Source organism: Vreelandella sp. 162(4c), from assembly GCF_058152265.1.
Window position 1 is genome coordinate 3,093,973 of the sequence record NZ_CM176981.1, and the last position, 57,671, is coordinate 3,151,643.

The 57,671-nt window shown below is 58.5% G+C and carries 46 protein-coding genes (2 of these 46 only partly in view); 28 read left to right on the forward strand and 18 right to left on the reverse strand.

What is annotated here, in order from left to right:
* Positions 1-11, forward strand: partial view of a RidA family protein gene (locus AC4EYZ_RS14320; protein WP_474192252.1) — the 3' end only. Its footprint begins 343 nt before the window's first position; 11 of the gene's 354 nt are visible here — the last part of the coding sequence; the start codon falls outside the window, past its left edge; its stop codon occupies positions 9-11.
* 69 nt (positions 12-80) lie between these two features.
* Here the strand turns inward: AC4EYZ_RS14320 and paaK are convergent, their stop codons facing one another.
* From paaK to paaG, 4 genes are all read right to left on the reverse strand, one after another.
* Entirely contained in the window at positions 81-1,394 is a 1,314-nt protein-coding gene (gene paaK, locus AC4EYZ_RS14325; RefSeq protein WP_490203840.1) for a phenylacetate--CoA ligase PaaK, read from the reverse strand.
* A 110-nt stretch (positions 1,395-1,504) separates the two neighbouring features.
* Positions 1,505-1,972 (reverse strand): hydroxyphenylacetyl-CoA thioesterase PaaI, encoded by a 468-nt coding sequence (gene paaI / locus AC4EYZ_RS14330; protein ID WP_027958340.1) that lies wholly within the window; start codon positions 1,970-1,972, stop codon positions 1,505-1,507.
* Entirely contained in the window at positions 1,965-2,132 is a 168-nt protein-coding gene (locus tag AC4EYZ_RS14335; RefSeq protein WP_022521452.1) for a 3-hydroxyacyl-CoA dehydrogenase NAD-binding domain-containing protein, read from the reverse strand. The genes paaI and AC4EYZ_RS14335 overlap by 8 nt, the downstream gene beginning before the upstream one ends.
* 1 nt (position 2,133) lies before the next feature.
* On the reverse strand, positions 2,134-2,925 hold the full coding sequence (paaG, locus tag AC4EYZ_RS14340; RefSeq protein ID WP_474193162.1) for a 2-(1,2-epoxy-1,2-dihydrophenyl)acetyl-CoA isomerase PaaG: 792 nt from the start codon (positions 2,923-2,925) through the stop codon (positions 2,134-2,136).
* A 586-nt stretch (positions 2,926-3,511) separates the two neighbouring features.
* Here paaG and paaY point away from each other — a divergent pair.
* The 7 genes from paaY (at position 3,512) to AC4EYZ_RS14375 (ending at position 11,675) form a co-directional block, all read left to right on the forward strand.
* Positions 3,512-4,111: a phenylacetic acid degradation protein PaaY gene (paaY, locus tag AC4EYZ_RS14345; RefSeq protein ID WP_041159065.1), complete on the forward strand. Its 600-nt coding sequence runs from the start codon at positions 3,512-3,514 to the stop codon at positions 4,109-4,111.
* Positions 4,112-4,720: 609 nt separating this feature from the next.
* The gene (peaA, locus tag AC4EYZ_RS14350; RefSeq protein WP_490203841.1) at positions 4,721-6,283 is read left to right on the forward strand and encodes a quinohemoprotein amine dehydrogenase subunit alpha; all 1,563 of its coding nucleotides are present in this window, start codon (positions 4,721-4,723) and stop codon (positions 6,281-6,283) included.
* Positions 6,284-6,292: 9 nt separating this feature from the next.
* Entirely contained in the window at positions 6,293-7,720 is a 1,428-nt protein-coding gene (gene peaB / locus AC4EYZ_RS14355) for a quinohemoprotein amine dehydrogenase maturation protein (RefSeq protein ID WP_141440476.1), read from the forward strand.
* On the forward strand, positions 7,717-8,070 hold the full coding sequence (gene qhpC / locus AC4EYZ_RS14360; protein ID WP_052475698.1) for a quinohemoprotein amine dehydrogenase subunit gamma: 354 nt from the start codon (positions 7,717-7,719) through the stop codon (positions 8,068-8,070). The genes peaB and qhpC overlap by 4 nt, the downstream gene beginning before the upstream one ends.
* A complete protein-coding gene (gene peaD, locus AC4EYZ_RS14365) occupies positions 8,070-9,185 on the forward strand; it encodes a quinohemoprotein amine dehydrogenase subunit beta (protein WP_342584249.1) in 1,116 nt (371 codons plus the stop codon). Before qhpC ends, peaD begins: the two co-directional genes overlap by 1 nt.
* Positions 9,186-9,282: 97 nt before the next feature.
* Positions 9,283-10,983 (forward strand): ABC transporter ATP-binding protein, encoded by a 1,701-nt coding sequence (locus AC4EYZ_RS14370; RefSeq protein WP_490203842.1) that lies wholly within the window; start codon positions 9,283-9,285, stop codon positions 10,981-10,983.
* Complete coding sequence (locus tag AC4EYZ_RS14375; protein ID WP_474192593.1) at positions 10,974-11,675, forward strand: S8 family peptidase; 702 nt, start codon at positions 10,974-10,976, stop codon at positions 11,673-11,675. Before AC4EYZ_RS14370 ends, AC4EYZ_RS14375 begins: the two co-directional genes overlap by 10 nt.
* Here the strand turns inward: AC4EYZ_RS14375 and qhpG are convergent.
* From qhpG to AC4EYZ_RS14390, 3 genes are read right to left on the reverse strand one after another with little or no spacing between them, the layout of a single operon-like run.
* Positions 11,588-12,964 carry a flavin-dependent monooxygenase QhpG gene (gene qhpG / locus AC4EYZ_RS14380; RefSeq protein ID WP_276316037.1) on the reverse strand — a complete coding sequence of 459 codons (1,377 nt, stop codon included), beginning with the start codon at positions 12,962-12,964 and terminating at the stop codon, positions 11,588-11,590. The two genes, AC4EYZ_RS14375 and qhpG, sit on opposite strands and share 88 nt — an antisense overlap.
* Positions 12,964-14,277, reverse strand: coding sequence for an alginate export family protein (locus AC4EYZ_RS14385; protein ID WP_474192594.1), 1,314 nt, complete (start codon positions 14,275-14,277; stop codon positions 12,964-12,966). Before AC4EYZ_RS14385 ends, qhpG begins: the two co-directional genes overlap by 1 nt.
* Positions 14,278-14,330: 53 nt before the next feature.
* Positions 14,331-15,815: an aldehyde dehydrogenase family protein gene (locus AC4EYZ_RS14390; RefSeq protein ID WP_490203843.1), complete on the reverse strand. Its 1,485-nt coding sequence runs from the start codon at positions 15,813-15,815 to the stop codon at positions 14,331-14,333.
* A gap of 238 nt (positions 15,816-16,053) precedes the next feature.
* Between AC4EYZ_RS14390 and AC4EYZ_RS14395 the strand changes: the two genes are divergently transcribed.
* Positions 16,054-17,991 carry a sigma-54-dependent Fis family transcriptional regulator gene (locus tag AC4EYZ_RS14395; protein WP_490203844.1) on the forward strand — a complete coding sequence of 646 codons (1,938 nt, stop codon included), beginning with the start codon at positions 16,054-16,056 and terminating at the stop codon, positions 17,989-17,991.
* Positions 17,992-18,039: 48 nt separating this feature from the next.
* On the opposite strand, the gene paaX is transcribed toward AC4EYZ_RS14395, so the two are convergent.
* The 4 genes from paaX to AC4EYZ_RS14415 form a co-directional block, all read right to left on the reverse strand.
* On the reverse strand, positions 18,040-18,966 hold the full coding sequence (gene paaX / locus AC4EYZ_RS14400; protein ID WP_022521455.1) for a phenylacetic acid degradation operon negative regulatory protein PaaX: 927 nt from the start codon (positions 18,964-18,966) through the stop codon (positions 18,040-18,042).
* 434 nt (positions 18,967-19,400) lie between these two features.
* Entirely contained in the window at positions 19,401-19,814 is a 414-nt protein-coding gene (gene rnk / locus AC4EYZ_RS14405; RefSeq protein ID WP_022521456.1) for a nucleoside diphosphate kinase regulator, read from the reverse strand.
* A 112-nt stretch (positions 19,815-19,926) separates the two neighbouring features.
* On the reverse strand, positions 19,927-21,279 hold the full coding sequence (gene gdhA / locus AC4EYZ_RS14410) for an NADP-specific glutamate dehydrogenase (protein ID WP_022521457.1): 1,353 nt from the start codon (positions 21,277-21,279) through the stop codon (positions 19,927-19,929).
* A 334-nt stretch (positions 21,280-21,613) separates the two neighbouring features.
* Positions 21,614-22,090, reverse strand: coding sequence for an NYN domain-containing protein (locus AC4EYZ_RS14415; protein WP_022521458.1), 477 nt, complete (start codon positions 22,088-22,090; stop codon positions 21,614-21,616).
* Between the two features lie 289 nt (positions 22,091-22,379).
* Between AC4EYZ_RS14415 and AC4EYZ_RS14420 the strand changes: the two genes are divergently transcribed.
* Genes AC4EYZ_RS14420 through AC4EYZ_RS14430 form a run of 3 tightly spaced genes read left to right on the forward strand, consistent with a single transcriptional unit; the run spans position 22,380 to position 25,914 of the window.
* The gene (locus AC4EYZ_RS14420) at positions 22,380-23,177 is read left to right on the forward strand and encodes an IclR family transcriptional regulator (RefSeq protein ID WP_022521459.1); all 798 of its coding nucleotides are present in this window, start codon (positions 22,380-22,382) and stop codon (positions 23,175-23,177) included.
* A 6-nt stretch (positions 23,178-23,183) separates the two neighbouring features.
* Positions 23,184-24,473, forward strand: coding sequence for an NAD(P)/FAD-dependent oxidoreductase (locus AC4EYZ_RS14425; protein WP_022521460.1), 1,290 nt, complete (start codon positions 23,184-23,186; stop codon positions 24,471-24,473).
* A gap of 34 nt (positions 24,474-24,507) precedes the next feature.
* Complete coding sequence (locus AC4EYZ_RS14430; RefSeq protein WP_022521461.1) at positions 24,508-25,914, forward strand: Na+/H+ antiporter NhaC family protein; 1,407 nt, start codon at positions 24,508-24,510, stop codon at positions 25,912-25,914.
* Between the two features lie 211 nt (positions 25,915-26,125).
* On the opposite strand, the gene AC4EYZ_RS14435 is transcribed toward AC4EYZ_RS14430, so the two are convergent.
* Both AC4EYZ_RS14435 and AC4EYZ_RS14440 read right to left on the reverse strand, forming a co-directional pair.
* Complete coding sequence (locus AC4EYZ_RS14435; protein WP_022521462.1) at positions 26,126-26,689, reverse strand: flavin reductase family protein; 564 nt, start codon at positions 26,687-26,689, stop codon at positions 26,126-26,128.
* 22 nt (positions 26,690-26,711) lie between these two features.
* Positions 26,712-27,332, reverse strand: coding sequence for a LysE family translocator (locus tag AC4EYZ_RS14440; protein ID WP_022521463.1), 621 nt, complete (start codon positions 27,330-27,332; stop codon positions 26,712-26,714).
* Between the two features lie 330 nt (positions 27,333-27,662).
* Between AC4EYZ_RS14440 and AC4EYZ_RS14445 the strand changes: the two genes are divergently transcribed.
* The 8 genes from AC4EYZ_RS14445 to etfB all read left to right on the forward strand — a co-directional run bounded on the left by AC4EYZ_RS14445 (position 27,663) and on the right by etfB (position 38,690).
* Positions 27,663-28,946: an MFS transporter gene (locus tag AC4EYZ_RS14445; RefSeq protein WP_022521464.1), complete on the forward strand. Its 1,284-nt coding sequence runs from the start codon at positions 27,663-27,665 to the stop codon at positions 28,944-28,946.
* A gap of 296 nt (positions 28,947-29,242) precedes the next feature.
* Positions 29,243-30,388, forward strand: coding sequence for a choline metabolism transcriptional regulator GbdR (gene gbdR, locus AC4EYZ_RS14450; RefSeq protein ID WP_022521465.1), 1,146 nt, complete (start codon positions 29,243-29,245; stop codon positions 30,386-30,388).
* A gap of 248 nt (positions 30,389-30,636) precedes the next feature.
* The gene (locus AC4EYZ_RS14455) at positions 30,637-31,614 is read left to right on the forward strand and encodes a dipeptidase (protein ID WP_022521466.1); all 978 of its coding nucleotides are present in this window, start codon (positions 30,637-30,639) and stop codon (positions 31,612-31,614) included.
* A gap of 232 nt (positions 31,615-31,846) precedes the next feature.
* Complete coding sequence (locus AC4EYZ_RS14460) at positions 31,847-32,392, forward strand: DUF5943 domain-containing protein (protein WP_022521467.1); 546 nt, start codon at positions 31,847-31,849, stop codon at positions 32,390-32,392.
* A gap of 23 nt (positions 32,393-32,415) precedes the next feature.
* Entirely contained in the window at positions 32,416-34,488 is a 2,073-nt protein-coding gene (dgcA, locus tag AC4EYZ_RS14465; protein ID WP_490203845.1) for a dimethylglycine demethylation protein DgcA, read from the forward strand.
* An 83-nt stretch (positions 34,489-34,571) separates the two neighbouring features.
* Positions 34,572-36,575, forward strand: a complete 2,004-nt coding sequence (locus AC4EYZ_RS14470; protein ID WP_190374412.1) for a (Fe-S)-binding protein — start codon at positions 34,572-34,574, stop codon at positions 36,573-36,575.
* Complete coding sequence (gene etfA / locus AC4EYZ_RS14475) at positions 36,572-37,876, forward strand: electron transfer flavoprotein subunit alpha (RefSeq protein WP_190374413.1); 1,305 nt, start codon at positions 36,572-36,574, stop codon at positions 37,874-37,876. The genes AC4EYZ_RS14470 and etfA overlap by 4 nt, the downstream gene beginning before the upstream one ends.
* The gene (gene etfB, locus AC4EYZ_RS14480) at positions 37,866-38,690 is read left to right on the forward strand and encodes an electron transfer flavoprotein subunit beta (RefSeq protein ID WP_190374414.1); all 825 of its coding nucleotides are present in this window, start codon (positions 37,866-37,868) and stop codon (positions 38,688-38,690) included. Before etfA ends, etfB begins: the two co-directional genes overlap by 11 nt.
* Before the next feature lie 61 nt (positions 38,691-38,751).
* Here etfB and AC4EYZ_RS14485 read toward each other — a convergent pair whose 3' ends face one another.
* Both AC4EYZ_RS14485 and AC4EYZ_RS14490 read right to left on the reverse strand, forming a co-directional pair.
* Positions 38,752-39,639 (reverse strand): DMT family transporter, encoded by an 888-nt coding sequence (locus tag AC4EYZ_RS14485; protein WP_190374415.1) that lies wholly within the window; start codon positions 39,637-39,639, stop codon positions 38,752-38,754.
* Positions 39,640-39,703: 64 nt separating this feature from the next.
* Positions 39,704-41,284 (reverse strand): BCCT family transporter, encoded by a 1,581-nt coding sequence (locus AC4EYZ_RS14490; RefSeq protein WP_190374416.1) that lies wholly within the window; start codon positions 41,282-41,284, stop codon positions 39,704-39,706.
* Positions 41,285-41,670: 386 nt separating this feature from the next.
* Between AC4EYZ_RS14490 and fdhA the strand changes: the two genes are divergently transcribed.
* From fdhA to fdhF, 3 genes are all read left to right on the forward strand, one after another.
* Positions 41,671-42,861, forward strand: coding sequence for a formaldehyde dehydrogenase, glutathione-independent (gene fdhA / locus AC4EYZ_RS14495; RefSeq protein ID WP_190374417.1), 1,191 nt, complete (start codon positions 41,671-41,673; stop codon positions 42,859-42,861).
* Between the two features lie 138 nt (positions 42,862-42,999).
* Complete coding sequence (locus AC4EYZ_RS14500; protein WP_190374418.1) at positions 43,000-44,718, forward strand: NAD(P)H-dependent oxidoreductase subunit E; 1,719 nt, start codon at positions 43,000-43,002, stop codon at positions 44,716-44,718.
* Positions 44,719-44,729: 11 nt separating this feature from the next.
* Complete coding sequence (gene fdhF / locus AC4EYZ_RS14505) at positions 44,730-47,585, forward strand: formate dehydrogenase subunit alpha (RefSeq protein WP_474192784.1); 2,856 nt, start codon at positions 44,730-44,732, stop codon at positions 47,583-47,585.
* A 20-nt stretch (positions 47,586-47,605) separates the two neighbouring features.
* Here the strand turns inward: fdhF and AC4EYZ_RS14510 are convergent, their stop codons facing one another.
* From AC4EYZ_RS14510 to gbca, 3 genes are all read right to left on the reverse strand, one after another.
* Positions 47,606-49,657 (reverse strand): NADH:flavin oxidoreductase, encoded by a 2,052-nt coding sequence (locus tag AC4EYZ_RS14510; protein ID WP_190374420.1) that lies wholly within the window; start codon positions 49,655-49,657, stop codon positions 47,606-47,608.
* Between the two features lie 157 nt (positions 49,658-49,814).
* Positions 49,815-50,453: a TetR/AcrR family transcriptional regulator gene (locus AC4EYZ_RS14515; protein ID WP_027958318.1), complete on the reverse strand. Its 639-nt coding sequence runs from the start codon at positions 50,451-50,453 to the stop codon at positions 49,815-49,817.
* Positions 50,454-50,586: 133 nt separating this feature from the next.
* Positions 50,587-51,873 carry a glycine betaine monooxygenase oxygenase subunit gene (gene gbca / locus AC4EYZ_RS14520; protein WP_138800648.1) on the reverse strand — a complete coding sequence of 429 codons (1,287 nt, stop codon included), beginning with the start codon at positions 51,871-51,873 and terminating at the stop codon, positions 50,587-50,589.
* Positions 51,874-52,236: 363 nt separating this feature from the next.
* Between gbca and gbcB the strand changes: the two genes are divergently transcribed.
* The 5 genes from gbcB to AC4EYZ_RS14545 form a co-directional block, all read left to right on the forward strand.
* The gene (gene gbcB, locus AC4EYZ_RS14525) at positions 52,237-53,343 is read left to right on the forward strand and encodes a glycine betaine monooxygenase reductase subunit (RefSeq protein ID WP_190374421.1); all 1,107 of its coding nucleotides are present in this window, start codon (positions 52,237-52,239) and stop codon (positions 53,341-53,343) included.
* A gap of 282 nt (positions 53,344-53,625) precedes the next feature.
* Positions 53,626-54,939, forward strand: coding sequence for a serine hydroxymethyltransferase (gene glyA / locus AC4EYZ_RS14530; RefSeq protein WP_022521481.1), 1,314 nt, complete (start codon positions 53,626-53,628; stop codon positions 54,937-54,939).
* Between the two features lie 47 nt (positions 54,940-54,986).
* Entirely contained in the window at positions 54,987-56,237 is a 1,251-nt protein-coding gene (locus tag AC4EYZ_RS14535; protein WP_190374422.1) for a sarcosine oxidase subunit beta family protein, read from the forward strand.
* Between the two features lie 24 nt (positions 56,238-56,261).
* Entirely contained in the window at positions 56,262-56,603 is a 342-nt protein-coding gene (locus AC4EYZ_RS14540; protein WP_022521483.1) for a sarcosine oxidase subunit delta, read from the forward strand.
* Positions 56,600-57,671: the 5' end (the start) of a sarcosine oxidase subunit alpha family protein gene (locus AC4EYZ_RS14545; protein ID WP_490203846.1), read on the forward strand. 1,979 nt of this gene lie beyond the right edge of the window; only the first 1,072 of its 3,051 coding nucleotides appear in the window; its start codon is at positions 56,600-56,602; its stop codon lies off the right edge, out of view. Before AC4EYZ_RS14540 ends, AC4EYZ_RS14545 begins: the two co-directional genes overlap by 4 nt.

The following is a 57,671-nucleotide window of genomic DNA, read 5'->3' on the forward strand; positions in this document are numbered from 1 at the left end:
CACAAGCCTAAAGCTTAAAAGCCATGAATAATAAGTATTCGGGGGCTGATATCATTGCTCTAGGCTCTGTCTGAAAAGAGTTAACGCACGTCTTTTACACGCTTTGCCTTACCCATCGAACGCATAACACTCTCTACCGGGCACACCTTGACCTGGGTGCTGATGCCAATGTGCGTCTTGATGGAATGCTGGAGCTGTTTCGCGGCTTCTTCACAAGCCACGGGGTCGCGGGCGATGTCATGATGATTCGCCTCTACACGAACAAGCACCATGTCCATATTGCCTTGGCGGCTGACTTCGATCTCGTAGTGGGGAGAAAGCGACGCGATCTTGAGCAACTGCTCTTCGATCTGAGTGGGGAACACATTAACCCCGCGAATGATCAGCATGTCGTCGCTGCGGCCAGTAATCTTGTCGATGCGTCGCATGGGGCGCGCGGTGCCCGGCAGCAGGCGGGTCAGGTCGCGGGTGCGGTAGCGAATAACCGGCAGGCCTTCTTTAGTAAGGGTGGTGAACACCAGCTCGCCGTACTCGCCGTCCGGTAGGACGTCACCGCTGACTGGGTCGATGATCTCGGGATAGAAATGATCTTCCCAGATGGTCGGGCCATCTTTGGTCTCCAGGCACTCCATGCCCACGCCGGGGCCCATCACTTCCGACAGGCCATAGATATCCAATGCATCGATACCCAGGCGCTTCTCAAGAGCCGTGCGCATGCTGTCGGTCCAGGGTTCGGCACCGAAAATGCCGGTACGCAGCGGCAGTGTGTGGGGATCGATGCCCTGGCGCTCCATCTCGTCCGCGATGTTGAGCATATACGAGGGAGTGACCATGATAATGTCCGGCTCGAAATCACGGATCAACTGAACCTGTTTCTCGGTCTGGCCACCCGACATGGGGATCACCGCGCAACCCAGGCGCTCGGCACCGTAATGCGCGCCCAGCCCACCGGTGAATAGACCATAGCCATACGCCACATGCACCTTATCGTTGCGGCTGCCGCCGGCGGCGCGGATCGAGCGCGCCATCACATCGGACCACACATCAATATCGTTCTGGGTGTAGCCTACCACCGTCGGTTGCCCGGTGGTGCCGCTGGAGGCATGGATGCGAACGATCTCGCTCATCGGTGTGGCCAACATGCCGAACGGGTAGTTGTCGCGCAAATCTGCCTTGGTGGTGAAAGGCAGTTTGGCGAGATCCTCCAGCGTCTGGATATCGTCGGGATGCACTCCAGCCTTGTCGAAGGACTGGCGGTAGAACGGCACATTGTCGTAAGCGTGCTTCAGGCTCCACTTCAGGCGCTTGACCTGAGTGGCGCGCAGCTCGTCGACGCTGGCGGTTTCCAGGGGATCGAGAGTCGCGGTGTTGATACGCGTTGCGGGCTGATTCATCAGGGGTCTCCGATCAAGCTAGTTGTTATTGGACTAATTTCTAAATGCGCCATGGGCGATGAAATGGCTTTAGTAATGGGCTTATAAGCGCTCAATGATCAGCGCCTCTTTCATTGGTTATCTCCAGCAGCGGTGTCTTCCAGGCGGCGTACGCTGCCGCGAATTTTGTAGGAACGCCCGCGGAACAAGGCAACGGTATCGCCGTGCTGATTGCGCAATGTAATGTCGTAAATGCCGGTACGCCCGCGGCGGCTGCGCTCCTCGGCGGTGGCGGTGATCTCGTCGCCCAGCTGGCCGGGGCCGAGATAGTCGATACTGCAACCGGAGGCTACTGTGGCTTCGTCGTAGCTGTTGCAGGCAAACGCGAAGGCTGAGTCAGCCAGGGCAAACAGAAATCCGCCATGGCAGTTGCCGTGCCCCTGCACCATGTCCTGACGCACGGTCATGGTCAGTTCGGCGAAGCCGGGAGCCACGCGAGTAATGCGCATCCCCAGCCCTTGGCTGGCATGGTCGCGGGAAAACATTGCCTCGGCGCAGGCTTCCGCCAGTTGCTGCGGGGTCAGTTGGGAATCATGCATGGAAGCTTTCCTCGTATAGGGCTTCGAGCCGAGCAAACACCTGGCGCTTGGCCCCAAGGTTCTCGACGATAGCCTCGATAACCAAACGGCTATCGGTCAAGGCATTAATGGCGCCTGTGCTGATGATGCTAATAGTGGCGGTAGAGAGAATGGCTGGCATATCACTCTCCCTTGAAGGTGGGGCGACGTTTTTCCATAAAAGCGCTAACGCCTTCGCGGTAATCTTCGCTGCGCCCAGCAAGGCGCTGAAGGTCGCGTTCCAGGTCGAGCTGTTCGTTGAAACTGTTATCGCTGCTGGCATGCAGGGCGCGCTTAATCAGCGCTAGGCCATGGGTTGGTTGAGTGGCCAGGTGGCGAGCCATGCTCATGGCTTCTTCTTGAAGCGTCTCATCGTCGACGCAGCGCCAGATCATGCCCCACTGTTCGGCGGTCTCGGCGGGGAGCTTGTCGCCCAGCATCGCCAGGCCCTTGGCGCGAGCCATGCCCACTAAATTAGGCAATGTCCAGGTACCGCCAGAGTCTGGAATCAAACCGATCTTACAGAAGGCCTGAATAAAGCTTGCCGAGCGCGCGGCCAATACGATGTCGCAGGCCAGGGCGATGTTGGCACCGGCACCTGCGGCCACGCCGTTCACCGCACAAATGGTCGGGAACGGCATGTCTTTAAGGGCGCGCAGCATGGGGTTGTAACGTTTCTCAAGCGACTCGCCGAGGTCGGGGGCTTCTGCGCCGGGCGCGACGCTACGGTCGGAAAGATCCTGGCCGGCGCAGAAGCCTCGACCGCTGCCGGTCAGCAGCAAAGCGCGAACGCTTGAGTCTTGGCGCACGGCTTTTAGCACCTTGCGCATCTCGGCATGCATTTCGGTATTGAAGCTGTTCAAGCTTTCGGGGCGGTTCAGCGTGATGCAGGCGACGCCGTCTTCCACGCTGTAAAGCAGGGGCGCTTGGCTCATGGGTAATGTCCTTGTGTCAGTGCCCTTGAAAAGTGGCAGGTCGTTTTTATTGGAAGGCGCATGCCCTTTTCGCGGTCGGCGGTGCCCGCCAGTGACCGTTCGGCCTGTGATCCACAGGATGAATCTCTGCCGAGTATAGATTTATTTTGATACACATCAATATTATATGGGTGATTATAATGTGTCGCTTGTTGGTGTTGTTGGTAGTTTGTTAGTTATTAACAATAACTTGTGTGACTTTTTTGCGAATATAAGATAATTGTTAGACGATGGTATAAAAAAACCAAGGTCGTCTAAAAAACTGACTTACAGCAGGGTGCGTCGAGTTTTTAGATAGCGGTGTGCCCATTCTTCAGTAGACGGCGACAGGTAAAGTGTTTGATGTTTTGTTACGTAAAATATAATCTTAGTTGATATTGCGTATCAAGATAGATTGAGCGCAGGAGCGCCCCATGACGCAATCAGCGCAGCAAAGGCGCGATAACCCTAGGTGGCTACACAACTGATGGGGCAGGGGCCGAACAGTTCGAAGAGCGGGCGATGGGGGCAGCACCCCACACGGCCAATCAAGCTAACGGAGAGTGTTATGCCTTACTATCGACTTGAAGGGGTGACGCCGGTGGTACACCCGACCGCCTATGTCCATCCTACTGCGGTGTTAATTGGCGACGTAATCGTGGGCCCCAACTGTTATGTAGGCCCCGGCGCGGTGATGCGTGGTGATTTCGGGCGGCTGGTGCTGGAAGAGGGATCTAACCTTCAGGATACCTGTGTGATGCACGGCTTCCCAGGCTGCGTCACCAAGGTTGAGAAGGATGGCCATATCGGCCATGGCGCGGTACTGCATGGCTGCGTGATTGGGCGTGATGCCATGGTCGGCATGAATGCCGTGGTGATGGACGGCGCCAACATTGCCGAACGATCTATCGTTGCGGCGGCAGCGTTCGTTAAGGCGGGCTTCGAGTGTGAGCCCCAGTCACTTGTGATGGGGGCACCCGCAAAGGTTAAGCGCGCGCTGAGTGATGAAGAGTTCGACTGGAAACAGCAGGGTACCCAGGAGTATCAGCGCTTAGTGGGCCGTTGTCGGGATAGCCTGGAGCCCTGTGAACCGCTGGCAGAACTCGATGCTGACCGTCCAACCTTGCTGGCTGGTGATACTCAGCCCAAGCAGCAGACCTTAGCATAGCGTGGCAAGGCGATGCTGTTGGTATGGCTCGCTACCACAACCACATCACTCCCCCCTGGCGGGCCATCCCCCAACCCCAGCCATGGGTCGATGGCCCCAGGAGGCCTTTGTGATCGCCCCTGAAGGTGAAGAGGTTCATTGCCACGAACACGGCCGGATCAACGTCTAGTTCCTCTGGGGCCGCTACGCTGCACTAGACGACACTAGACGACACCGCTAGCTGCTGTGCGCGCGTCCTGGGCGTCAGCCCCAGGTTCAGGCAGAGGCACCGCAGCCCCATAACCCCCCTTGAGAGCCAAGTCTCAGACCTGAGTCGGTCGGAAAATCCGGGTGCCGCCACGTTCAATGTTGACCAAATTCGAAGAGGCAAAGTGTTTCAAGACCATACGCGACTGTCGCAACTTGGGGCACCGATTGTCGCTTGCTGGCCAAGCATCTAAAAAACTCGGGCAAGCAAATCACTTCAACCACATGAATAAAAAGAAGTTGTTGATAGTCGGCGCGGTCAATGCAAGTTGAATGGCACTGGCACATACCTTCGATGTTCGCCCGCGAAGACAACTGCAGACGAACATCACGACAACAATAATGCGTGGAGAACTCTCCGTGATGAGACATGCACTTCCCTCAGGGCTCTGTAGCCTAGCCCTGCTGCTGCCTACTGGCATCGTCTTGGCCTCTGCTGGCAGCGAGGCCATCGACAGGTACTGTTCAGGCTGCCACCAGACCCAAAGTGGCCCCCAGAGCTGGAGCCGCATTAGTGCACAGCGCAAGACCCCGGAAGGTTGGGACATGACGATCGCGCGCATGCAGACCATGCACGGCCTGGAGCTGCCCCTGGAGGCGCGCCGGGATATCGTCAAGTTCCTCGCCGATACCCGCGGCCTGGCCCCTGAGGAGAGCGCGCCCCAACGTGAGCTGATCGAGCGACGCCTCAACCGTATCGAGTCTTTCGATCATCCCAGCTACCAGGAGATGTGTGCCCGCTGTCATACTGGCGGCCGCGCCCAACTGCAGCGCCGTCCCCGGGAAGAGTGGGAGAGACTAGTGCACTTCCATGTGGGCCAGTTCCAGACCATTGAGTACCAGGCCATGGCACGGGATCGTGACTGGTTCGATCTCGCCCTGAACGAGATCGCTCCCTGGCTGGCCGAGACTCAAAGTCTCGAAAATGAAGCCTGGGAGTCATGGCAGCAGGCCGAACAGACCTCTCCTGAGGGCGACTGGCAGCTCTGGGGGCACTGGCCCGGAGAAGGCGACTTTTATGCCGACGTGACTATTAACGCCGCTGAAGGCGAGGATGCCTACTCCCTTAGCCTGGACGGCGCTTTCACCAGTGGTCGCCCGCTCAGTGGCGAAGGCCAGGCCATCGTTTATACCGGCTACGAGTGGCGCGCCAACCTGAACCTCAACGGTCGTGATCTCAAGCAGGTGCTGGATCTCTCCGGCGCGCATCCCAGCGGGCGCATCTTCGATGACCATGACGATGCTTTTGGAATGATGGTGGAAATGGTGCCTCACGAAGCGGCCGAGTCTGCTGTGTTGGCCAGCTTGCCCGCCTCGCTCAAGGCCGGCGAGCGCAGCCGGCTGGTGCTGCTGGGCCACGGTCTTGGGGAAGGGGAGATCAGTCTCGGGGAGGGCGTCACCGTGCGTGAGGTGGTCGAACGTAGCGACATGCGCCTGGTGCTGGACGTTGAGGCCAGCACCGATCTTACGCCCGGCTGGTTGACTATGCAGATTGGCGAGATCAGCGCTGAGAAACTGCTCGCTGGCTACCGCACGGTGGATCGCCTGGAGGTGAGTCCAGCGCTGGGGGTGGCTCGCATCGGCAACGACAAGACCCCGCCAGTGAGTGGTGTCTTCACCGCCGCAGGCTATCTGGATGGCGCCGATGAAGCCATCCCGCTGGGTCAGGTACCGGTACGTTGGAGCGTGTCCCCCTGGGACGAGATCGCCGAACGCGACGAGGATGCCAGGTTTGCTGGCATACTGGACGCCGCCACAGGGATCTTCTCGCCGGCCGGGGCCGGGCCCAACCCGCTGCGCCAGTACAATGCCAACAGCGTGGGCAACCTGCGGGTGACCGCCAGTGTGGTGGGGCAGGAGGCGATGCAGGACGAAGCCCAACTGATCGTTACCGTGCAACGCTGGAACAACCCACCGCTTCGCTAGGAGGTCACCATGGGAATCTTACAAGCCATACCCGAGAACCTGCATCGGATGGAAGTGGAAGGCCAGCCGCTGTGGTTCCATATCCCCACCACCAGCCTGTTTGCCCCGGATGCCCTCAGCGAGGAGCTGCTGGCTCTGGCCGGGCGAAAGGAGGGGCTCGACAGCGGGGCGCTGCCGGGACATCTGACACATCAGGTCAGCGGCGAAGATATTCAGGAGCGGCTGCTACAGCTCAAAGCGCTGAAGCTGATCACCGATGGAGTCGTCCAGGCCTATAATCCCAGCGTAAAGGTGGAGCAGTTCCCGCTCTCTACCGTGGTGCTCAACGTCAATACCGGCTGCAACCTGAGCTGCAGCTACTGCTATAAGGAAGACCTGGATACCCCCCGGGACGGCAAAAAGATGGATCTGGCCACCGCCCAGGCCTCCATCGAGATGATGCTGCGCGAGGCCCCCCAGCGGGATCGCTACAACATCGTCTTCTTCGGCGGCGAGCCGCTCAGCAACATGCCGTTGATCCGCCAGGTGGTTGACTGGGCCGAGGCGCGCATCCACGGGCTCGGCAAGGCAGTGGATTTCACGCTGACCACCAACGCCACCCTGCTGAATGAGGAGAAAATCGCCTTCTTCGACGCCCATCGTTTTGGACTCACGGTGAGCATGGACGGCCCCAAGGCGATCCACGACAAGAACCGCATTGCGGTCAACGGCCAGGGCACCTACGATCTGGTGGCCAAGCGCATTAAACCGCTGCTGGCCAGCTATCGCTCACGGCCGGTGGGGGCCAGGGTGACCCTGACTCGTGGCATCACCGACGTCATCGGTATCCACGACCACCTGGTCAATGAGCTGGGTTTCGCCGAAGCGGGCTTCGCTCCCGTCACCTCTGGTGATATGGCGGCCTACAACCTTACCGGCGACGAGCTCAAGCAGGTCTTCGACGGTATGGTCGAGCTCGGTGAGCGGGCCGTGGCAGCCGCCATTCAGGGGCGCGATATCGGCTTCGGCAACTTCAACCAACTGCTCACCGATCTTTGGGAAGGGCGCAGCAAGGCGGTGCCCTGCGGCGCAGGCCTAGGGTTGGTCTCGGTGGATCATGCGGGCGATGTACACCTCTGTCACCGTTTTACTGGCTCCGAGATGCCTACCTTCGGCAGCGTCCAGGAGGGGCTTGATCACGCTGGTCTCAAGCAGTTTATCGAGGCCAGGAGCGATCGCTCCGAGCGTGGCTGCAGCAACTGTCGGATCCGCAACCTCTGCTCCGGTGGCTGCTACCACGAGAGCTACGCTCGCTATGGCGACCCCATGACCCCCACCTATCACTACTGCGACCTGATGCGCGACTGGGTCGATTTCGGCATTCAGGCCTATGCCCGCATCCTGCGCCATAACCCCGATTTTCTCGACGGCCCCCTGGCCGGGAGGCAAACAGCATGACGAATAACAAGAAGAACTTGACCGCACTGGGGTTGGCCCCCCTCAACCGCAAGGCCCGCGAAATGGAGCGGGCCGCCAGCCCAGAGGCCCTGGAAGAAGTGCAGGCCATGCAGACTATCGCCGGGTGCACTTCCAGCTTCGACCCGGGCTGGGAAGTGGATCCCTTCGGCGGCGTGGCCTCGCTGTGCCAACCGATGGAGGCAGATCTCTATGGCTGCGCTGACCCCTGCTGGTGGCCTGCTCAGGTACCGGACACCATGAACACCTACCCCCAATGGGGGGATGGGGCCGATCGCGCTGAGGATGATTGGCGCAAGTTCGATAGCGTCTATCCGGGAGACGAGAAGTGATGAATACCTCAGAAATGAAGCGGCTCACCCTGCCCCTAATAGGGCTGTTGGCCTTCGCTGCCCAGCCCCTGGTGGTTAATGCTGCTGTCGCCGGTGAAGCCAGCGCTGACGAAGTACGCGAGTATCTGGTAACCATGGCCCGTCCCAACCAGCTCTACGTGATCGACCCGGAGGCCCAGGAAGTGGTGCGCACCTGTGACGTAGAAGGCGACTTCGGCTCCGGCACTCTGCAGCTATCACCGGATGAGCGGATCGCCTATGTGCTGCACAACCGCTGGGAAGACGTGGTGGGCATCGACCTCACCAGTTGTGAGGAAGTCTTCCGTGCCAGCGGCTCAGGCAACTCAATACGCGCTAAATCCATCGCCTCCCTGGCCGTGAGCCCGGACGGTAGCCGACTCTATAGCATCTGGGATCGGGTGCGGCTAGGTATCGACCATTACGAAGTGTTGGAGCCACAGCTGGCGGTCTATGACACGACAGCGGGTCTCGCTGCCGAGCCCCTGACCACCTTTCCGGCACCGCGCCAGGTGACGACCATGGGAGCCGCCGAGGACGGTTATCTCTATCTCGCTGGCGCTGATATATATCGGATCGACCCGGAAAGCGGCGAGACTGAGATCGCCATTGCCAACCGGAATTGGGATCGCCCCAGTTTTAGCTCGCCAGATTCCTTAGCCGTGTGGTCTATGGGCGAGGTAACCAACGAGTTCCTGCGCCCCTACACGGTGGCGGAGCATCCCGGCGAGGAGAACGAGGCCTGGCACTGGGGCGTCAGCCGAGTCGACCTAGCCACCGGCGAGACTGAGAACAAGGAGATTGTCCCTTTCGAGTTCATCATCTTCTCCATGGTTTCTGACCCCCGGGAGAGGGACGTCTTTTACGGCGTCTACACCCAACTCAGCAAGCTGGATGCCCGCACCCAAGAGATCGTGGATGTGATCGATCTTGATCATACTTACTACAGCATCAACACTTCCTATGACGGTTCGCGGATTTACCTGGGCGGTGCCTCCAGCGATATCGCCATCTATGATGATGACTTCAATGATCTGGGGCGCATCCGCTTGCCCGGTGATATGAGCACAGCAACGCTGAAGGTGGCACGCTTCTAGGTTGCCGTTACATGATCCTTCTGGCCGGCGCTTGCTAAAGCGACCGGCCCTTTTTGCTGGGGGCAGCCCCTATGAATGATGAATGAAGAGAGCGTCGATGCGTGAGCCTGACTTCACTCGCGACACAGGGGCGCTGCCCTGGGGCTGGCTCTACCGCCCCCTCAAGGCGCGGCGCCTGGCGCTGGCCCGGCTGCTGACGCTGAGCCTGGTGGCGACCCTGCTGGCGCTGTTGCCGCCGCTGCTCACCCAGCGGCTGATCGATCACGGCCTGATGCAGGGGGACTTCAACACCGTTGCTACCTACGTTGCCGCCCTGGTGGTGGTAGGACTCGCCGCTCTGGCCCTACAGGGACTAACCCGGCTGCAGCATGTGGCGCTCTCCGCCCGGCTATTGCTGTCGCTGCGCCGCTCCTTGCTGCGCCATCTGCTGCGCCTGGCTCCGGCCCGCTGGCAGGCCCGAGGGCGAGGCGACCTGATGAGCCGTCTCGATGGCGACCTGTCTATCCTCCAGGGGTTCGCCCTGGACGGTCTGCTCAGCGGACTCTCCAACCTGTTAGGGCTGGTGGGAGCGCTGGCCATGATTGGCCTGTTCAGCCCCATGCTGATGGCCCTGGTTGCCGTGCTGGTACCCATCCAGTGGCTGTGGCTGCGCGCCTGGCGCCCGGCCTTGACTCGTCGTCAGCAGGCGCTCCGTGAGCAGAGCGGTGAACTCTCCGGCTTCTGGCAGGATACCCTGGCCCATGGCCCCTGGTTTCAAGGTCAGGCGCTGGAGCCGTCGCGCCTCAATCGCCTCCAGGGGCTTGGCCACGAACAGCTGCGGCGCCTGTTGGCGGTGCGTCAGGTGGGCTTTCTCAGCGACGTGGGCCCCCAACTGATCCTCTCCCTGGCCCGGGCCGGGGTGCTGCTGTTGGGCGGCTATCTGGTGATTCAGGGGCAGTTGCAACTCGGTGAGCTGATGGCCCTGTTGGCGTATCTCGGTATGGTGATGACCCCCATCGGCGGCCTGCTGGGACTCTATGGAGGTTGGCAACGGGCCCGGGTCAGCGCTTGCCGCCTGGCCGAGCTCTTCAGTGAGCCCGCCATGCGTGATCCCTACCGCGGCAGCCGTCCTGCCGGGCCTGGTGAGCTTTGCTTGGAGGGTGTGCGTTTCCGCCACCCCGGCCAAGCCGATTGGCTTCTGGATGACATCGATCTCGCGCTTCCGCCGGGCAGCAAGGTGCTGATCGCCGGTCCCTCCGGAGCTGGCAAGAGCAGCCTAATCCGCCTGCTGCTGGGGCTGGAGTCGCCCGAGTCGGGTGAGATTCGTGTCGATGGCGTGCCGCTCGGCGAGCTCTCCCGCCATCACTGGCTCAAGCAGGTTGCCTGGGTGGAGCAACACCCCAGCCTGCTACGCGGTAGCCTGGCCGAGACCCTGCGCGCCCTGGCCCCCGAGGCAAGTGACACCGAACTGATCGATGCGCTTTCCCGCGTTGGACTCGCCGACTGGCTGGATGCCCTGCCAGAAGGGTTAGAGAGCGAGTTGGGCGATTTGGGTGGCAAGGTCTCTGGCGGCCAGCGCTCGCGCCTGGCCCTGGCTCGGGCACTGCTAAAAAAGCCTCGCTTGGTGCTGCTGGACGAGCCCACCGCGGCGCTGGATTCGGCGGCTGCCCGAACCTTCGATGCCCTGCTTGACGAGGTGCTGGGGGATACCACCCGACTGATCATCAGCCACCAGAGCGACCACTTTGGCAATCTGGGTGCCTGCTATCGACTCCAGCAAGGGCAGCTGGTCGCGGTGGAGGCGGCGTTATGTCTCTAATATCGGCCCTCAGTCCGACCCTGGGCGTGATCGATAGCGGGGTACCTCCTGGTACGGCCCTGGTGCGTTTCCACTCACCCAGTGGTGCCGACCCCGGGGATCGCCTTGGTCATGGCCAGGCGATCCTCGCCACCCTGGGTCATTATTTGCCGCTGACGCGGCTGGAGATCGCCCTCTACAAGCTATTCGAAGAGCGTCTCACCGCTAACGCCGATGCCCTGGCAGCGGCCTTCGAGTGGCAAGCTGAGGTGCCACCGGCCTGGGTGCTCTGTAGTCTGGGGTTGCCCCGGGCCGATACGCGGCTGCAGGCGGCGGTGGAGAGGCTTCAGGCTGCGGGCACCCGCATCGTCGCTGCCAGCCCGCGTTTCGGGGCGTCGGTCTACCCTGCAGCCTGGCCCGGGGTGATAGCGGTGAGCGGCGCCGCGGGGCTGATGCCGGGCCCTCCCCAACGTGACCGGGATGGACGCTGGTACGCCTGCGTCTGGGCGGGCCGAGGGCTCTCCGAGGAAGGCCAGGTCTGGCAGCCCTGGCAGGTGGGGCCACCACCGGCAGGAACGCCACCATCGCTGGGTGGGTCAAGTTTCGCCGTCGCTCATGCCCTGGGCTATTGGCTGGCGGAATCGACCGGTGAAGGGGTGGTGACGCCGGAAGAGTGGAGTGCGGGCTCGGGTAGCGTCGGCCAGTCGGGGTGATCGGCCCACCAGCGGGCCACCGCCATGGCAGCGGGGCCAGCGGCCACCAATAGCGCCCGGACCGCGTCGTGGTCGCCCTCCTGCATGGCCTTGACCAGGGGCGCCAGGGGGATTCCCGCCACTGCCTGGATCCCCAATGGCTGATCCGGGGTAAAAACCAGCTCCCGCTCAGCCAATCGTGTACCGATGATGGCCAAGCCGCGGCCCACTTGTACCCGGGCCCAGGGCTCCGGTAGATGCAGCGGTTGATGATCGGGCCAGTGACAGCGTGCCGTCCAGTAAGGCGCCGGGTCGGTGTCTATCGACTCTTGGTAGGCGGCCTGACGATAGAAGTCGCGGCCAGCCCGGGCGAAGCGCCAGTACTGGGCATCCTGGCGGCGTTGATGGAAGCGCTCCAGGGGAGCAATGCGGGTTTCTTCGAACAGGCTATTGAGAACCGGTGCCAAGCCGTGGGCCGAGGAGAGCGCATTGAAAATGCCCTGTCCAGAGAGGGGGTCGATAGCCATGGCGGCATCCCCCAGGCGCCAGAGGCGCCCCTCTCTCACCCGGGTGCGCCCCAACAGGCTGGGGCGCTGGTAGTGGTGGCGAATCTTGGCTTGGCCCCAGAGCTGGGTCAGGTCGGGCTGGGCGGCGAGCCAGGCGTCGGGGTCGCAGCGCGCCTGGCATAGCGACGCTTCCGTCAGGGCCAACTGCAGATACTGCTGGCCCTTGAGCCGCGACCACCAGGCCCAGCCGCCGCCGGGCAACGACAGGGCGGCACTGGCGGGGGCGGAGTCGGCGGCCTCGCCGCGTAGGATCCAGGCCGGGGTTGACCAGGGGGCGGCGTCGCGGAACTGGCGCCGCGCCCCCGCCCGACCTCGGGCCTCCACGCCCCAGGAAGCGGTCAGTATGCGACCATCTGCCAAACCAAGGCGAACGTCACTTTTCAGGCTCTCCAGGAACGTGATCCGCGCCTTGATCACCGGGATGCCGGCCTCGTGAAGATCTTCCAGCAGGGCGGCATCGAAGGCCGGGCGCGGCAGCAGCCACTCGGCGTTGGGCGCCCGAATCTCACCACCCCAGATAACCCGCCGCGGCAGGGGCCCCACCGCGCAGGCGGCGGCCCGGTGCAGCCCCAGGCTGTGTAGGGCCTGGAGGCTGCGCCGGGCAATGCCCTCGATGGCCCGGTAGTAGCGGACACGCCCCACCAGGGTGACTCGCCGACCGGCGCGATGCAGCAGCATGGCCAGAGCTGCCCCGGCGGGGCCGCCTCCGGCGATCACTATCTCGCTATCCACGTCTTGGCGCATCAGAAGAAGAATCCCACTAGTAGTTGGGCATAGAAAGCGGTGTCGTCGTCGCCAAGCTGAATACCGCCCTGGGCCGCACTCTTGTTCGGACTGTACCAGCCGAGCAGTGGTGAGACATAGAGCCAATCGATGGGCAGCCACTCGGCATAGAGATTGAACTCACGCCCGCCCATGTCGGGCTGGTTAGTGGTGTCACGGCTGGAGAAGTCGTAAGCCAGAAGTCCCAGGTGCAGGCTCTCATTCAACGAGCCCTCCAGACCCAGCCGCCACACCTCGGTATTGCTATTGAAGGGGCCGGCATAGTTTCCTGCTACCTCGCCCTGGAACCAAGTTCCGTAGCCCCGGGTGAAACCGTAGAAGAGCGGATCCCACTCTTCGGAAAAGCGGCTGTAGCGCAGCGACAGGGTAGGTTGACCGGGTAGCTCGCTGAAAGTCCAGGCCGGCTCTAGTGCCCAGGCGTTCTCACGGGTGTTCTTGCGCTGATGGGCGAGCTCACCGCGCAGGGTCAAGGCCTCGTCCAGGATGCGCTGTTCGAAGCGCAGTCCATAGACATCCATACCATCGCGCTGGGCCAGGAAGTCGTCAGCTTGGGCCTTGTCAACTCCCAGACCGCGCAAATAGGTCGCCTCCACTAATCCACTACCGTGATCGTGGGCCAGGGTGAGAGCGGCCATCTCGGTGTTGGCTTGAGCCGGATTGTCCGACTCGAACCAGGCCACTTGGCTTTGCCAGCCTTCGTGACCCAGGGCTACCATTGCGGTGCGGTCAAAGGCTTGGCGCCCGGCTAGGTAGTAGGCGCCACCGCGATCCAACTCATCGCCCAGGGAGTCTCCCAGGCTGACCGCATCGCCAGCCACCAGGAAGCCGTCGCCGAGGGTAATCGGCTGGCGTCCAGCGGAAACATCCACGCGCCAGGGCGAACTGGAGTCGCCCTGCGACTCGCTACGGTAGCCGAGAAAGGCGTCCTCCAGATCGAGCTCACGCTCGCTGCCAGAGGTAAAGCCAGCGGCGTCGCCGTCGCCCCAGGTGGCGGTGCCTACGGTGCTAACTCGACCATAGAGGCCATCCGCCTTGGGGGCGAGTTCGGCGCCCAGGGTCAGCACTCCTTCCTGCCAGCGGTGACGCTTCGCCTCGGCGGCCCCGGTGGCATACCCCCGGTCGCTGTGGAAAGTACCGAGCAACGCCTGAATATCGATATTCACGGTAGAGTGGCCGATATCGGCCATCTCGTAGGCCTGAGCAGGGAGTGTGGCGGCCAGCAGCAGTCCGCCTATTGAGCCGGAGAAACGCGAGTTAAAGTTGTTCTTATGCATTGGATATTCCCTTGAAGGTGGAAGGCCAGTCACGATGCCAGGACAGGGCTACATCAAACGATCATCACAACCGATTTCTGCTCTGTGTAATGTTCGATCAGTGAATCGCCGAGCTCGCGGCCAATGCCCGACTGTTTGAAGCCACCGAAGGGCATGCAGGCATCCAGCAGGTTGTGGCCATTGATCCAGACGCTGCCGGACTCAATCTCTGGCACCAGACGATTAACCGCGGCAAGATCGTTGGACCAGATGCTCGCGGCCAGCCCATAGGGAGAGTCGTTGGCCAGTAACACCAGTTCTTCCAGCTCGCGGAAGGTCTGTACCACCACTACTGGGCCGAAGATTTCTTCCTGCACGCAGCGGCTCTCCTGGGCCAAGCCGGTGATCACCGTGGGCTCTACGAAGTAGCCCGTTTCGCTGCCCTTACCGCCGCCGGTAACGATGGTGCCGCCGTCGCTGCGTGCCTGCTCGATATACGCCAGTACTCGGTGCTGCTGCTTGGCAGAGACCAGCGGGCCAAGGGTACAAGTGGGTTCCCAACCCGGCGCTAGCGTCAGGCCCTGGGCCTGTTCGGCTAGCTTGGTGACGAAGGCGTCGTGGATCGACTCATGCACATAGATCCGCGATCCGGCGGTACAGACCTGCCCCTGGTTGAAGAAGATCGCCTGAGCTGCTCCGGCAGCGGCTGCCTCAACATCAGCATCGGCTAGTACCATCACCGGTGATTTGCCGCCCAGTTCCAGGGTGGTACGGGTCAGGTTCTCCATGGCGGAATGCCCGATCTGCTTGCCTACGGGGGTCGATCCGGTAAAGGCCACCTTGTTGATACCTGGGTGGCCAGCCAGCGCTGCTCCAGCGGTATGACCCAGACCAGTGACCACGTTGAGAGTGCCGGCCGGGAAGCCCACTTGCTCGGCCAGTTCCGCCAGCAACAGGGCGGTGAGCGGGGTGTCCTCGGCGGGCTTGAGCACGATGCTGCAACCGGCGGCTAGGGCTGGGGCCACCTTCCAGGCTGCCATCAACAGCGGGAAATTCCAGGGGATGATGGCGCCCACGACGCCTATGGGCTCGCGGCGGGTATAAGCGACGATCTGCTTGTCTTCGGGCAGGAAGGGCATGGAGGGGGTCATGCTGCGGCCTTCGATCTTGGTGGCCCAACCCGCGGTATAACGGATGAAGTCGATGGCCAGGGCCACGTCCATATGCCGTGAAAAGGTCACCGGCTTGCCGTTGTCCAGGGTCTCGAGCAGGGCGAAGTCATCGGCGCGGGCCTCCAGAGCGTCGGCGAGATCCAGCAACAGCTTCTCCCGTTGGGAGGGGCGCGACTTGCGCCAGCCACGGAAGGCCTCCCGGGCGGCACTGACCGCGGCGTCGATATCGTTGGCATCGCCCGCCGGAACCCGGCTGATCACCTCGGCGGTGGCGGGATTATAGACATCCAGGGTCTGGCCGCTGGTGGCAGGACGCCACTGGCCGCCGATAAAGAGGGTGTGGCTCTTGTCAAGCCAAGCTTGAATGGCGGTGGAGTGCTGCGTCATGGTTGTGCTCCTGTTAGGCTGATTTATGATTGTTTTGAGAGCGTGCCAGTCATTGCACGCCTCCAATACTCCCTAGCAAGCCCCGTGCCAGCTCAGGGGTACAATATAATCAAAACAAAATCAGCGAGTTGCAGGTCGGTTTTGAAGATGCACTGTCGTTGTTCCTGCGTCGTTTTGTCGTCGGACACGACAGCTGTCGCATCCTGGGACAGGTCGCCAACTTCGCGGGGAGAGAACCATGATCTCCAGAGCAGCCCTGAGAACCTCTGATGTGATTCGCCAGGCCCGTGAGCATCTGCTCCGCGGCCATCAGCTACCGTTAGGCATGCTCGATGCCTGTATCGACCGTTCGTGGCAGCGATGTATGGAGCACGGGCTGCAGCCTGGTACCCGGCCTGAGCTGCCGCGGCTCGATAGTGGCGAACTGCGCACTCAGCGTGAGACGCATCGTCGTCTGATCGAACTGGCTGATCTCCTGATCAGGCGAGTGGCCGAGGATCTGCGTGGCTGCCAGTTGCTGCTGGCCACCCCAGATGCCACCGTACTCAAGAGCTATGGTCAGCGCTTCGTGCTTAATGATCGCTTTCACATCGGGGCCGGCATCAACCTGGACGAACGCTGGTTCGGTACCAATGCACCGGCCCTGGCGCTCATCGAGCGGGCGCCGGTATTGGTCAAATCCTGCGAGCACTTGCTATTCCCCGACAACCCGGTCTCCTGTGTAGCTGCCCCGCTGTTAGATCTCAACGGTGACTGTCTAGGCTTGATCGATCTTACTTTTGAGGCCGACCACCCCCGCCCCGAAATTTTTCTACGCCGAGTACAGCAGCTCACCGGGGCCCTGGAGCAACGGCTTTTTTTCCGCCACTACCAGCAGCACTGGGTGCTCCAGGTGCACGCATCGCTGGCCGAGCTGGACAGCGTGAGCTGCGGTTTGGTGGCACTGAATGAGACCGGTCTGATCCTGGCGGTTGATTCCCAGGCCGCCCAATGGCTTGGCAAGGCCTCCGCCGCATTAATCGGCCGTCATATTGAAGAGTTATTAGGCAATTCCTGGAAAGAGATCTGTCGCCAATGCGAAAGTTGTTCGGCCTTGCTGGGGCTGCCGCTCACCGGTGGCCAACTGGTGGGGCGACTCAATCCCCCTGACCAGTGGCAGCCGGCGGCTCTGAGCAACGAAGCCTCTGTGGTGCCGGTTTCGCCCGAACCATCCCTCTGCCGTGATCTTGAGGCGTTAGTTGAGGAGTGGCCCATGGCTCTGGCCCGGGAGGCACGCCGGGCTAGTCGGGCGCTGGAAGTAGGCCTGCCAGTACTGCTGCAGGGCAAAACTGGTACCGGAAAAGAGCAATTGGCCCGAGCGCTGCATACCAGCCTTGGTGAGCAGCGGCCCTTCGTGGCACTCAACTGCGCAGCCCTGCCCGAAAGCCTTATCGAGGCAGAGCTGTTTGGCTATGGGGAAGGTGCCTTCACCGGCGCCCGTAAGGGGGGCTACAGCGGGCGGCTGGTGCAGGCTAATGGCGGCACTTTGATGCTCGACGAGATCGGTGACATGCCGCTGGCGCTGCAGGCCCGTCTACTGCGGGTGCTTCAGGAGAGAGTGGTGACGCCGCTGGGCGATCACCGCGAGGTACCTATCGACTGCCGAGTAATAGCCGCTAGCCATCGCGATCTAGAGATCCTGGTGACGGCCGGCGACTTCCGCGAGGATCTCTATTACCGCCTGGCTGGAGTAGTAGTAGAGCTTCCCACGCTGAACGAGCAGGGCGATCTAGCCGGACAGATTCACGAACGTTGGGCATCGCTATGCCGCCGTCATGGCCGCCATTTGGTTTTGGATGAGACCTTGGTAGAGCGTTTGACCGCCTACCTTTGGCCTGGCAACTGGCGGGAACTGGAACACTGCCTGGAAGCGGCTCTGGTGGGAGCCGAACCAGAGTGCCAACGGCTGACCATGGAAGGGCTTTCGCCACGCTGGCAGCGCAAGCTGACTCAGCCCATGGAGAGTGGCGTCGACAGTACGGCCACATCGGAGGGGGTGTGCAACGGCTCCCAGGAGCTGCGCGAAATGGAGCGGGCCCATATGGTGCGCACGCTCGAAGCCCACGACGGCAACATGACTGCCGCCGCCCGGGCGCTAGGCATCAGTCGCTCGACGCTCTATCGACGGTTGGGATGAGCCCCACTGGATGGATGTGACGACTGATTCATCGGGCTCGTTAGGCGTTCAATCCAGCCCGCCGAAGCGCTGGTAGAAGCTGGGGCCAGGGGCGGGTAGTGGGCCCTCGGCGGTTTCCAGATGTTGATCCAACCAGCGTTCTGCACGTTCGTAGAGCAAACGATAAAGGTTGCGGCAGAGCTGATGGGCGTAGCGTCCTTCCCACGCCGTGGGGAGTAGTTCTTCAGGCAGGAGGGGGTCGCGTAATTGAACCTTGCGATACTCGTGAATAAGCAAAGTTCGGGCAATGAAGCACTCTTCTTGGCCCAAATGGTTCTCTGTGTTGAGCGCGTTCCAAAGGGGGCGAAACTTAACCAGAAAACGTTGGTAGAGCTCGGCTAATTCGTCGAGGTTCCAGCTCTCTCTGACCTGGAGACGCAGCGGCTTACTGGTCATGGGCTCCATGGTCTGCGTTTGCATTACAATCGTATCGTCTGCTGCATCTAGTTCTTGCAAAGCCGCCATGGTCTCTGCACATGACAGCGTGGGATGCGCCAGCACACCCTGAGCAAAACTACCAAAGCCTAGCCATTCGAGCTCGTCACGAATCTGCTGGCGCCGGTCTGGGGGAAGCTGTGTCAGCAATACCAATGTCCACTGTCCCGACCAAGCTGGCTGGGTGCCGTGATAGACACGCTTGAAGGCTTGTTCGAAACGACGCCGACCAGGGCCACTCAACCGATAGTAGCTGCGACGACCAATCTTCTCTCCCCGTAGCCAGGTTTCATTGGTCAGCCGGTAAACCGATGTACGCACCAGCCGCTCATTGATACCGATGGGCTCCACCAGTTTCGATAGACTGCCTAACCACACAGTGCCGCCCCGCGGAACGATAGAGTCGCCATAGACGGTAATAATCAATGAACCGGCGCGAATTGGCCGACGCTTCTGGAAGTCATCAATAAGCGTAGCGACGCAGTCTTTAGCTGACGACATGGTGAAAGTTGATTCCCTTTGCGGTGAGGTTGTCGCTAAAAACGACAGAAAATATGACGAATACAAAAGATTATCGTATCACGTTTTTTTGTCGTTTGGCCTGAGACGATCCTCTCTTGATAGGAAGTCGCTGTGTCCACTTCCTGGCGTAATGGCGTCTATGAGCGCTGTAATGCTTTGCCAATTCAGGTTTTAAGGTAACCGTCCAATGTGTACATTATCACTGGAAGAATTGTGAAAAGTACCATGGCTATGACTAATAGCAGGGACGGTGTGTTTAATGCGATAAAGAGCCGCTTAGTTATAGTCTTCCGAAGGGGGTATGTGAAAGCTGAGGGTGCCCTGAATAGACCCTCTTTATGTGGATTAAGTGGGCGAAGAAAATAGCTGACTTAATCATGAGCTAGCGGAGCCAGCTCACTCTTTATCGCGACTTATCGGTGGAATTGCTTTTCGCGTTCGGGCTGCCAATAAATAGCATCGATGCGGAGCCGTGCTTCGGTATTGTTGGGTAACGGCCATTCGATGATGTCGCCCACTTTAAGGCCGATCAATGCAGCACCAATAGGTGCCATGACCGAAATGCCGTCCGCAACGCTTTCCAGGGAGTGCGGATAGACCAAGGTGCGAATCATCTTAAGCCCGCGGGTGAGGTCGGTGAAGCGAACCTGGCTATTCATGCTGACCACGTCATCTGGAATATCCTCGGGATCGCAGACTTCACCTCGTGCTAGCTCTTCCTCAAGTAGCTGAGCCACGGCCATGTCTTTCTCGGATGCATTGTCGATCAAGCGCTGGAGGCGTTCGGCATCAAGACGGTTAATAATAATAGCAGGACGTTGTCCCATGATTACTCTCCTTAGAAAGCAATAAGTTTAAACCAATAAAAAACAGCCCTTCCCCAATAAAGGAAGGACTGCGTGCTTTTTATAGTATAAGCGATTTATAAAATAAAGACGATCAGGTGACCCCTTGTTCAATCATAGCATCAGCCACCTTTCTGAAACCTGCAATATTGGCGCCTAGTACCAAATTGGTTTTATCACCAAACTCTTCGGCTGTATCGGCGCACTGGCGGTGAATATTGGCCATAATCTGTTTTAATTTTTGGTCGACTTTCTCCAGTGGCCACTGCTCCATGCTGCTATTTTGTGCCATTTCTAACTGACTGGTAGCAACGCCACCTGCATTGGCCGCCTTGCCGGGCCCATAGGCAATTTTAGCGTCTAGAAAAAGGTCGACGGCCTCTTTGGTAGAAGGCATGTTGGCCCCTTCACTGATACACGTTATGCCATTAGCGAGCAGAATCTCCGCATCGCTTTCGGTCAGCTCATTCTGCGTCGCGCAGGGGAACGCAACATCGGCTTGAATACGCCATACGGCATTCCCGCCCTGAGGGTAGTCACGGGCAGAAATGTAGTGCGCGTCAGGGTGCTCATGTAAGTAGGCTTCTAAAGAGGTGCGCTGCACTTCTTTGAGCTGTTTGAGTAAGCCTAAATCAATACCGTTTTCATCGTGAATGGTGCCACGTGAATCGCTGCAGGTGACTGGTTTAGCACCCAGTTCGTATAGCTTCTCAATGGTATAGATGGCTACATTGCCAGCGCCGGAAACTAGGCAGGTCTTATCGCGCAGCTCTTCTCCCCGGGCAGCCAGCATGTTTTGTGCAAAGTACACTGCACCGTAGCCGGTAGCCTCTTTACGGCCTAGCGAGCCTCCCCAATTAAGCCCCTTACCTGTTAGCACGCCCTCATAGTGGCCAGTGAGTCGTTTGTACTGGCCAAAGAGATAGCCAATTTCACGCGTACCGACGCCGATATCGCCTGCAGGTACATCGCAGTGAGGACCAATATGGCGGTAGAGCTCGCTCATAAACGCCTGACAAAAGCGCATGATCTCGTTATCTGATTTTCCTTTGGGGTCAAAATCGGCGCCGCCTTTACCGCCGCCGATTGGCAAACCGGTTAACGCATTTTTGAAAATTTGCTCAAAGCCGAGAAATTTGATGGTGCCCGAGGTAACGCTGGGATGGAATCGTAAGCCACCCTTGTAAGGGCCAAGGGCAGAGTTGAACTGAACGCGATAGCCTTTGTTGACCCGCACTTTCCCAGCATCATCTACCCAGCTTATCCGGAACATGATTTGTCGTTCGGGCTCGACTATTCGCTCAATAATGCTGTGGTGATGATAGTAATCACTTTGCTCAAGTAGCGGGCGCAGGCATTCGAGCACTTCTTCAGTGGCTTGATAAAATTCTGACTGTGCAGGGCTGCTTTTATTAAGGCGTGTCAGCGTATCGTGAACGTAGGGCATCGGAGCATATCATCATAGTTATTCAACAGAGTATTGGCTGGCCAGAGCGTTAGAATATTTAACTGGCAGCATGCTTCTGTGCATAGCCTATGCCGGTTCGGTATGGGCAAATATGATGGGGGGTTTAGACTAAAGTATGCGTTTGAAAGGTTCGCCTCGCTTATTTTCCACAATCTAATAAACGATGGATAAACGTTTTGAATTGGTTGATATTTTTGTATAGCGTCTAGATAGATGTGCTACCGGCCGGAAACCTGGTCAATCCCCATTTCTTCGCGGCAGCCTTCTATCGAAATAGCTATCAACAGCAGCGTAGACTCTTTTCGAACTATAATTAATTTAATAGAAGCGCTTTATCTATCGCTATAAACTCACTGGCCGCATTTATTAGCGATGCTGCCGTCAGTTGGGGAACGCCATAAACTTCGACTTTTTTGCCATGCTTAGCACGGATTTTTTGGACTAGTAGATCAAAATCACCATCGCCGGATACCAGCACGATCACATCTGCCTGTTCTGCGTACTCCATGGCGTCAAGCGCGATGCCTACATCCCAATCGCCTTTTGCGGAACCGTCTGACCGCTGAATAAAAGGCTTTAACTTCACCTCAAAACCAATCGCCCTGAGTATATTTTGAAACTCTCGCTGCTTTTGGTCACCTCGATCGATGGCATAGCAAACAGCTTTAATAACCTCTCTGTTAGCGGTTACTCGTGCCCAGAATTTGTTGTAATCAAAGTTTTTGCCATATGCTTCGCGCACGGTGTAATAGACGTTTTGAATATCAACAAATACGGCAACGGTGGTCATCAATTCGCCTTTTCAGGAACATATTAGAAGAAGCCGGGTTAGCTAACACCAGTCTAACACTCAGCCGGTTGTCGCCCTTCATCCGTTGGGCGCAAGGCTATAGAAGATCATTTTTGTACAATTATCGGTAGCTTTTGTATGAGTTTTTGATTTTGAATGTCGTCATATGTTGACCTATGCCAACCTCTACCTCGTATGCGCTAATGCGGCTTTGTCTCATTTAGTGAGATGAACTCGTGAATTTGTCTTGTTATGTTTTAGCTCACATAGACAAATAACGATAAACATAATGCCGGTAAATGAAAGCATCACCTCATCAGGCCCTACCACTCTCGTTCATGCCATGCAGATATTGCAGGTTACTGCACGTGGCGGCCACCGGGGTGCAAGTGTAGACGATTATCTGAATGAATTGAGTTTCAGCCGTCCTACTCTCTATCGGTTGTTAAAAGGTCTCAAGCAGCAGGGATTTTTACGATCTTCTCCCATTCGTGGGCGTTACCTGCTGGGTTATGAGCTGCTGGTGCTTGGCGCCCAAGCGGGAAATGGTGCTGGGTTGCGTGATTTGGCCCGGCCAAGGTTGCTGACACTCGCGCAGCGCTGGGGAGACAGCTTCTATCTGTTCGCTCGCGATGGCGTCAATGCCGTTTGCCTGGAAGTGCAGAACGGCGCTTATCCCGTGGGCAGCTTCGTTAGGGCGACGGGTGGACGTTTGCCGCTAGGCGTTGGCCAAGCGTCGATTGCCTTACTTGCCTACCTGGGGGCTGATGAGCGAAGCGAAATACTCAACCATAACGCTGAGCGACTGATAGACGAATACTCGATTGCCATCGCTGACATCGAAGCCGAAATTGCCCATCAACTGAAACATGGTTACGCCCGTGGAGTAGAAGGTTCTTTACTTCCGGAATACAGCGGCCTGGCCATTCCTATCCTCGATCATAGCGGTCACCCCCTGGGTGCCATGAGTTGTTCGATGCTCAAATCGCGTATGACGAAGCGCCATAAGCTGGACGTACTCCAAGGCATGCAGGAAGAAGTGGCTGCCATGGTCAATCAGGCCCATGGCCTGCTGTATCTGGATTAACTCTCTATGCCACACACTACGCACCCAAGCCATCAACGCCCTTGCGGCTGGAACGCTTGGCTAACCGAGCGCCAGCCGCGCCCCGCCTTAAGTGGTCAATCTGAGGCAGATGTCGTCATCATCGGGGCTGGTTATACCGGTTTTGCGGCAGCCTCGGCCTGGCAGCAGGCGCGCCCTGAAGACCGCATCAAAATCCTCGAAGCTGACCAGGTAGGTGAAGGGAGTCCAGGGCGTAACTCCGGCTTTATGCTGGAAATTGCTCTAGCCAACGATGCTCGCCCCGAAGAGCTTGAGCGCATGGAGAAGCTGAACGCGTTAAGCCGACAAACCATGGCGTTACTGCGCGAGCGTGTCGAACGCCTAGGCATTGACTGCCAACTCGAGCGTAGCGGCACCTATCGCGCTGCCCGTAGCACGATAGGCCAACGTGCCTTGAGCCAGTATGAGGAGTTTCTGAAAGCTGCCGGTCTGTCTTGCCAGACCTTGAACGGCAGCCAACTCGCTGAGCGAATCGGTACGCGCTACTACACACAGGGTATTTATTCACCGGACTGCTATCTCGTCCAGCCTGCAGCATTGATTGTTGGTTTGGCAGATTCATTGGAAGCCGGCATCGAGCTGCATGAGCACTCGCCCGCGACTCAAATAGTGCCTGATGGCAAGAAGTGGCGTGTGACTACACCCGAAGGCGAAGTAACGGCTGGACAGGTAATCCTGGCCAATAACGCTTTTTCTAGGGCCTTGGGTGCAGACCCTTCGCGGCTAACCGCTATTTATACCTATGCCGCCATTACCGATCCTTTACCGCAGCCCGAGCGCCAACGCATCGCCGAGACGACCTGGGGGCTGCTACCTGCACACCGCTTAGGCTGTACGCTGCGCACCACCGCTGACGGACGTTTGATGATCCGCTCACGTTACAGCTATGAACGCGAAGCCGATAACGCCCGTATCGAGGCCGAACTGAAAGTGAGCCTTGAGGCCCGCTACCCCGAACTTACCCCAGTGCGCTTCGACAAGGTTTGGGGAGGTACCACCGGGCTGACTCATAACGGCGCACCGCTCTGGGGCGAGATCCAGCCCGGGTTATATGTATCAGCGGGATGCAATGGCGGCGGTATCGTCAAGGGTACCTTCCTGGGTGATGCTTTAGCTCGCTACGCGCTCGGCCAACCGGTTGAGGATATTGCATCTTTATTCGGCAAAGCGAGCTGGATGCCGCCCGATCCTGTACGTCGGTTGGGTTTCTACCTGACCAGTGAAATGGAGCGCCGTAAGGCAAAAAACGAAACCTGACTCCACCCACCACTATAAAAAAAGAGAGATGACAATGGATCCTCAAGATCATATCGGGCTGCTGTCCGTCATGCCGGCGGCATTGGCCATCGTGCTGGCATTTGTCACCCGTAATACGGTTTTCTCGCTGGCTGTTGCTTGTTTCGTTGGGGTGATTACCCTGGGCAATGGATTGATGGGGTTTCCGACGCTGCTCAAGGAAACCCTGGGCACCACCAGCTTCTCCTGGATACTGCTGTTGGAGCTATTCATTGGCACGGTGATCGCTTTTTTCCAGCGCACCGGGGCGATTCAGAACTTTACCGCCTGGGTGGAACGCCGTGCCTTATCGCGGGTGCGGGTTCAATTGGTTGCCTGGGTGATGGGCATGTTCGTTTTTTTCAGCGACTACTTCAGCCCTCTGTTTGTCGGCAGTACTATGCGTGGACTGACGGATCGTTACCGGGTCTCGCGGGAAAAGCTGGCGTATATCGCTGACTCCACCTCGGCCCCGGTGAGTGTAATGGTGCCTATCACTGGCTGGGCAGTGTTTATCTCCGGTTTGTTGATCGGCATGGGCCCCATCGAAAATGCTGCCCAGGCGATGGGGGTATTTCTGCATGCCATACCTTTCAATCTCTATGCATGGCTATCGGTGTTGGTGGTCGGGCTGGTGATCGTGGGCGTCATTCCGCTCTTCGGGCCGATGCGTGAAGCTGAGCGTCGGGCTCAGGAAGAGGGCAAAGTGCTACGCGATGGGGCAGAACCGCTGGTGGGTGAGGAACTGACGGAAATTCCGCCTTATGAAGGAGCACGTACCAGCCTGTTTTGGAATTTTTTCGCCCCGGTGCTGGTAGTGATCGGCGTTGCGGTGGGCACCTTTATCGTGATGGACTCGGCCAAGACCATGGAGGCATTTCTGGCGGCTTCCGTGTTTCTCGGTATCGTTATGCGCCTTCAGGGCATTCCCTTCAACGACATTATGAAAACCTCGATGGCAGGGATGAAGGGAGTAATGCCAGCCATTATCATTCTGGCGTTAGCCTACTCGTTGAATCAACTTTCCAAAGACATGGGCACGGCCAACTATATCGTCGAAGCCACCGCTGGCTGGCTAACACCTGCTTTGCTTCCGGCCATGACGTTCCTTATTGCCGCCGTTATCGCTTTTTCCACCGGCACTTCATGGGGCACTTTCGCTATCATGATGCCACTCGCCGTGCCGCTCGCCTTTAACTTTAGCGGCGATATGGTTACACCGCTGGTGTATGCCACAGTGGCCGCTGTGGCGGGGGGCGGTGTCTTTGGGGATCACTGCTCACCCTTATCGGATACCTCTGTGCTCGCCTCGACCGGGGCCGCCTCTGATCATATCGACCATATCAAAACGCAAATTCCCTTCGCGCTAGCCGTCGCCTTGCTTTCCCTGGCTATGTACCTGTTGCTCGGCCTTACCCTGTAACGCTCTCCGCCCTGCGATAACAGAGAGAGGCCGTTGTCGTAGGGCTAACACCAATTTGATACTACCCTGCCGGGCGGCGCATCACGGTCATCAATATCCTTGGTCTGTCTACTGGTACGCAGCTGGATGCTATGGCAGCAAGTTAGTAAGTCGACCTTAGCTGGCTAAATTAATAGAAAGGGAGTGGCGAAAGCCTCAATGGCAGTTCTATTTAAATAAGCATTGATGGCTTAAACAGTTCCGTACGGTCGATGGATCGACCCGACAGCATGAACTCTCCCATCCCCCGGTAGTGCAGCGATTCTTCCTCATCTGCCGAAGGCGCTGCATGGGCTTTAACGACCTCAAAAACAAACAGGTTGTAGCGTTCAATCATGGCGTCATCGTGCAAGCGGCACTCGAAAGACGCATAGCACTCCTCTATCCGGGGCGCTCCGACCTTTTCTGACTTGCCTGGGGTTAGCTCAAACGCTTTGAACTTGTCGATCTCGCTTCCTGAACAGTTACCGATACCCACGACCTTATCGACAAGTGATGCCGAAGGAATATTGATCACGCATTCACCGCTGTTGCACACCAGCGCATGGGAGTGATTCCCGGCATCAATAACGCAGCCTAGGAGTGAGGGGGAGAACGCCATGACCATGTGCCACCCCATGGTCATGATGTTGGTTTGTTGTTGCCATTGTGATGACACCAGCACAATCGGGCCAGGTTCAAGAAAGTGCCTGACGTTGGAAACAGGAAAGTCCTTCTTTGCTATCGGGTGTGGCATAAATAACCTCCGATTAGATTAGCTAGGCAGTCGGACGGCGCATTAAGGTCATCAATACCCCAGCGCCAATCAAACTACCGGCGCCGCAGCGGTGTAAGAGGCGGCGAAACTTGGCGGTCATCAGCTGTCGGCTAGTGGTCGACAACAGTGTGTAGCCGAGATCTGAGATGACACCTATCACAAGAAACGTAGCAAACAGAATCGCCAGCTGGGGCGCCAGAGGTTGGGTTTGGTTAATAAACTGCGGCATGAATGCCATGAAGAATAGAATGCTTTTGGGGTTTAGCAGCGTCACCCAGAATGCTTTTGCGGTGCTTTGCTGAACGTTCACCCCAGAGGCTTCCAGGTCATTCAATTGGCCGGATTCACGCCACATCTTGATGCCTAGATAAAGCAGATAGAGAACCCCTAGCCATTTAACCATGGCGAATAGCTCCGCCGATGCCATCAGCAACGCGCCTACGCCGGCAAACGAAAGTGACATCGCCACCAGGTCACCCAAGAAAAAGCCAGGCAACATCGCCAGAGCAGCTTTGCGGCCTTGATTGATACCGGTCACTATCAGTAGAGCAACGGCGGGGCCGGGGGATGCGATGAACAAAAACGAAGCCAACACAAACGATAGCCAAAGCTCAATCGACATAGCGTTAATCTGCCTGTTGTTGAATTATTAACTTTATCTCGCCGTATAGTTGTAAGCCCTGGAGCGCCGCGTGGCAATTATGTTCAGTGGTCATTCTCTCACCTATGTGAGTGAGGGAAGATATGGCTGGTAGTCCTTGGTGGAGGCTTCCGTAAGCCTGAAAGCGGACATTCAACAAAGGCTGCCTGCTTAACTCCACTTATCGTTCTGATGATCACTGGAGATTACCCGCTACCTGTTCAAAATCTGCATTGCTCATCGCGGAAGTTGCGAAGACAATGCTCATAGCGACCTTGTATACATGCAGCCAATGGCAGTGGAGGACTCCGCATGAAAGCGTTGTCGAACATGGGGTTTGCCCTATTTGGAGCTGCGCTGGTGGCGATCAGTTACGGGCTTGCACGTTTTGCCTTTGGTCTGTTTGTACCTTCTATCAGTGCCGAGCTTTCGCTGACGTCTTACTTGGTCGGCATTATCGGGGCGCTGCCGTTTATTAGCTTTGTGCTTTCCACACTGGTCGCGCCGCTTGCCGCTGATCGGCTCGGTGCGCGCAACTTAGCCATTCTCTCTGGGTCTTTCGGTGTTGGCGGTTTAGCATTGATCAGCCAGTCGTCAGACGCGCTATCGCTTGGTATTGGTGTGTTTATCTGCGGGATCTGCACTGGTTTAATGATGCCCGCGCTGGCCGCTGCGATGCAGGCGCTGGTGAGCCGTGCAATGCATGGGCGCGTCAGCTCGATTATGAATGCCGGTACTAGCATCGGTATTATCGTGGCGGTACCGACCGTTGTGTTCTTGTCGGATGCATGGCGACTGACCTACACGATATTTGCTGCTCTTACCGCTATGGGGGTCGTGGCGGCATGGTACTTCATCCCTTCAGTGTCACGGGTCATTCCAGCCAACGCTGCACCACCACCGCCCATCACTAGGTCGCAATGGTCGCGCCTCATTCGGCTTACGATTTTTGCCTTCGCAATGGGCTTTGTATCTGCGCCGTACTGGCTTTTTGCTCCCGATCTGGCGGTTACCCTTGGCGCGCTCTCTCCAGGGCACACCGGTTGGCTATGGTTCGCGGTAGGTATCGCCGGGCTCGGCGGTGCCGTGATAAGTGATTTGGCCGACCGTAATAATCCACCCATCACCCAGGCGTTGATGTTGATGATGCTGTCTTCAAGCTTGGCGTTGCTGGCCGCTAGCCCTAGCCAATTAGCGCTGACGATATTTTCCGCGATGGTTTTCGGTCTCGCTTACATGAGCTTAACGGGGCTGTACCTGATGACCGGCATCCGACTGCTGCCTGGGCGGTTATCGATGGGGCCGGTATTACCCTTTATGGCCTGCGCGCTTGGGCAGGCGGTGGGCTCGCCGGTGATTGGTGTGCTGGTCGACAGGCTTGGGTATGCGGATGCGTTTTCGATCTTTTCGGTGGTCGGCATCCTGGTCGCGGTGCTATCACCGCTTTATCCGGGCCATATCGACTATTTGACAGAAGAAGAGCCGCAACCGACAGAGGTTGAAGATACTGGCCTTCAGGCCGCTTACGATCATCAACTGCTGGATGAAAACGGTGACCCCATCAAACCTGTTGCTGAAGATGCCGAGGCCCCTTAGCTGAGTAAGCTACTAGCCAGCTTAGGCGCTTGGCGAGAGGCTGCATTGCATTATCCTCCGTGACCTTACAAAGGTTTCGGAAACGACCTCCAGTGTTGCATTTGCGACGGAGAGCCAAGTTCGCGCAATCGTTTTGTCGCTATCCGCCCTATTCGTGCCAATATACGACCAAAGAGCAATGCCACCCCTGAACTAGTGAGTATTCACGCTAGTAAAGGGAAACTAAAAGACGCCAGCGACGCCTACATACTAATAAGAAAAAAAAAGATGATTAAAAGGTGACGGAGGGTAAAACCATGACATCAAATCTAGCAAAAGACCCGGCAGCAAATACCAATCGTGCGGGCGAACCGCAAACCCTTGGTTTTCTACTATTAGATAATTTCACACTGATTTCCCTGGCGTCGGCGATAGAACCTTTACGGATGGCCAATCAACTGGCCGGTCGTGAGTTGTATCGCTGGTTTACCCTGACCCAAGACGGTCTGCCCGTACGCGCCAGCGATGGGCTGCAGGTGACTCCTGATGCCTCTATGCAGACCCCGCTCTCGCTTGAGTGGGTGGTCGTTTGTGGCGGGGTAGGTCCGCAGCACAGCGTTACCCGTGACCACATACGCTGGCTTCAGTCGCAGTCACGCCAGTTAAAACGATTAGGCTCGGTATGTACGGGCAGTTGGGCGCTAGGGCAGGCCGGATTGCTGGATCACTATGAAACCAGTGTGCACTGGGAGTGTCTGGCCTCCATGCAGGAAGCGTTCCCCAACGTTATTCTGACCCCGCACCTTTTCTCTATTGATCGTGATCGATTCACCGCTTCAGGCGGCACAGCGCCGCTCGATATGATGCTCAACCTGATTGCTCACGACCATGGGCGCGAGCTTTCGGCAGGCATTTCCGAGATGTTTATCTATGAACGCGTGCGTAACGAGCAGGATCAGCAGCGGGTACCTCTTAAGCACGTGCTGGGCACCACTCAGCCTAAGTTGTTAGAAATTGTGGCGTTGATGGAATCCAACCTTGAAGAGCCCATCGAGCTCGACGAACTGGCAAGCTATGTGAATGTTTCACGGCGCCAGTTGGAGCGGTTGTTCCAGCGCTATTTGCTTTGTTCACCGTCTCGCTATTACCTCAAGCTGCGTTTAGTGCGCGCTCGTCAGTTGCTCAAGCAAACGCCTCTGTCGATTATCGAGATTGCTTCTGTTTGCGGTTTTGTGTCCACGCCCCATTTTTCCAAGTGTTATCGTGAATATTTTGGTGTGCCGCCGAGAAATGAGCGCTTGGGTGTGCACGACCGCCAAGGAAATAACCAAACTAAATCGCCATCGTTAATCAAACGATGGGGAGGCGAGCCTTATAAAAGCGAACCTCTTTCGAGTGCCCAGCAGGCGCTTGCCTATGCCCAGGGCGAGCCTACTTTTGCCAGCGTGCCGCTCTTGAACTGAGACTCACTGGGTAACCAACATTTGAAACGTGCTGCCCGCCTTCGGGGAGCGCGTTTTTTTATGAACACTACTCACTATTTTAATATTACTCCGCTGCAGTGCTTGCAGGAACATGTTTGCAGGAGCATGAGTAGTTGTCGTGTTCACGACACGATGACGCTTTTGGAATTTCCGCCGTCGTTTCCAAGAGCAGCTAAACCCAACGTCAGCGCTATGCTCGCTACATTAACCAATGTTGGAGCTTAGCTATGACCCCCTCTGAACTGCACAATGACGCTATCGTCATTGATGGCCTGATCATCGCCAAATGGAATCGTGAGTTGCTTGAGGACATGCGTCGCGGCGGTCTTACCGCTGCCAACTGCACCGTCTCCGTGTGGGAGGGGTTTCAGGCCACGGTCGATAATATCGTCAAATCCAACCAGCTGATGGCGGAGTGTAGCGACCTGGTGCGCCCTGTTCGTACCACTGCTGACATCACGCGGGCGAAAGAGGAGGGCAAGACCGGCATCATCTTTGGCTTTCAGAATGCTCATGCTTTCGAAGACCAAATTGGCTACGTAGAGATTTTCAAGCAGTTGGGCGTGGGCATCGTGCAGATGTGTTACAACACCCAGAACCTGGTGGGTACCGGCTGCTACGAGCGGGATGGCGGCTTATCCGGGTTTGGCCGTGAGATCGTCGCCGAGATGAACCGCGTGGGTATGATGTGCGACCTCTCCCACGTTGGTGCCAAAACCTCCGAGGAAGTCATTCTCGAGTCCAAAAAACCAGTCTGTTACTCCCACTGCCTGCCCTCCGGCCTCAAAGAACATCCGCGCAACAAATCTGATCAAGAGCTGAAGTTCATTGCCGACCACGGCGGTTTTGTTGGTGTCACCATGTTTGCGCCGTTCCTCAAGAAGGGCATTGACTCCACCATCGAAGACTACTGCGAGGCGATCGAGTACGTCATGAATATCGTCGGTGAGGACGCTATCGGCATCGGTACCGATTTCACCCAAGGGCATGGTCAAGAGTTTTTCGAGTGGTTGACCCATGACAAGGGCTACGCCCGTCGCCTCACTGACTTTGGCAAGATCATCAATCCCAAAGGGATCCGCACCATTGGGGAGTTCCCTAATCTCACCGAGGCACTTCTTAAGCGTGGCTTAAGTGAGACTCAGGTGCGCAAGATCATGGGCGAGAACTGGGTGCGTGTGCTTAAGGATGTGTGGGGCGCCTGAGGATACCGCCATAGCAAGGGACGGGCGCCAGAGGTAAAGCCGCAGTAGTGCCCTGACACGCGGCTTTACCGGCGATAGGCCTACGAGGGGGCGCTGTGAATCCATCCCTGGACGCTACTTTTGCCATCCATGGCAAAAGACCCCCTCTACGGCCTATCCCCGGCGTCGCTTCCCTTGCAGAACGGCTGCTTAGCTACTTCATAACAATCAGCAAGATTTGAGGAATACAACCGTGACCAAACTGGCCCCCGCACTGCCCATCGAAGTGGATAGCGAAACAGGCGTCTGGACGACCGATGCGCTGCCTATGCTCTATGTGCCACGGCACTTCTTTATCAATAACCACGTAGCCGTAGAAGAGGCGCTAGGTGCTGAGAAGTATGCCGAAATTCTTTATCACGCAGGCTACAAGAGCGCCTGGCACTGGTGTGAGAAAGAGGCCGAGCTACACGACATTAGCGGAGAGGCGGTATTTGAGCACTACATGACCCGCCTTTCCCAGCGCGGTTGGGGGCTATTCATTACTGAACAGATCGATCTCGACTCGGGCACTGCCCAAGTACGACTTGAGCACAGCGCTTTTGTTTACCAGCTTGGCAAAACCGGGAACAAGGAAGAGTACATGTTCACCGGTTGGTTCGCCGGGGCCATGGATCAAATCCTCGCTGCCTGCGGAAGTTCACTGCGTACCGTTGCCGAGCAGACGCAGAGTGCAGCCGAGCCTGGCTGTGATGTAGGCATCTTCGCCGTCCAGCCGCTGACCGACGCTGCCCGCTAACTGGGGTACGAGGAGAGACAAACATGGCATTCGACGCAATTTTCGAGCCGATAGAGATCGGTAAGCTGACCATCCGCAACCGTGTGGTCAGTACCGCTCACGCTGAGGTGCATGCCACTGACGGCGGTATGACCACTGAGCGCTACGTGGGGTACTACGAGGAGAAGGCCAAAGGTGGTTGTGGTCTATGTATTTGCGGTGGCTCATCGGTGGTTTCCATCGATAGCCCCCAGGGCTGGTGGAGCTCGGTAAACCTGTCCACTGATCGCATTATTCCGCACTTTCAGAATTTGGCCGATGCTGTGCATAAGCATGGCGGCAAGATCATGATCCAGATTACCCATATGGGGCGCCGCTCCCGCTGGGACGGTTTCGACTGGTCGACCCTGGTATCACCCTCTGGTATCCGTGAGCCGGTGCACCGCTCTACCTGCAAGACCATTGAGGAAGAAGAGATCTGGCGTATCGTTGGCGACTTTGCTCAGGCCGCGCGCCGAGCCAAGGAAGGGGGCCTCGACGGCGTTGAACTCTCCGCCGTGCACCAGCATTTGATTGATCAGTTCTGGAGCCCACGAGTTAATAAGCGTGAGGACGAGTGGGGCGGTAGCTTCGAGAATCGTATGCGCTTCGGTATGGAAGTGCTTAAAGCCGTACGCGCTGAAGTGGGTAACGACTTCTGCGTCGGCATGCGCATTTGCGGCGACGAGTTCCATCCGGATGGTCTTTCTCACGACGATATGAAGCAGATCGCCGCCTACTACGATGCCACCGGTATGGTGGATTTCTTCGGCGTTATCGGTTCTGGCTGCGACACTCACAACACCCTGGCCAACGTTATCCCTAATATGTCCTACCCGCCGGAGCCTTTCCTACACCTGGCAGCGGGGATCAAGGAAGTGGTTAACGTGCCGGTGATCCACGCCCAGAACATTAAGGATCCCAATCAGGCCCAGCGCATCCTCGAAGGGGGCTACGTAGACCTGGTGGGCATGACCCGGGCACATATTGCCGACCCTCACCTGATCGCCAAGATCAAGATGGGCCAGATTGATCAGATCAAACAGTGCGTGGGCGCTAACTACTGCATCGACCGCCAGTACCAGGGCCTCGACGTGCTGTGCATTCAAAACGCCGCGACATCCCGGGAGTACATGGGGCTGCCGCATATCATCGAGAAAACCGAGGGCGCCAAACGCAAAGTCGTCGTGGTGGGCGGTGGCCCCGGCGGTATGGAGGCAGCGCGGGTAGCCGCTGAGCGCGGTCACGATGTCACTCTGTTTGAGGCCGCTGACGCCTTGGGTGGGCAGATCACGATTGCCGCCCAGGCGCCCCAGCGTGACCAGATCGCCGGTATCACCCGCTGGTTCCAGCTGGAGCTGGCGCGGCTAAAAGTCGACCTGCGTCTGGGCACCCGCGCCGATGAGGAAACGCTGCTCGATCTGCGCCCGGATATCGTGGTGCTTGCCACCGGTGGCCAGCCCTTCCTTAGCCAGCACCCCGAGTGGGGCTACTCGGAGAATGCCGAGGAGAGCCTGGTGGTCAGCACCTGGGATATTCTCTCAGGCAAAGTGGCGCCAGGTAAGAACGTGCTGATTTATGACGCCATTTGCGAATTCTCCGGCGTCTCGGCAGCGGATTTTCTCGCCGACAAGGGCGCCAAGGTGGAGATCGTCACCGACGATATCAAGCCCGGCGCGGCGGTGGGCGGTACCACCTTCCCCACCTACTACCGCAGCCTCTACGAGAAGGAGGTGATCATGTCCTCCGACCTGATGCTGCATAAGGTTTACCGCGAGGGCGATGGCTTGGTGGCGGTGCTCGAAAACGAGTACACCGGGGCTCTGGAAGAGCGCGTGGTGGATCAGGTGGTCGTTGAGAACGGTGTACGCCCTGATGAGGCGCTTTATTACGCGCTTAAAGAGCAGTCCCGCAACAGAGGGCAGGTGGATCTGGAAGCACTCTATGCAATCCAGCCGCAGCCTTGTCTGAGCGAGTCAGGAGATGGCTTCCTGCTGTTCCGCCTGGGCGACTGCACGGCACCACGTAACACCCATGCGGCCATTTACGACGCCCTGCGAATCTGCAAGGACTTTTGACTTAGGCGAAAGCCAACAATAATGCGGGGCGCCAGAGCAGCCCCGCCGCCGAAGCCAATGGCACCAAAGATGAGGTGAGCACCATGCTCGAAACGCTCTTGCCGATACTGATTTTTACTGCCCTGGCCCTGGCAGTAATCGGCGCTGTACGCCGTATACGCCTGTGGCGTCAGGGGCGCCCCTCGCGGGTGAGCCTGTTCAAGGGGTTGGTGGCCCTGCCGCGCCGCTATTTGGTGGATCTGCACCATGTAGTGGGGCGTGACAAAATGATCTCCAACACCCACGTGGCCACCGCCGGTGGCTTCGTGGCCGCCGCCGTGCTGATGATCCTGGTGCACGGTCTGGGTATTGCCAACCCATTGCTAGGCGGATTGCTGCTACTGGCTAGTGCCTCCATGTTCGTCGGTAGCCTCTTCGTGGCGCGGCGACGGCTTAACCCCCCAGCTCGGCTCTCCAAAGGCCCCTGGATGCGCCTGCCCAAAAGTCTGATGGCGTTTTCGATAGGCGTCTTCCTGGTCACGCTGCCCACGGTAGGTCTGCTGCCCGAAGGTCTGCTTGAAGGGGGCAGTAGCTGGTTGCTGGCGCTGGTATTAGCGGGCGTCGTGGCCTGGGGCCTGGGGGAAATGTTTTTTGGCATGACCTGGGGCGGGCCCATGAAGCACGCCTTCGCTGGCGCCTTACATCTGGCTTTCCATCGCCGCGCCGAGCGCTTCTCCACGAAAAAAGGCGGCGCTGGCCGCTCAACGGGCCTTAAGGCGCTAAACCTGGAGGATGAAGCGGCGCCCCTCGGGGTAGAAAAGCCTGCCGACTTTACCTGGAACCAACTGCTGGGCTTTGATGCCTGCGTGCAGTGCGGTCGCTGCGAGGCGGTGTGCCCGGCATTTGCCGCCGGTCAGCCGCTGAACCCCAAGAAGCTGATCCAGGACATGGTGGTGGGCATGGCCGGGGGCAGCGATGCCGCCTATGCCGGCTCCCCCTACCCCGGTAAGCCGGTAGGTGAACACGCAGGCTCTCCCCATGGGCCCATTGTGGCGCTGCAGGGGAAGGCCCTAGTCGACGCCGATACCCTATGGTCGTGTACGACCTGCCGCGCCTGCGTGGAAGAGTGTCCGATGATGATCGAGCACGTGGATGCGATTGTCGATATGCGCCGCTACCTGACCCTGGAGCGTGGCAAAACGCCCAATAAAGGCGCCGAGGTGCTCGACAATTTGATCGCTACCGACAATCCAGGCGGTTTCGATCCTGGCTCGCGGCTCAACTGGGCGGCGGATCTTAACCTACCGCTCATGGCAGATCTTAAGCAGGTCGATGTGCTGTTGTGGCTAGGGGATGGCGCTTTTGATATGCGCAACCAGCGCACCTTGCGCGCATTGGTCAAAGTGCTGCGCGCCGCCGAGGTAGACTTCGCGGTGTTGGGGACTGAAGAGCGCGATAGCGGCGACGTGGCGCGGCGCCTGGGCGATGAAGCGACGTTCCAATCCCTGGCGAAACGCAATATTGCCACCCTGGCTCAGTACCGCTTCTTGCAGATTGTTACCTGCGATCCCCACAGCTTTCATGTGCTGGGCAATGAGTATGGAGAGCTAGGCGGACATTACGAGGTACGTCACCATAGTACCTTTATCGCCGAACTGTTTGATGCTGGTCGGTTGACCTTTGCCCCTTGGAAAGGCGGCAGCGTCACCTATCACGACCCGTGTTACCTGGGGCGCTATAACGGTGAATACGAGGCACCACGCAACGTGCTTAAGGCGCTGGGCATCGAGGTCAAGGAGATGGAGCGCTCCGGCTTCCGCTCGCGCTGCTGCGGCGGCGGTGGCGGGGCACCGATTACCGATATTCCCGGTGAACGGCGGATTCCCGATATGCGCATGAACGATGTCAAGGAGAGCGGCGCCGAGCTGGTGGCGGTGGGCTGCCCGCAGTGTACCGCCATGCTGGAAGGCGTGGTGGATGCCAGCGCCGAAGTGCGCGATATCGCCGAACTGGTGGCCGATGCACTGGTTGAGCGTTCCGCTGACGATGTGTCCGGCGCATCCCGCCGAACCACTGCATCGACGACTGCTGAAGAGGTGATCGTATGAGTGAGATTATTCGCCGCGACCCACGTCGTGAGTGGATCGCCCGAAACCGTCTGCACCCCGACAACGCCGCGGTGCTAGCCGCCCTGGGTGTAAACAGGGGCGGCGGAGCGGTTAGCGAATGGATGGGCCCCAGCGGCGTGGTGCGCAAGGATCCTCGTGCCATCGGTTTTATCGGCCCCAATGGCGTCAAACGGATTGATCGTAGTGGCCTCCAGCAAGGAGGGCAGGCCACCGCGGCCAGCACGGCGGCCCGCGATAGCCGCCGTACGGTGACCATTGATCAGCCTGCCTTCCTGGTGGCCGTGGTGCCCGACCTGACCGGCGGGCGTCTCTCCGGACATGACAAGGATCTGCTGGGCCTGGCCCGGCGTGTGGCGGATGCCGACGCCGAACAGCCCGGCGCTGTGGTGGCGATCCTATTTGGTGAGTATAAGGGCGAGGGTGGCGGCGAGCTTAAGGAGCAGACGCTGGGCGAAGCCGGTATCGATCGCGTCGTGCATCTTGATGATGAGTTTTACGCAGGGTTTGCCCCTGAAGCGCGTCTGGCGGCTTTAAGCGCCGTCGAGCGGGAGATGACGCCGCGCTTCTGGCTATTGCCAGACTCACCCCTGGGCGGAGCCGATCTGGGGCGGCGGCTTGCCCTGCGCCTGGGTGAACGCGCTGCCACCGGGGTGTGGCAGGTGGAGGCTGATAATGAGGCCTCTTTGGGTTGGCGCTGCACGGCCCGTGGCGCCGCTGGGAGTCTGGATATCCAGCGGCCTCTGCCGCGGGTTGCCCTGGCGCTGGCCGAGTGCGCCGAACCGGTGGACGAGACGCGGCATGCGGCCGAGCACCTGACCCTGGCCGCGTCAATTCCCACCACTCTATCGCGTATTGAAGATCTGGGGCAGGTGGCGGTGGATCCCGCCGGCGTGGCGCTGGCCGAGGCTGAGTTCATCCTCTCCGGTGGCAACGGCGTCAAGCAGTGGGACGCCTTCCACCATGCCGCGAAAGTCCTCGGCGCTACCGAAGGGGCCTCGCGTGTCGCGGTGGACGACGGCTTTATGGCCCGCGATCGTCAGGTGGGCGCGACCGGCACCTGGGTAACCGCCCGAGTTTATATGGCGGTGGGTATTTCAGGCGCTATCCAGCACCTGCAGGGCATTCAGCGCTGCGACAAGGTGGTGGCGATCAATCTCGATCCGGGGTGCGACATCATCAAGCGCGCCGACCTAGCGGTGATTGGCGACAGCACGCAAATTCTGGCCGCGCTAGTGGCCATGGTGGAACAGCAGCGGGGAGGGCAGCGCAATGCAGCCTGATCTACACCAGAAGCAACAACAACAGGGAATCGATGTGGCGGTGCTGGTTTCCATAGGCCGTCATCCCACAACCGGTCGCGCGAGGCGCGCTGAACAGGATGCCCGGGGCCTGGAGCTTGCGCTGGCCATAGAGGCCGAGCTGCCGGGCACCCGGATCAGCATGCTCCACGCGGGTTCCCAGGACGATAGCAGCGAAGCAGCTCTGCGTGGCTACCTGGGCATGGGGCTCAAGTCCATGACCCTGCTCGAGCAGCCTGAGGGTAGCGATGCCATTCTGGCCCTGGCGAAACACCTGGCCGCAACCTCTCCTCAGCTAGTGATCACCGGCGCCCGCGCAGAGCGCGGTGAAGGCTCTGGGCTTTTGCCCTATGCGTTGGCAGAACATCTCGACTGGCCATTGGTTAATAGTTTGGCGTCGGTAGAAAAAGTGGAAAATGGCGTGGTAACGCTGCTTCAGGCGTTGCCAAGGGGCCAGCGTCGCCGTCTCAAGGTGCGCTTGCCCGCCATCATCAGCGTGGATGAAGCAGCGCCGGTGGCGCGCCAGAGCGCCTTCGGCCCGGCGCGTCGAGCCACCTTTGCGATCACGCCCACTACCCCTGAAGCCGACAGCGAGCTGGCCCAGTGGCATCTGTCCCCTGCACGTAAACGGCCTAAGCGTCTGAAAATTGTCAAAGCCGCTTCGGCCAGGGATCGCTTCAAGGCGGCAGCTTCCAAGTCGGAGGGCAAAGGCGGGCAGGTGCTCACCGATGTGTCCCCCGAACAGGGCGCCGAGGCGATCTACAAGCTGCTCAAGGAGGAGGATGTGCTGCGCTGAACTAGCCTGCGCATCACGCCGCTAATCATCACTCAAGCCCGCTTTTTTAAGGCGGGCTTTTCTATTGGCCGATAAAACCAGGATAAAGCCGCAGACGCTGCCTTTCCAGATGCAAGCCTATCCAGGCATGCACTACCAGCACCAGGATAACCACACCACCACCGAGTAGCGTCGAGGTCGTGGGGGTTTCACCTAATAACCACCACACCCACAGCGTGCCCAAAGCAGTTTCAACCAGATAGAACAGCGCCACTTCCGTCGACGGCAGGTAACGGGTGGCGCTGTTGATCAGCACCGTGGCCAAGGGCATCTGCACCAGCCCCATCAGCGCCAGTACGCCATAACGCTGGGCATCCAGATCCAGCGGCGAGGCCATGGGTAGGGCAACCGCCGCGGAGAGCAGCCCGCCACCGGCAATCACCGTCATAGGGTCAATGGCTGGAAAGCGGCGCAGCAGGGTCAGGTTGCCACCGATAGCTGCCGCGGCCGCCAAGGCATACAGGTTGCCTACCAGCATCCCCATGGCCCCCTCGCCCATGAACACCAAACCCATGCCCAGCATGCAGACAGCAATGGCCACCAGCGTACGCAGCGCGACGTTTTCGCCCAGGAAAATCCGCGAAAACAGCGCCGCAAACAGCGGCGCCGTACTTAGAATCACTACTACATTGGCCACGTTGGCGTTCATCACCGCCAGCACAAACAGACTGGAGATCAGGCCCAGCAGCAGCGCCGAGGCCAGTGAGGAGAGCGGGTTGCTGCTCAGTGTTGCCAGCCGCTTGCCTGCCCAGCATAAAAGCCCCAGCACGCAGAACATCAATAGACCGCGCCAGAACACGATGGTCCAGCCGTCGGCGCGCGCTAGGCGGATCAGCAACCCGTCGAAGCTGAGAAATATGACGCCCAGCACCACCATGAGCAGACCGCGCTGGTAAGGGCTTGACTGCATTGTCTTACTCCCGGCTGACACAAAAGGAAACCGCCCGCCGGATAGGCGGGCGGTTTAGCGTTGATTAGCTCGCGATTCTGGGCACCGCGTTGAGCTCGCGCCACTCTTTGTGGAGCCCCCTATAGAGGCTAAAACACATCAGTAACAGCACCAGCGTAAAGGGGAGTCCCGTAGCGACTGCGCCCGCCTGCAGGGCGCTGAGTGCTGTGCTCCCTCCGCCATACAGCAACACACCCGCAATAATACCCTCCAGCGTCGCCCAGAACACTCGTTGACTCTTGGGTGCATCTGTCTTGCCGCCGGCGGTGATGCTATCAATCACCAGCGAGCCTGAGTCTGATGAGGTAATGAAGAAGACCAGCACCAGAATAATCGCCAGCGTCGAGGTAATGCTGGTCAGGGGCAGCTGCTCCAGCATATGGAACATGGCCAGAGAGACATCGCTAATGCCGTTGGCCAGTTCACCCACGCCATTTTCAGCTTGATAAAGCGCCGTGCCGCCAAAGGCGCTCATCCAGACCAGTGTGACCAGCGTTGGTACCAGCAGCACCGCGATCAGGAATTCACGCACCGTGCGTCCCCGGGATACGCGGGCAATGAACATGCCGACAAACGGAGACCAGGAGATCCACCACGCCCAGTAAAAGATCGTCCAGCCGTGGTACCAGGTGTCGTCCTCGCGGCCAATCCAGTTCGACAGCGGCAGAAGGTGGCCCACGTAGTCCAGCGCCGTGGTGCCAATGCCTGTCAGAATCATCAAGGTAGGCCCCGCTATAACCACAAACAGAAGCAGCGCCGCCGCAATGACCATGTTGATATTCGAGAACAGCTTAACGCCACCGTCGATTCCCCGCCATACCGAGAACAGCGCGATCACCGTGACCACTAGGATTATCGCCAGCTGTGTGCCGATGGTATTGGGAATACCGAACAAATAGGCGAGGCCTCCAGCCGCTTGGGTAGCGCCAAAGCCAAGCGAAGTGGCCAGGCCAAAGATGGTGGCCAGAACGGCAAGAATATCGATGATATGGCCTGCCCAGCCGCGGGTTCGCTCGCCAAGGATCGGGTAAAAGGCGGAGCGAAGCGTCAGTGGCAGGCCTTTGTTATAGGAAAAGAAGGCCAGTGACAGTGCCACCACGCCATAAATGGCCCAGGGGTGTAGTCCCCAGTGGAACATGGTCGCCCCCATGGCGGCGCTGGCACCCTCAGGCGTCCCCGCCGGTGCATTCAAGGGCGTTCCATACCAGTCGGTGTAGTAGGCTACTGGCTCAGCAACGCTCCAGAACATCAGGCCGATACCCATGCCCGCCGCAAACAGCATGGCGAACCAAGAGGTGCGAGAGTATTCCGGTTTTGCATCCTTGCCGCCTAGCCGAATCCGCCCGAGTGGCAAGCAGATCAGTACAAGGCAAAACACCACAAAAATATTGCCAGCAATCATAAACAGCCAGTCGAAGTGTTCGATCGACCAGTTTTTGGCAAGCCCTAAGTGAGTGTTAGCAGCATCTGGATAGACCAGCGCGTAGATAATAAACAGTAGGATGGCTAGAGCGGAAAGCGGAAAAACGGGGTTATGAAAGTCCAACCCCAAGATCTGAGTATTGTCCTGTCCGGGCGACAGAACCGGGTCGTCGTTGTTATTCATCAGGTTTCCTTGGTGGCTCTTGTTAGATGTCGGGTATGCATCACATCGCCGACTCTAGGCTTTGTACGAAAACTGCTTGCGCTCGCCCATACGTTGTTAAAAGTCGGCTCAAAATACTCATTTACACTCCGTAAACTCCGTTTTTTCGCCGATTTTTGCCTAGTCTGGCCTTCGCTCAGCGACTTTTCGTGCAAACCCTAGGAATTGTTGAGCCTGTTGCAAAGGAGGAGTGTCGTGAAAGCGACCTCTATCTATCCATCTTGGTTAGGATGTCTTGAATAGATACGTGAGTGCCTTTTTGGGGTAAGTCTCCAGGCGCGGAGGGGATAGGGTGGGATAGCGCAATCAACCATCATGAACAGAACAATAAGCCACAGGAGCCAGCCATGAATGCAGCCAACCGCGGAGTGGTCTACAAGGGGCCGGGAGAGGTCGCCGTTGAGTCCATTGCCTATCCTGAACTCGCCCTAGGCAATCGCAAGTGCGATCACGGCGTGATTCTCAAGGTAGTTACCACCAACATCTGTGGCAGCGACCAGCATATGGTACGCGGCCGCACCACCGCACCATCGGGCCTGGTGCTTGGTCACGAAATCACCGGCCTGGTCGTTGAGTGCGGTCGCGACGTCGAGTTTATTCAACCAGGCGACCTGGTTTCTGTGCCGTTCAACATTGCCTGTGGTCGCTGCCGCAACTGTAAAGAAGGCCGCACCGGTATCTGCCTCAACGTCAATCCATCTCGCCCCGGCGCCGCCTATGGCTATGTGGATATGGGCGGCTGGGGCGGCGGCCAGACTGAATATGTCATGGTTCCCTACGCTGACTTTAACCTGCTGAAGTTTCCGGATGCCGATCAGGCCATGGAGAAGATCAAGGATCTGACCCTGCTCTCCGATATCTTTCCCACCGGTTTCCACGGCTGTGTGACCGCCGGTGTCGGCCCTGGTAGCACCGTCTATATCGCCGGTGCTGGGCCTGTGGGGCTGGCTGCAGCGGTTTCCGCTCAACTGCTGGGTGCGGCCTGCGTGATTGTTGGTGATATGGTCGAAGAGCGTCTGGCCCAGGCGCGCAGCTTTGGCTGCGAGACCATCGACCTGACCCAGGACGGCGACATGGCCGACAAGATCGAGGTGATCCTCGGCGAGCGTGAGGTCGATGCCTTTGTCGACTGCGTCGGCTTCGAAGCCCACGCCTGTGGCTGCAACCACGGCAAAGAAGCGCCCGCGACCGTGCTGAACTCGGCGATGTCGTTGACCCGTGCAGGTGGTCAAATCGGTATTCCGGGCCTCTATGTGACCGAAGACCCGGGTGCGGAGGACGAGGCCGCCAAGCAGGGGGCTCTGAGCATGCGCTTTGGTCTTGGCTGGGCCAAGTCCCACAGCTTCCATACTGGACAGTGCCCGGTGATGAAGTACCATCGACCACTGATGCAGGCTATTCTGTTTGGCAAGGTCAATATTGCCGATGCGGTGAATGTCCAGATGATCACTCTGGATCAGGCACCCCAGGGCTACGCCGACTTCGATGGCGGCGCTGCTAAGAAATTCGTCATTGACCCCCATGGCAGCGTGGCTTAATAACTTATTCGATAAGCAATGAGCAACAAGACCTAATCCCTGCCTGAGGGCAGGTTAGTGCGACCCTAGACGGCGCCCCGAGGGGTGCCGTTTTTGTTCATCCGGTATAAAACCGATCAAGATAATAATGAGTACCCCATGACCGTCCAGACCGTGACCCCCAAGCGCCGCTTCCGCGGCAAGCCCCGCGGCCGTGATCTCGATCCCAGTCTTCTTGAGGGGTTGCGTGAACTGCTGGGTGACGAACGCCAGAACGCCACGTTGCGCCGCCGCGACCTACTCATTGAACATTTACACAACATTCAGGACACCCGGGGCCATCTACTGCTGGCGGATTTGCGTGCCCTGGCTGCTTACATGAACCTGCCCATGGCGGCCGTTTACGAAACGGCCACTTTCTATGCCCACTTTGACGTCATCCACGACGATCAGTTGCCGCCGCCGGCAGTGACTATTCGCGTTTGCGACTCCCTCACCTGCCAGTTGGCCGGTGCTGAGGCGCTTAAGGCACAGCTTGAAGCGAACGTGGATATCGAGCAGGTACGGGTGCTGCGGGCGCCCTGCATGGGGCGCTGCGACACGGCGCCGGTAGCCGAAGTAGGGCACCACCATGTGCCGTTCGCCACCCAGGCGCAGATCGCGTCGGTGATTGAAAAGGGCCACTTTCACCCCGCTCCCGTCGACTGGCAGCGATTGGACGACTATCGCCGCGAGGGCGGTATGGCGTTGCTCCAGGCCTGTCACGACGGCAGCGTTACAGTAGAAGTGTTGATGGAAGCGATGCAGCAGGCCAATCTGCGCGGTCTGGGCGGTGCGGGCTTTCCCACCTTCAAGAAGTGGTACTTCGTGCGCCAGGAGGCCGGCCCCCGTTACTGCGCTATCAACGCCGACGAGGGCGAGCCCGGTACCTTCAAGGATCGCTACTACCTGGAGCGCTCGCCCCACCAGTTTCTTGAAGGGGCCTTGGTGAGTGCCTGGGCGGTAGACGCCGAGGCGCTGTATATCTATCTTCGCGATGAGTACCCAGCGTTACATAGCGTGGTGCGCGAGGCGATTGGCGAGCTTGAGGCTGCTGGCCTAGTGGCGCCGGGTTACATCGTGCTGCGCCGCGGCGCGGGCGCCTATATCTGCGGCGAAGAGTCGGCGATGATCGAATCTTTGGAAGGCAAGCCGGGCAAACCCCGCCACCGCCCGCCGTTTGTGGCTCAGAAGGGGCTCTTTGATCGGCCGACGCTGGTCAATAACGTCGAGACCGTCTACTGGATTCCCATGATCTGGCAGCGCGGCGCGGAGGCCTTCTCCAGCCAGGGCCGCCATGGCCGCGTGGGGCTGCGCAGCTTCTCGGTTTCAGGCCGGGTCAAGCGTCCTGGTGTGTATTTAGCGCCCGCAGGGATCACGCTCAACGAGTTGGTTGACGAGTATTGCGGCGGCATGGCCGACAGCCACCGCTTGGCGGCCTACCTGCCCGGCGGCGCCTCCGGTGGAATTCTGCCCGCGGGCAAGGCCAATATTCCCCTCGACTTCGACACCCTTCAGGAGCACGGCTGTTTTATCGGTTCCGCTGCGGTAATCGTACTCTCCGATCAGGACGATCTGCGCGGGGTGGCTACCAATCTGCTGGCCTTCTTTGCCGATGAGTCCTGTGGCCAGTGCACACCCTGCCGGGTGGGCACGGAAAAAATGCTCACCCTGCTCGAACGCAACGAATGGGATGCCGGGCTGATGACGCAGCTTTCCCAGGTGATGATCGATGCCTCCATTTGCGGGCTCGGCCAGGCGGCGCCTAACCCGGTGCTGGGGCTGCTCAAGGATTTTCGCGGTGAACTTGCCGCCCAGAACGTCATCGTCAAGGGATAAAGGAGGCCAGCATGAGCGAACAGAACGCAAACAACCGCTTTACCCTGACGCTGGACGGCGTTGAGGTCAGCGCTTACCCCGGTGAAAGCCTCTGGCAGGTAGCCAAACGCGTCGGCGAGACCATTCCCCACCTGTGTTTCAAGGATGCCAGCGGCTACCGCGCCGACGGCAACTGCCGCGCCTGTATGGTGGAAATCGAGGGCGAGCGTACCCTGGCCGCCAGCTGTTTGCGCGAAGCAGCCCCCGGTATGGTGGTCAATAGCGCCAACTCCGAACGCGCGCACACGGCCCGCAAGATGGTCATGGAGATGCTGCTGGTCGACCAGCCTGAGCGGGAAGAGAGCCCCGACAGCTCAAGCCATTTCTGGGCCATGGCTGACCAGCTGGCCATTGATGCCACGGCGGTGCGCCGCAAGCTGCCCAGGCGCGAAGAGCGTGAGACGGCTACCGTGCACCATGTGGCGTCCCGGGCGGACAGCCTGGCGCAGGACAGCAGCCACTCTGCCATGCGCGTCAATCTTGACGCCTGCATCGAGTGCAACCTGTGTGTGCGCGCCTGCCGCGAAGTACAGGTTAACGACGTTATCGGCCTGGCTCACCGTGGGGCGGCGTCCAAGATCGTGTTTGATTTCGACGACCCCATGGGCGATAGCACCTGCGTGGCCTGCGGCGAGTGCGTTCAAGCCTGCCCCACCGGCGCCCTGATGCCCGCTACCCTGGTCGACCAGGCGGGTCGCGGCGATTCTGCTGTCGCCGACCGTAAGGTCGACTCGGTATGCCCCTACTGCGGGGTGGGTTGCCAGCTCACCTACCATATCAAGGACGATGAGATCCTTTATGTGGAGGGGCGCGACGGCCCCTCTAACGAGAACCGGCTATGTGTTAAAGGGCGCTTCGGCTATGACTATCCGCGCCATCCATCCCGGCTGACCACCCCGCTGATTCGTCGCCAGGGCGTTGCCAAGGGCATCGATCCGGACTTTGATCCCGCTCAGCCCCTGACGCATTTCCGCGAGGCGAGCTGGGATGAAGCCCTAGAGGTTGCCGACAGCGGGCTTGTAAACCTTAAAGCGGCCCATGGCCCTGATGCCCTGGCGGGGTTCGGCAGCGCCAAGTGCTCCAACGAAGAGGCATGGCTGTTCCAGAAGTTGGTGCGTACCGGCTTTGGCTCCAACCATGTGGATCACTGTACCCGCTTGTGCCACGCAAGCTCCGTGGCGGCACTCATGGAGTGTATTGGTTCAGGCTCGGTCACCGCCTCCTTTATGCAGGCCAGCCAGGCCGACGTGGTGATTCTTACCGGCTGTAATCCCGCGGTAAACCATCCGGTGGCGGCCACCTTCTTTAAACAGGCCGCCAAGCGCGGTACCAAGATAGTGATAATCGACCCCCGTGGTCAGTCGCTGGATGCCTACGCCCACCTGAGCGTGCGCTTTTCACCGGGCGCCGACGTGGCCCTGTTTAATGCCATGCTGAATGTGGTCATCAGTGAAGAACTTTATGATACGGCTTATATCGCCGAGCATACTGAGGGCTTCGAGGCCCTGAAAATTCATACCGTCGACATGACCCCCGAAGCGATGAGCGGCCTGTGCGGCGTTGAGCCCGAGACCATCCGCGAAGTGGCCAGGCTCTATGCCAACGCCGAGCGGGCAATGATCTTCTGGGGCATGGGCATTTCCCAGCACACCCACGGTACCGATAACGCCCGGTGCCTGATTTCGCTGGCGTTGGCCTGCGGCCAGACCGGTCGCCCTGGCACCGGCCTGCATCCTTTGCGGGGGCAGAACAACGTTCAGGGGGCTTCTGATGCCGGGCTGATTCCCATGGTCATGCCCGACTACCAGCCGGTCAATGATGATCAGGTTCGTGCGGCGTTCGAAGAACTGTGGAATACCAAACTGGATCCCACGCCGGGTCTCACCGTGGTGGAAATTATGGACGCTATCACCGCGGGCACCATTCGCGGCATGTATATCCAGGGCGAAAACCCGGCGATGTCCGACCCGGATCTGGCCCATGCCCGGGCCGCCCTGGCCAAGCTGGAACATCTGGTGGTACAGGATCTGTTTGTCACCGAGACCGCCCAGTTCGCTGATGTCATCCTGCCGGCCTCCGCCTGGCCTGAGAAGAACGGTACCGTCACCAACACCAATCGCCAGGTGCAAATGGGGCGTGCGGCGCTGCCGCTGCCGGGCCAGGCAAAGCCGGACTGGTGGATCATTCAGGAGATTGCCAAACGCTTTGGACTGGGTTGGGATTACCAGCACCCGCGGGACGTCTTCGCCGAAATGAAACGCGGCATGCCCTCACTCGACCATATCTCCTGGGAGCGTCTGGAGCGCGAGCAGTCGGTGACCTATCCCTGCCCAGCAGAGGACGCGCCGGGGCAAGACGTAGTCTTCAGCGATGCCTTCCCCACCGCCAGCGGCCGGGCGAAATTCGCACCCACGCGGCCACTGCCACCGGATGAGCCGGTAGATAACGACTACCCAACGGTGCTGACTACCGGGCGCCAATTAGAGCACTGGCATACGGGTTCCATGACCCGCCGTGCCAAAGTGCTCGATGATCTGGAGCCGGAAGCCGTGGCGAGCTTGGCGCCCGCTGAGCTTATCCGGCTTGGGATGGCGCCAGGCGATGACCTGACGATCACCACCCGGCGAGGAGCCATCACCCTCAAAGTGAGGACGGATCCGGGCATGCCAGAGGGTATGGTCTTCGTACCCTTTTGTTACGGGGAAGCAGCAGCGAATCTATTGACTAATCCAGCGCTGGATCCCTATGGCAAGATTCCGGAGTTCAAATATGCGGCCTGCAGCCTTGCCTCTGCCGGAAAGTTGCCCGCTGATGGTGGAGCTATATAGATAGTGGATCGGCGGTTGTATTAAAGGTCTTTGACCAACCTGAGCGCGTCGTAGATGGCCGCGTGGGTGTTCCGGGACTCGACGGCATCGCCGATCCGGAACAGCTGGAAGCGGCCATCCGGGTTGCTAGTCACGGTCTGGGGGGCGCCCACGATCAGGTCATCGTAATTCACTTCGCCGCGGTTGCTGGCGTGCGGTTTTAGCTCGAAATAGATATCGGCCATCGGTGTGATGCCGTAGTTGACGACCACTTGGTCGATACGCCGCTCATGCCCACTATCCTGCTGACTATGAATGGCATAGTCGCTGGTGATCCCGGCGAGCAGTTCACTGCCGTCGCGCTGCACGGACTTCAGCCGGTAAGTCGGGGTGAAGGTGACGTTGGCACGCTGCAGGGAACGCATGTAGGGCACCAGGTTCATGGCCATGATCTCTGCGGAGAAGGTGCGATCCGGCGTCATAATCTCGAGCTCGGCCCCCGCGGCGGCAATGATCTCCGCCGCCTGCAGGGCTGCATGGTCGCCTGCATCGTCGAACAACAATACCCGTTTGCCCGGCGGCACGTGCCCGGAAAGAATGTCCCAGGTGTTGACGACTAAGTCGCTACCCATCGCGGGTTGATCTTCCAAGGGATAGCCGCCGGTGGCTACGATCACCACATCGGGTTTTTCGGTGAGCACGTCCTCGGCTTCGGCCCAGACGTTGTAGCGGATCTCTACGCCGAGTGCTTCGCAGCGCGCCAGGCGCCAATCGATGATGCCCATCATCTCGCGACGTCGCTCACTCTGCGCCGTAAGACGTATCTGCCCTCCAGCATCGCTGGCGGCTTCGAACACCACCACCGAATGGCCACGCTCACCGGCAACACGAGCGGCTTCCAACCCTGCTGGCCCTGCGCCGATAATCACGACTCGCCGTTGCTGTGCCGCCTTGGGAATGGTGTGGGGCATGGTGGTTTCTCGCCCGGTGGCGGCGTTATGGATGCAGTAGGCGGCACCGCCTTGATAGATGCGATCAAGGCAGTAGTTGGCGCCGACGCAGGGGCGGATCTCTTCTTCCCGCCCTTCGGCGATCTTGCGCACGATGTGCGGGTCGGCCATGTGGGCACGGGTCATGCCGATCATGTCGACCTTGCCTGAGGCGATGGCATAACGGGCAGTGGCGACATCCTGGATTTTGGCGCCATGGAAGGTGGGGAAGTCGATCTCACGGCGTATTTCGCCGGCAAAATCCAGGTGCGGGGCGCTGGGCATGCCCTGGATGGGAATCACGTCGGTGAGCCCTGCATCGGTGTCGATGTGGCCGCGAACCACGTTGAGGAAGTCGACCAAGCCGCTACTCTTCAAGCGTCGCGATATCTCCATCCCATCGCCGGAGGTCAGCCCGCCCGGCAGCATCTCGTCGCCGGTGTAGCGCACGCCTACGATAAACGCTTCACCCACCCGCTGGCGAATAGCGCGCAGCACGTCGAAGGTGAAACGTAGTCGGTTATCGAGATCGCCGCCATAAGGTTCCTCAAGGGTATTGGTCAGCGGCGACCAGAACTGATCCATCAGGTGACCATAGGCCTGTAGCTCGATGCCATCGAGACCGGCGGCGTGCATACGCTCGGCGGCATCGGCGTAGTCGCGGATCAGGCGCTCAATATCCCAATCCTCTACCTGCTTGGGAAAAGCGCGGTGGGACGCCTCACGACGATGAGAAGGCGACACCGCTGGCAGCCAGTCGCCCTTATCCCAACGGGTGCGCCGGCCCAGGTGGGTGAGCTGAATCATCACTGCGGTGCCGTGCTCGTGACAGGCGTCGGTCAGCTCACGCATCCAGGGCACTACTTCATCCTTATAGGCGAGGATGTTGTTGAACACTGGAGGACTGTCCTTGGCTACCGCCGCGGATCCGGCAGTCATGGTCAGGCCAAGGCCTGCCTTGGCGCGCTCGACGTGATAGGCCCGATAGAGTGCCTTGGGCATCCCATCCTCAGGGTAAGCGGGCTCATGGGCTGTCATCATAAGCCTGTTTTTCAGGGTGAGATGCTTGAGCTGGAAGGGCTGCAGCAGCGGATCGTTAACCATGGGTAGCGCTCTATTTTATTGTGTATTTAATAAATCTAGGTGCTAATGTTCATTGTTGTCAATTAAATGTTCAATGATGTACATTTCGAGGCGAGCATGTTTAACCGCTGGCACGGCTGGGAGGTAGGTGGTGTTAGCCGATCAGGCTTGCTGTGGGCTAGTAAGTACCGGTTGGAGAATAATATCCATGGCGGGCATGGAAGCGTTGCAATTCCCTGGATCCAGGCGGCTGGCCGGTGAAGATTTCGACATAGGCGGGGATGCGCTGCATGCGCACCTCGAGCGGTTCCTGGGTCTTCATCGAGATATAGCCGATCTGGGTTAGGTAGATGGTGCGGCCACGAACGTTGGCCGCCAGCGGATCATAGCCGTAGCGCTGGAACATGCGCGCCAGTGCTTCGATACGGGTGGCATCAGCCGCATCGATTTCACTCACTACTGACGCTGACTGTAGCGCCCAACTGCGCATGGCGAACTCTAGCGGAGAGTCGAACAGTTTAGGATCCAGCCAGCAGTCGAAGACATTGAGCATCGCCTCGACGATATTCTCGGCATAGGCTTCGGTTTGATGCACTAGCCCTTGGGTATTCTTTTCACGCCAGCGTGCGATCAGTGCCTCCAGCAGTGCCTCGCGATCCTTGAAGAACCAGTAGAAACTGGTTCGAGAAAGCTTTAGTCGCTTGGCCAGGGAAAGAATGCGTACGCTATCGACGCCCGATTCCAGTAGTAGCTCAAACGCCGCATCAAGCCAGACGTCTTGAGAACCCTTGGCAGCGGGAATATCGGTGGATGGCATTGAGCAGATCTCTAAGAATAGTCTAGGAATAGTGTGGCAAAGTGTACACAGGTGTCTCTTATGTGTACACGTTGTCAGCTACTCTGGCTAAGTCCTAGTGACGGTAAACGTCGCTGCCTTGATCCTTCAAGTTTTAACCTTGGGCTAAGTGTAACGTCGGCGCATCATATCCTAGGTTCTCGAGCATGCGGGCGGCGTACCAGTCGATAAAGTCGATAACGCCGAACTCATAGGTCTCGGAGTAAGGGCCGGGTTGGTAAGCCTTGGAGTTAATGCCACGCTGGTTCTCTTCGGCGAGTTGGCGATCCTGGTCGTTGGTCGCATCCCACACCCGACGTAGTTGGTCGGGGTCGTAATCAACGCCCTCTACGGCATCTTTATGAACCAGCCACTTAGTGGTCACCACGGTTTGCTGCGGGCCAAGCGGTAGCACGCGAAATACCACCGCGTGATCGCCCATGAAGTGATTCCATGAATTGGGCAGATGCAGAATGCGCAGTGAGCCCATATCAGGGCTTGTTAATCGGCCCATTAGTTTCTTACAGCCGGGTTTACCGTCCATTGTCATGGAGACAATGCCATCCAGCAGCGGCGTGCGGGTCAGTCGATTGCGTTTGCCAAAGCGCTTCAACTGATAGGGAACTTGTTCCTCATCCCAATCTGCTTGTTTGCATGCCACCAGTTCCTTATAGGCAGGCGTTGCACGCGGATCCTCGGTGTCATCAAACTCTTGCAATGAGTTCAGCAGCTCAGGATGAGCGCCGTTGCAGTGATAGCACTCGCGGTTGTTTTCGATGACGAGCTTCCAGTTGGCTTGCTCGACGATACTGGACTCGACGGCAACCTTGACGTTGTCCATTTGGTACGGCTCAAGGTAATGCTCAAGCGTTTGCAGAAAATCATCAATCGCAGGCGGTTCATCGCTCAGGTTGATAAAGATGAAGCCTCCGGCTGTATGCACGTTGACCGGTTTGAGGCCAAATTGATCGAGATTGAAGTTAGTGCCCATATCGCTACCGGCAAACAACAAGCGGCCATCAAGTTCATAGGTCCACTGGTGATACGGACAGACGAGCTTTGCAACTTTACCCTTATCCTTTACACAAAGGCGCGAACCGCGGTGGCGGCAAACATTGTGAAACGCATGAATAGCGCCTTCACTGCCGCGCACAATGACGATGGGATTATTGCCAATATCCAATGTCATGAAATTACCCTTGGTAGGGATCTCGCATGTCATGCCGGCAAACAGCCACTCCTTTTCGAAGACCTCTTGCACATCAAGAGCGAACAGGCGGGCATCGTTGTAAAACGGCTGTGGAAGCGAAAAGGTACGTCCTCTTTCTTGCAGCATCTGAACCGTTGAGTCACGAGCTGCAGTGAGTGGATCATCCATCCGATTAGAAACATTTTTTTCCATTACCAGTATCCTCGTAAACCTCCGCTCCCCCCTCAAGGGCTGCGAATCGGCCGATAGTCAAGACTGCGTATCTTGTTGTTCTGTTGCGTAACCTGGCGTTTGATTCAAATGTGGCCTGACGTCAGGCTCCGATTGTGTTGCAGGCGCTGGCCTGCCAATTGTCTGCCCGCGACATTAGATGGCGTAGTGGCGACGAAAAAAGAGGTTTCTAAACGATAAAGAGTGGCACGAGGTAAGTGCGAGTCGCTGTCAGGTAAGTCGGTCGGCAGGCGCGTCCCCAAAATGCAGCTCAAAGGTGCTGACCGTATCGCAAATACGGTTCGGCGATGCATGGTGATGAAGGCTGGTCAGGCAGAGGCGACAATGACAACTAATTTTTTCAATCCGGTCACGACCCAAACCTGGACCAACGGCCGCCACCAGGTGCGTTGCGTCAAGGTGATTCAAGAAACCCAGGATGTGCGCACGTTCTGCTTCATGGCCGAGCAGCCCGTGCTGTTCTTCTTCAAGCCCGGTCAGTTCGTGACGCTGGAGCTGGAGATTGATAATCAGCCGATCATGCGCTCCTATACCATTTCCAGCTCTCCCTCCATCCCTTACAGCTTTTCAATCACCGTTAAACAAGTGCCAGGGGGCAAGGTATCCAACTGGCTGCATGCGAACCTAAAAGTGGGCGACGAGCTGGTCGTGCATGGCCCGGTAGGCAACTTCAATTCCATTGATTTTCCTGCCGAAAAAGTGTTGTTTCTCTCTGGCGGGGTGGGCATTACCCCATTGATGTCCATGACGCGCTGGCTGTTTGATACCAACGCCGCTGTTGACGTTGAATTTATACACAGCGCCCGTGCCCCTCGCGATGTGATTTATCATCGTGAACTGGTGCATATGTTTTCGCGTATTCCCGAGTTCAAGCTGCATATTATTTGCGAGAACAAAGAGGATATCGGCGAGGCCTGGGCCGGCTACCGTGGCTACCTTACCCAGCCGCTGTTCGAACTCATTGTGCCGGACTTTATGGAGCGGGAGATATTCTGCTGCGGCCCGACCCCTTACATGAACGCCATCAAAAATATTCTTCGTGTCAACAACTTCAACATGGATCACTACCATGAGGAGTCGTTTGGCGCTACGCCGGTTGAGGTACGTGAAGATGTCCTTGAGCTGGCCGAACAGGCAGAGGTTGATGCCGAAAATGTCGACACCAGCGACTTGTTTAGTATCGAGTTTGCCTCTTCAGGGAAAAGTGTGCGTATTCAGCCGGGGGAGACGGTTCATGCGGCGGCGGCCAAGCTGGGTCTGCATATCCCCAAAGCTTGTGGCATGGGGATTTGCGGTACTTGCCGAGTGGAGCTCAAGTCGGGAGAAGTGGAAATGGAGCATAACGGCGGCATTACCGATGAGGATGTCGAAGAAGGCTATATCCTGTCGTGCTGCAGTCGGCCGAAGGGGGATTTAATCGTCGATTTTTAGCCCCGGCAAGCACCTTGCTGCCTAGTTTTAAGCGCCCTAAACGGTTACTTCCCGTCTAGGGCGCTTTGCTTTTTGGGCGGCGTCAGCCGTGTTATTGGCTAAATCTTGCCGATGTCGCAAATACATCGCGTGGTGACGTCGGCAAGCATCTTGGGCCCGGACTCCAACGATAGTATCGCGGTAAGAACGCGTTGATAGGGACTTTGGTTAGCGGCCGGGGTTTATCAGCATTAAAGAGTATATCCAGCACTTAATAAAAAAGTGACTAATGAGGAGGCGGTAATGCTTCAGAATAATTTTTCCCCCAATGCACGTTTGGCCAGTTACGACACGTTGCTTGCTGAAGCAATTGCTGAAGAAACGGTTCGCCAAGAAGCGCATATTGAATTAATCGCCTCCGAAAATTATACCAGCAAACTTGTCATGGAAGCGCAAGGTACACAGCTGACCAACAAGTATGCAGAAGGCTATCCAGGTCGCCGTTACTACGGTGGCTGTGAGTTCGTTGACAAGGTTGAAGCCTTGGCAATTGAGCGGGCTTGCCACCTTTTTAGTGCCAATTATGCCAATGTGCAGCCGCACTCCGGCGCCCAGGCCAATGCCGCTGTGTTCATGGCACTGGTATCGCCGGGCGATACGGTATTGGGTATGAGTCTGGCCCACGGCGGCCACTTAACCCATGGTGCTGCACCCAACTTTTCGGGTAAGCATTACAACGCCGTGCAGTATGGCCTCAAGCCGGAAACCGGCGAGATCGATTACGAAGAAGTCGAGCGCTTAGCTCGCGAGCACCAGCCGAAGATGATCATCGCGGGTTTCTCCGCTTACTCTCGCGTGGTGGATTGGCGCCGTTTTCGCGCCATCGCCGATGAGGTAGGCGCCTGGTTGATGGTCGATATGGCCCACGTCGCTGGCCTGGTAGCCGCTGGCCTCTATCCGAGCCCGCTCCCTTACGCTCATGTGGTAACTACCACCACCCATAAAACGCTGCGCGGCCCCCGCGGCGGCTTGATTCTCTCCGCCGATGGCGACGAAGCGCTGTATAAAAAGCTTAATGGCGCGGTTTTCCCAGGCCAGCAGGGCGGCCCGCTGATGCATGTTATTGCCGCTAAGGCGGTGGCGTTTAAGGAAGCCATGAACCAGGAGTTTGTGCGCTACCAGCAGCAGGTGATCGATAACGCTCAGGCCATGGCCAAGGTGTTTATGGAGCGTGGCTACGACGTGGTGTCCGGCGGCACCGACGACCACCTCTTTTTGGTTTCGCTTATCCGCCAGGGCATTACCGGTAAAGATGCGGATGCAGCCCTTGGCCGCGCGCATATCACCGTTAATAAGAATACGGTGCCTAATGATCCCCAAAGCCCCTTCGTGACTTCCGGCCTGCGTATCGGCACCCCTGCGGTCACCACGCGCGGCTTCGATGCTGAGGAGTGTAGCGAACTAGCGGACTGGATTTGCGACATCCTGGACGAGCTGGCTGCAGGCAAAGACACGGCTTCCATTGAAGCCGAGGTGCAAGCCAAAGTGACCGACGTGTGTGCCCAGCATCCTGTCTACGCTGAGTCCGCCGCTGAAGCCGTCGAATCCATTGCTTGAATCGGCTTGCCGGCAGGGCCCGGCGCGGCTGAACTGAGGAGACCACTATGCAACGCTATTCCGGCTTCGGCCTGGTCAAGCACGCGCTGAGCCACCACGAGAACTGGGAGCGCCAGTGGCGCAACCCCACACCCAAGAAGCAGTACGATGTAATCATCGTCGGTGGTGGCGGTCACGGCTTGGCCACGGCCTACTATTTGGCGAAAGAGTTCGGCGTCAAGAACGTGGCGGTGATTGAGAAAGGCTGGCTGGGCGGTGGTAATACCGCCCGTAATACCACCATTGTGCGTTCCAACTACTTATGGGACGAATCCGCTGCGCTTTACGAACACGCCATGAAACTGTGGGAAGGGCTTTCCCAAGACCTTAACTACAACGTCATGTTCTCCCAGCGGGGGGTGCTCAACCTGGGGCATACCCTGCAGGACATGCGCGATATCCAGCGTCGGGTGAATGCCAATCGGCTGAATGGCATTGACGGTGAAGTTTTAGACGCCAAAGGAGTGCAGGAGCTAGTGCCGATTATGGACTGCTCCAAAAGCGCGCGTTACCCGGTAATGGGTGCCTCCTGGCAGCCGCGCGCGGGGGTGGCTCGCCACGATGCCGTGGCCTGGGGCTATGCTCGCGGTGCCGATGCCCACGGCGTGGATATTCTCCAGCAGACCGAAGTCACCGGCTTCAAAATTCGTGATGGCCAGATCTACGGTGTACACACCAACCGTGGCGATATTGAAGCCAAAACCGTCGGTTGTGTGACTGCCGGTAACTCCTCCGTGCTGGCCAAAATGGGCGGCTTTAACTTGCCGTTGGAGTCCCATCCGCTGCAAGCCTTAGTCTCTGAGCCGATCAAACCTATTCTCGATACGGTGGTGATGTCGAACCAGGTGCATGGCTACATCAGCCAGTCCGACAAGGGCGACCTGGTGATTGGCGCAGGCATCGACGGTTATAACGGCTATGGTCAACGCGGCAGTTATCCCACCGTGGAGCACACGCTCCAGGCGATCGTTGAAATGTTCCCGATCTTCTCTCGGGTACGCATGAACCGTCAGTGGGGCGGTATCGTCGATACTTGCCCGGATGCCTGTCCGATTATCTCTAAAACGCCGGTGAAGGGTCTGTACTTCAACTGCGGCTGGGGTACCGGCGGCTTCAAAGCCACACCAGGGTCGGGGCATGTATTCGCTGCCAGCCTGGCCAAGGGGGAAATGCACCCCATCGCCGAGCCGTTCTCCATGTTCCGCTTCCATAGCGGTGCGCTGATCGACGAACACGGCGCTGCCGGCGTGGCCCACTAGGGTTCATACGAGAGGAGTATTCGCATGTTCTATATCTACTGCCCCTACTGCGGCGAACACCGTGAGGAAGAGGAATTCCACCCCAAGGGCCAGGCGCATATCGAGCGCCCCAAGGAGCCCGAGGCGTGTAGTGACGAAGAGTGGGGGGATTACCTGTTCTTCCGTGACAACCCCCGTGGCGTTCACCATGAAATGTGGGTGCATGCGGTGGGTTGCCGCAAGTTTTTCAACGTGACGCGCCACACCGTGAGCTACGAGATTCTCGAGACTTACAAAATGGGCGAGCAGCCGTCGATTACCGCTGATAGCCAGAGCCAGGCCCGCGAGGGCGCTGCGGTAAGCCAACAAGAAGGAGTGCGGGCATGAGCCAGTCCAAGCAACAAGTGTACCGCCTTAACACGGGTGGCCGTATCGATCGCTCCCGCACGTTGAGCTTTACCTTTAACGGCCAGCGATACCAAGGGCATCCCGGGGATACTCTGGCCTCGGCGCTGTTGGCTAACGGTGTGGATATCGTTAACCGCAGCTTTAAATACTCCCGGCCCCGCGGCATTGTCGCTGCGGGCGCCGAGGAGCCCAATGCCATCGTACAGTTAGGCAGCAGTGAAGCGGCCCAGGTGCCCAATGTACGCGCCACCCAGCAGGCGCTATATGACGGCCTGACCGCCAGCAGTACCAATGGCTGGCCGAACGTACAGCGCGACCTGATGGGCCTGTTCGGCAAGCTGGGCGGGCAGTTCATGCCGCCGGGCTTCTACTACAAGACCTTTATGGCGCCGGCCTCGATGTGGCTGACCTACGAGAAGTACATCCGCAAGGCGGCGGGGCTGGGTCGCAGCCCCATGGAAGCCGATCCGGATAACTATGATCACTTCAATCAGCACTGCGATGTGCTGGTCGTCGGCGCAGGCGCCGCGGGTCTGGCGGCAGCGCTGGCCGCCGCGCGCAGCGGCGCTCGGGTGATGGTGGCCGATGAGCAGGAAGAGATGGGCGGCTCGCTGCTGGCCAGCCGCGAAACCCTAGAAGGCAAGCCGGCGGATCAGTGGGTTGCCCGGGTGCTGGACGAGTTGGCGAGCTGCGAGAACGTCACGCTGCTGCCGCGTACTACGGCCAACGGCTATCACGATCACAATTTCGTTACCCTGCATGAGCGGCGCACCGAACACCTGGGCGATACGGCGCCGGTGGAAAATGGCCACCGTCAGGTACGTGCGCGCCTGCACCGGGTACGCGCTGGCCAGGTGATCCTGTCCACGGGTGCTCACGAGCGTCCGCTGGTCTACGCGGGCAATGACGTGCCGGGCAACCTACTGGCTGGCGCTGTGTCGACCTACATCCGACGCTATGGCGTGGCACCGGGCCGCAAGCTGGTACTCTCCACCAGCAACGACTACGGCTACCGCGCTGCCCTGGACTGGAAAGAGGCTGGCTGTG

Bases quoted from the DNA above. Each gene is read 5' to 3' on its own strand.
- paaK (WP_490203840.1), bottom strand. From the start codon at position 1,394: ATGAATCAGCCCGCAACGCGTATCAACACCGCGACTCTCGATCCCCTG.
- paaI (WP_027958340.1), bottom strand. From the start codon at position 1,972: ATGCATGATTCCCAACTGACCCCGCAGCAACTGGCGGAAGCCTGCGCC.
- AC4EYZ_RS14335 (WP_022521452.1), bottom strand. From the start codon at position 2,132: ATGCCAGCCATTCTCTCTACCGCCACTATTAGCATCATCAGCACAGGC.
- paaG (WP_474193162.1), bottom strand. From the start codon at position 2,925: ATGAGCCAAGCGCCCCTGCTTTACAGCGTGGAAGACGGCGTCGCCTGC.
- paaY (WP_041159065.1), top strand. From the start codon at position 3,512: ATGCCTTACTATCGACTTGAAGGGGTGACGCCGGTGGTACACCCGACC.
- peaA (WP_490203841.1), top strand. From the start codon at position 4,721: ATGAGACATGCACTTCCCTCAGGGCTCTGTAGCCTAGCCCTGCTGCTG.
- peaB (WP_141440476.1), top strand. From the start codon at position 6,293: ATGGGAATCTTACAAGCCATACCCGAGAACCTGCATCGGATGGAAGTG.
- qhpC (WP_052475698.1), top strand. From the start codon at position 7,717: ATGACGAATAACAAGAAGAACTTGACCGCACTGGGGTTGGCCCCCCTC.
- peaD (WP_342584249.1), top strand. From the start codon at position 8,070: ATGAATACCTCAGAAATGAAGCGGCTCACCCTGCCCCTAATAGGGCTG.
- AC4EYZ_RS14370 (WP_490203842.1), top strand. From the start codon at position 9,283: ATGCGTGAGCCTGACTTCACTCGCGACACAGGGGCGCTGCCCTGGGGC.
- AC4EYZ_RS14375 (WP_474192593.1), top strand. From the start codon at position 10,974: ATGTCTCTAATATCGGCCCTCAGTCCGACCCTGGGCGTGATCGATAGC.
- qhpG (WP_276316037.1), bottom strand. From the start codon at position 12,964: ATGCGCCAAGACGTGGATAGCGAGATAGTGATCGCCGGAGGCGGCCCC.
- AC4EYZ_RS14385 (WP_474192594.1), bottom strand. From the start codon at position 14,277: ATGCATAAGAACAACTTTAACTCGCGTTTCTCCGGCTCAATAGGCGGA.
- AC4EYZ_RS14390 (WP_490203843.1), bottom strand. From the start codon at position 15,815: ATGACGCAGCACTCCACCGCCATTCAAGCTTGGCTTGACAAGAGCCAC.
- AC4EYZ_RS14395 (WP_490203844.1), top strand. From the start codon at position 16,054: ATGATCTCCAGAGCAGCCCTGAGAACCTCTGATGTGATTCGCCAGGCC.
- paaX (WP_022521455.1), bottom strand. From the start codon at position 18,966: ATGTCGTCAGCTAAAGACTGCGTCGCTACGCTTATTGATGACTTCCAG.
- rnk (WP_022521456.1), bottom strand. From the start codon at position 19,814: ATGGGACAACGTCCTGCTATTATTATTAACCGTCTTGATGCCGAACGC.
- gdhA (WP_022521457.1), bottom strand. From the start codon at position 21,279: ATGCCCTACGTTCACGATACGCTGACACGCCTTAATAAAAGCAGCCCT.
- AC4EYZ_RS14415 (WP_022521458.1), bottom strand. From the start codon at position 22,090: ATGACCACCGTTGCCGTATTTGTTGATATTCAAAACGTCTATTACACC.
- AC4EYZ_RS14420 (WP_022521459.1), top strand. From the start codon at position 22,380: ATGCCGGTAAATGAAAGCATCACCTCATCAGGCCCTACCACTCTCGTT.
- AC4EYZ_RS14425 (WP_022521460.1), top strand. From the start codon at position 23,184: ATGCCACACACTACGCACCCAAGCCATCAACGCCCTTGCGGCTGGAAC.
- AC4EYZ_RS14430 (WP_022521461.1), top strand. From the start codon at position 24,508: ATGGATCCTCAAGATCATATCGGGCTGCTGTCCGTCATGCCGGCGGCA.
- AC4EYZ_RS14435 (WP_022521462.1), bottom strand. From the start codon at position 26,689: ATGCCACACCCGATAGCAAAGAAGGACTTTCCTGTTTCCAACGTCAGG.
- AC4EYZ_RS14440 (WP_022521463.1), bottom strand. From the start codon at position 27,332: ATGTCGATTGAGCTTTGGCTATCGTTTGTGTTGGCTTCGTTTTTGTTC.
- AC4EYZ_RS14445 (WP_022521464.1), top strand. From the start codon at position 27,663: ATGAAAGCGTTGTCGAACATGGGGTTTGCCCTATTTGGAGCTGCGCTG.
- gbdR (WP_022521465.1), top strand. From the start codon at position 29,243: ATGACATCAAATCTAGCAAAAGACCCGGCAGCAAATACCAATCGTGCG.
- AC4EYZ_RS14455 (WP_022521466.1), top strand. From the start codon at position 30,637: ATGACCCCCTCTGAACTGCACAATGACGCTATCGTCATTGATGGCCTG.
- dgcA (WP_490203845.1), top strand. From the start codon at position 32,416: ATGGCATTCGACGCAATTTTCGAGCCGATAGAGATCGGTAAGCTGACC.
- AC4EYZ_RS14470 (WP_190374412.1), top strand. From the start codon at position 34,572: ATGCTCGAAACGCTCTTGCCGATACTGATTTTTACTGCCCTGGCCCTG.
- etfA (WP_190374413.1), top strand. From the start codon at position 36,572: ATGAGTGAGATTATTCGCCGCGACCCACGTCGTGAGTGGATCGCCCGA.
- etfB (WP_190374414.1), top strand. From the start codon at position 37,866: ATGCAGCCTGATCTACACCAGAAGCAACAACAACAGGGAATCGATGTG.
- AC4EYZ_RS14485 (WP_190374415.1), bottom strand. From the start codon at position 39,639: ATGCAGTCAAGCCCTTACCAGCGCGGTCTGCTCATGGTGGTGCTGGGC.
- AC4EYZ_RS14490 (WP_190374416.1), bottom strand. From the start codon at position 41,284: ATGAATAACAACGACGACCCGGTTCTGTCGCCCGGACAGGACAATACT.
- fdhA (WP_190374417.1), top strand. From the start codon at position 41,671: ATGAATGCAGCCAACCGCGGAGTGGTCTACAAGGGGCCGGGAGAGGTC.
- AC4EYZ_RS14500 (WP_190374418.1), top strand. From the start codon at position 43,000: ATGACCGTCCAGACCGTGACCCCCAAGCGCCGCTTCCGCGGCAAGCCC.
- fdhF (WP_474192784.1), top strand. From the start codon at position 44,730: ATGAGCGAACAGAACGCAAACAACCGCTTTACCCTGACGCTGGACGGC.
- AC4EYZ_RS14510 (WP_190374420.1), bottom strand. From the start codon at position 49,657: ATGGTTAACGATCCGCTGCTGCAGCCCTTCCAGCTCAAGCATCTCACC.
- AC4EYZ_RS14515 (WP_027958318.1), bottom strand. From the start codon at position 50,453: ATGCCATCCACCGATATTCCCGCTGCCAAGGGTTCTCAAGACGTCTGG.
- gbca (WP_138800648.1), bottom strand. From the start codon at position 51,873: ATGGAAAAAAATGTTTCTAATCGGATGGATGATCCACTCACTGCAGCT.
- gbcB (WP_190374421.1), top strand. From the start codon at position 52,237: ATGACAACTAATTTTTTCAATCCGGTCACGACCCAAACCTGGACCAAC.
- glyA (WP_022521481.1), top strand. From the start codon at position 53,626: ATGCTTCAGAATAATTTTTCCCCCAATGCACGTTTGGCCAGTTACGAC.
- AC4EYZ_RS14535 (WP_190374422.1), top strand. From the start codon at position 54,987: ATGCAACGCTATTCCGGCTTCGGCCTGGTCAAGCACGCGCTGAGCCAC.
- AC4EYZ_RS14540 (WP_022521483.1), top strand. From the start codon at position 56,262: ATGTTCTATATCTACTGCCCCTACTGCGGCGAACACCGTGAGGAAGAG.